General features: G+C 54.7%; 35 protein-coding genes, 1 other RNA gene and 2 pseudogenes (1 of these 38 running past the window's edge). 17 read left to right on the top strand and 21 right to left on the bottom strand.

The genetic code is table 11. The annotated features are described in order from the left end of the window. Nucleotides 1-116: 116 nt before the first annotated feature. Both E1K68_RS23815 and E1K68_RS23810 read right to left on the bottom strand, forming a co-directional pair. Nucleotides 117-1,970, bottom strand: a complete 1,854-nt coding sequence (locus tag E1K68_RS23815) for a DUF4105 domain-containing protein (protein ID WP_034133734.1) — start codon at nt 1,968-1,970, stop codon at nt 117-119. 90 nt (nt 1,971-2,060) lie between these two features. Then, complete coding sequence (locus tag E1K68_RS23810; RefSeq protein WP_003194274.1) at nt 2,061-2,549, bottom strand: DUF3015 domain-containing protein; 489 nt, start codon at nt 2,547-2,549, stop codon at nt 2,061-2,063. Nucleotides 2,550-2,813: 264 nt separating this feature from the next. Between E1K68_RS23810 and E1K68_RS23805 the strand changes: the two genes are divergently transcribed. Continuing rightward, nucleotides 2,814-5,252 carry an ATP-binding protein gene (locus E1K68_RS23805; protein WP_003194272.1) on the top strand — a complete coding sequence of 813 codons (2,439 nt, stop codon included), beginning with the start codon at nt 2,814-2,816 and terminating at the stop codon, nt 5,250-5,252. 314 nt (nt 5,253-5,566) lie between these two features. Further along, nucleotides 5,567-5,884, top strand: a complete 318-nt coding sequence (locus E1K68_RS23800) for a hypothetical protein (RefSeq protein WP_003194269.1) — start codon at nt 5,567-5,569, stop codon at nt 5,882-5,884. Between the two features lie 59 nt (nt 5,885-5,943). Here the strand turns inward: E1K68_RS23800 and E1K68_RS23795 are convergent, their stop codons facing one another. Further along, nucleotides 5,944-7,767 (bottom strand): hypothetical protein, encoded by a 1,824-nt coding sequence (locus E1K68_RS23795; RefSeq protein ID WP_212614744.1) that lies wholly within the window; start codon nt 7,765-7,767, stop codon nt 5,944-5,946. A gap of 162 nt (nt 7,768-7,929) precedes the next feature. Here E1K68_RS23795 and E1K68_RS23790 point away from each other — a divergent pair, with 162 nt between their 5' ends. Next, nucleotides 7,930-8,418, top strand: a complete 489-nt coding sequence (locus E1K68_RS23790; protein WP_003194267.1) for a TIGR00645 family protein — start codon at nt 7,930-7,932, stop codon at nt 8,416-8,418. A gap of 15 nt (nt 8,419-8,433) precedes the next feature. Here E1K68_RS23790 and E1K68_RS23785 read toward each other — a convergent pair whose 3' ends face one another. The 7 genes and pseudogenes from E1K68_RS23785 to E1K68_RS27955 all read right to left on the bottom strand — a co-directional run. Then, nucleotides 8,434-9,867: a glycosyltransferase family 39 protein gene (locus E1K68_RS23785; protein ID WP_212614743.1), complete on the bottom strand. Its 1,434-nt coding sequence runs from the start codon at nt 9,865-9,867 to the stop codon at nt 8,434-8,436. Between the two features lie 116 nt (nt 9,868-9,983). Continuing rightward, complete coding sequence (locus E1K68_RS23780; RefSeq protein WP_212614742.1) at nt 9,984-11,009, bottom strand: hypothetical protein; 1,026 nt, start codon at nt 11,007-11,009, stop codon at nt 9,984-9,986. A 106-nt stretch (nt 11,010-11,115) separates the two neighbouring features. Beyond that, complete coding sequence (locus tag E1K68_RS23775) at nt 11,116-11,370, bottom strand: DUF6124 family protein (protein WP_212614741.1); 255 nt, start codon at nt 11,368-11,370, stop codon at nt 11,116-11,118. A 418-nt stretch (nt 11,371-11,788) separates the two neighbouring features. After that, the gene (locus E1K68_RS23770) at nt 11,789-12,322 is read right to left on the bottom strand and encodes a hypothetical protein (protein WP_212614740.1); all 534 of its coding nucleotides are present in this window, start codon (nt 12,320-12,322) and stop codon (nt 11,789-11,791) included. Between the two features lie 128 nt (nt 12,323-12,450). Further along, a complete protein-coding gene (locus E1K68_RS23765; protein WP_057703292.1) occupies nt 12,451-12,702 on the bottom strand; it encodes a DUF6124 family protein in 252 nt (83 codons plus the stop codon). Nucleotides 12,703-13,324: 622 nt separating this feature from the next. Continuing rightward, entirely contained in the window at nt 13,325-13,843 is a 519-nt protein-coding gene (locus E1K68_RS23760) for a cysteine hydrolase family protein (protein WP_212614739.1), read from the bottom strand. Between the two features lie 470 nt (nt 13,844-14,313). Next, nucleotides 14,314-14,913, bottom strand: a pseudogene (locus E1K68_RS27955) (IS5 family transposase); the annotation flags it as partial. Between the two features lie 250 nt (nt 14,914-15,163). On the opposite strand from E1K68_RS27955, the gene dndB reads away from it, so the two are divergent. Genes dndB through dndE form a run of 4 tightly spaced genes read left to right on the top strand, consistent with a single transcriptional unit; the run spans nt 15,164 to nt 20,197 of the window. Continuing rightward, nucleotides 15,164-16,252, top strand: a complete 1,089-nt coding sequence (gene dndB / locus E1K68_RS23750; RefSeq protein WP_212614737.1) for a DNA sulfur modification protein DndB — start codon at nt 15,164-15,166, stop codon at nt 16,250-16,252. Continuing rightward, nucleotides 16,224-17,870 (top strand): DNA phosphorothioation system sulfurtransferase DndC, encoded by a 1,647-nt coding sequence (gene dndC / locus E1K68_RS23745; RefSeq protein ID WP_244858835.1) that lies wholly within the window; start codon nt 16,224-16,226, stop codon nt 17,868-17,870. Before dndB ends, dndC begins: the two co-directional genes overlap by 29 nt. Continuing rightward, entirely contained in the window at nt 17,860-19,860 is a 2,001-nt protein-coding gene (dndD, locus tag E1K68_RS23740; protein WP_212614736.1) for a DNA sulfur modification protein DndD, read from the top strand. Before dndC ends, dndD begins: the two co-directional genes overlap by 11 nt. Continuing rightward, on the top strand, nt 19,850-20,197 hold the full coding sequence (gene dndE, locus E1K68_RS23735; RefSeq protein WP_212614735.1) for a DNA sulfur modification protein DndE: 348 nt from the start codon (nt 19,850-19,852) through the stop codon (nt 20,195-20,197). Before dndD ends, dndE begins: the two co-directional genes overlap by 11 nt. 61 nt (nt 20,198-20,258) lie before the next feature. On the opposite strand, the gene dptH is transcribed toward dndE, so the two are convergent. The 8 genes and pseudogenes from dptH to E1K68_RS23695 form a co-directional block, all read right to left on the bottom strand. Next, nucleotides 20,259-25,331, bottom strand: coding sequence for a DNA phosphorothioation-dependent restriction protein DptH (gene dptH, locus E1K68_RS23730; protein WP_212614734.1), 5,073 nt, complete (start codon nt 25,329-25,331; stop codon nt 20,259-20,261). After that, nucleotides 25,312-26,628: a DNA phosphorothioation-dependent restriction protein DptG gene (gene dptG, locus E1K68_RS23725; RefSeq protein ID WP_212614733.1), complete on the bottom strand. Its 1,317-nt coding sequence runs from the start codon at nt 26,626-26,628 to the stop codon at nt 25,312-25,314. The genes dptH and dptG overlap by 20 nt, the downstream gene beginning before the upstream one ends. Beyond that, nucleotides 26,628-28,250 carry a DNA phosphorothioation-dependent restriction protein DptF gene (gene dptF / locus E1K68_RS23720; RefSeq protein WP_212614732.1) on the bottom strand — a complete coding sequence of 541 codons (1,623 nt, stop codon included), beginning with the start codon at nt 28,248-28,250 and terminating at the stop codon, nt 26,628-26,630. The genes dptG and dptF overlap by 1 nt, the downstream gene beginning before the upstream one ends. A gap of 317 nt (nt 28,251-28,567) precedes the next feature. After that, nucleotides 28,568-28,972: pseudogene (locus E1K68_RS23715) on the bottom strand (integrase arm-type DNA-binding domain-containing protein); the annotation flags it as partial. Between the two features lie 185 nt (nt 28,973-29,157). Then, nucleotides 29,158-29,554, bottom strand: a transfer-messenger RNA (tmRNA) gene (gene ssrA / locus E1K68_RS23710). 94 nt (nt 29,555-29,648) lie between these two features. Continuing rightward, a complete protein-coding gene (locus E1K68_RS23705; RefSeq protein ID WP_212614731.1) occupies nt 29,649-29,927 on the bottom strand; it encodes a hypothetical protein in 279 nt (92 codons plus the stop codon). A gap of 136 nt (nt 29,928-30,063) precedes the next feature. Beyond that, nucleotides 30,064-32,874, bottom strand: coding sequence for an FAD-binding and (Fe-S)-binding domain-containing protein (locus tag E1K68_RS23700; RefSeq protein WP_212614730.1), 2,811 nt, complete (start codon nt 32,872-32,874; stop codon nt 30,064-30,066). A gap of 70 nt (nt 32,875-32,944) precedes the next feature. Continuing rightward, nucleotides 32,945-34,639 carry a lactate permease LctP family transporter gene (locus tag E1K68_RS23695; RefSeq protein ID WP_212614729.1) on the bottom strand — a complete coding sequence of 565 codons (1,695 nt, stop codon included), beginning with the start codon at nt 34,637-34,639 and terminating at the stop codon, nt 32,945-32,947. Nucleotides 34,640-34,891: 252 nt separating this feature from the next. Here E1K68_RS23695 and E1K68_RS23690 point away from each other — a divergent pair, with 252 nt between their 5' ends. Beyond that, nucleotides 34,892-35,659: an FCD domain-containing protein gene (locus E1K68_RS23690; protein ID WP_014719963.1), complete on the top strand. Its 768-nt coding sequence runs from the start codon at nt 34,892-34,894 to the stop codon at nt 35,657-35,659. 27 nt (nt 35,660-35,686) lie between these two features. On the opposite strand, the gene smpB is transcribed toward E1K68_RS23690, so the two are convergent. Beyond that, entirely contained in the window at nt 35,687-36,169 is a 483-nt protein-coding gene (smpB, locus tag E1K68_RS23685) for an SsrA-binding protein SmpB (RefSeq protein WP_014719962.1), read from the bottom strand. Between the two features lie 167 nt (nt 36,170-36,336). Here smpB and E1K68_RS23680 point away from each other — a divergent pair, with 167 nt between their 5' ends. Together E1K68_RS23680 and E1K68_RS23675 are read left to right on the top strand one after the other, a co-directional pair. Continuing rightward, complete coding sequence (locus E1K68_RS23680) at nt 36,337-36,771, top strand: type II toxin-antitoxin system RatA family toxin (RefSeq protein WP_003194226.1); 435 nt, start codon at nt 36,337-36,339, stop codon at nt 36,769-36,771. Further along, nucleotides 36,764-37,066 carry an RnfH family protein gene (locus tag E1K68_RS23675; protein WP_212614728.1) on the top strand — a complete coding sequence of 101 codons (303 nt, stop codon included), beginning with the start codon at nt 36,764-36,766 and terminating at the stop codon, nt 37,064-37,066. Before E1K68_RS23680 ends, E1K68_RS23675 begins: the two co-directional genes overlap by 8 nt. Nucleotides 37,067-37,357: 291 nt before the next feature. Here E1K68_RS23675 and E1K68_RS23670 read toward each other — a convergent pair whose 3' ends face one another. Continuing rightward, on the bottom strand, nt 37,358-37,885 hold the full coding sequence (locus tag E1K68_RS23670) for an outer membrane protein assembly factor BamE (protein WP_003194222.1): 528 nt from the start codon (nt 37,883-37,885) through the stop codon (nt 37,358-37,360). Between the two features lie 98 nt (nt 37,886-37,983). On the opposite strand from E1K68_RS23670, the gene fur reads away from it, so the two are divergent. Next, nucleotides 37,984-38,388: a ferric iron uptake transcriptional regulator gene (gene fur / locus E1K68_RS23665; RefSeq protein ID WP_003194220.1), complete on the top strand. Its 405-nt coding sequence runs from the start codon at nt 37,984-37,986 to the stop codon at nt 38,386-38,388. Nucleotides 38,389-38,474: 86 nt separating this feature from the next. Here the strand turns inward: fur and recN are convergent, their stop codons facing one another. Next, a complete protein-coding gene (recN, locus tag E1K68_RS23660) occupies nt 38,475-40,148 on the bottom strand; it encodes a DNA repair protein RecN (RefSeq protein WP_003194217.1) in 1,674 nt (557 codons plus the stop codon). Nucleotides 40,149-40,402: 254 nt separating this feature from the next. Here recN and grpE point away from each other — a divergent pair, with 254 nt between their 5' ends. The 6 genes from grpE to carB all read left to right on the top strand — a co-directional run. Further along, nucleotides 40,403-40,963 carry a nucleotide exchange factor GrpE gene (gene grpE / locus E1K68_RS23655; RefSeq protein WP_212614727.1) on the top strand — a complete coding sequence of 187 codons (561 nt, stop codon included), beginning with the start codon at nt 40,403-40,405 and terminating at the stop codon, nt 40,961-40,963. Between the two features lie 102 nt (nt 40,964-41,065). Then, the gene (gene dnaK, locus E1K68_RS23650; protein ID WP_003194213.1) at nt 41,066-42,988 is read left to right on the top strand and encodes a molecular chaperone DnaK; all 1,923 of its coding nucleotides are present in this window, start codon (nt 41,066-41,068) and stop codon (nt 42,986-42,988) included. Between the two features lie 317 nt (nt 42,989-43,305). Further along, nucleotides 43,306-44,430 (top strand): molecular chaperone DnaJ, encoded by a 1,125-nt coding sequence (gene dnaJ, locus E1K68_RS23645; protein ID WP_014719958.1) that lies wholly within the window; start codon nt 43,306-43,308, stop codon nt 44,428-44,430. A 10-nt stretch (nt 44,431-44,440) separates the two neighbouring features. Next, on the top strand, nt 44,441-45,247 hold the full coding sequence (gene dapB, locus E1K68_RS23640; protein ID WP_169900229.1) for a 4-hydroxy-tetrahydrodipicolinate reductase: 807 nt from the start codon (nt 44,441-44,443) through the stop codon (nt 45,245-45,247). A gap of 259 nt (nt 45,248-45,506) precedes the next feature. Next, nucleotides 45,507-46,643 (top strand): glutamine-hydrolyzing carbamoyl-phosphate synthase small subunit, encoded by a 1,137-nt coding sequence (carA, locus tag E1K68_RS23635; protein ID WP_003194208.1) that lies wholly within the window; start codon nt 45,507-45,509, stop codon nt 46,641-46,643. Between the two features lie 105 nt (nt 46,644-46,748). Beyond that, nucleotides 46,749-47,371 carry the 5' end (the start) of a carbamoyl-phosphate synthase large subunit gene (gene carB, locus E1K68_RS23630; RefSeq protein ID WP_003194205.1) on the top strand. It continues 2,599 nt past the right edge of the window, so the window shows 623 of its 3,222 coding nt (coding positions 1-623); the start codon lies at nt 46,749-46,751; its stop codon lies beyond the right edge, outside the window.

The following is a 47,371-nucleotide window of genomic DNA, read 5'->3' as shown; positions in this document are numbered from 1 at the left end:
AACGTCAACGATGACGCGTGTTTCCTGAGTAAACGCGGCGCCTATGAGTTTTTCGCGAGCAAGCTCGCTCCTACAGGGGGGGTAGTCCCCGCATTTTGATTTTCACCGGGCTTGAGTCAGTAGTGGTACCACTTCAGCTCAAGCATCACTTCATTCACTGGCGTGGACAGGTGGCTGAACTCACGCTGGGCACTCAGGCGCAGGCCCAGGTTGCGCGACAGTTCCCATTGCTGGTTGAGGCTGATGCTGCGCCGCACTTCGCCGTTGGTGAAGAAATCGCCCTTGGCTTCCAGGCTCAGGTTGCCCAACGGGTTTTTCCACAGCACGCCGGTATTGAAACCGGCGGCGGGGGAGATGGCTTCGCTGAAGTCGTTGTTGTGTTCCACGCGCACGGTGCCGAGGGCGAAGCCGAGCATGTCGTCGGAGAGTTGCCAGGTGCCACCGGCGCCGCCGTTGACGTGGGCTACGAGGGTTTCGTCGTCGTGTTTGCCCGGCACGCGTTCCAGGCCGCCGGTGACTTGCCACGACCAGGGTTGCAGCAGCGCATTGCGTGGCGTCAGCGAGCGGATGGTGGCCAGGTCCAGTTGCTGGAGCTGCCAGTGATTGCCCTCGTACTGGCGCAACTTCATTTGCAGGATTTCGATCTGCGCGCCCAAGGGGAAGCCTTCGGCGTTGTCGTTGAGGTCGTGATAGGCCATGCGCAAGCCGTATTCGCCGAAGGCTTTGTCGCCGCGGGTGCCGATGCCGGCTTGCCAGGTGCGCGACTCGTGGCCGTTTTCCGGCAGGCCGGGCGGGGTGATCTTCAGGTCGGGCGCCGGGTTCTGGTTGATTGCGCGCAGCAGTTCGAAGCTGCGCTGGGAGCGTGTCGCATCGCGCTCCAGACCGTTGGCGCGGTAGCGGCCCAGGCGGTAAGCGGCGTCCACAATCAATGCCTGGCGTTCGCGGGGCAGGGCTTTGAATGCAGGCTCCTGCAGTTGCTTTTGGTCATCGCTGATTTTCAACACCCACTGCTGCTCATCGCTGTCCAGCGGCTTGGCGCGTTCGAGCAGTTCACGTTCACGCGAAGGCCGATAGTCGATCTTTTCCACTAGCCCCGCATCCTTTACCGCTTTGACGGTATCGGTAGGGATCGCGGTGAGTGGGAATTGCTCAGTCAAACGCAGGCCAGGGCGGGCCACTTGCAGCAGTTCCAGCAGGCGATAGGAGCAGTTTTCGTCGAAGAAGAAGTAATCGAACTGGATCTGTTTGAGCTCCCACACATGTTCGACCATCCGCTTGGTTTCGACTTCCGTGAGGTTCAGGCGGTATTCCCACAAATCGCGGTTTTCGAGGCTGCGGTATTCGGAGAGCTTTTCCTGGTAAGGCACCAGGGCGAACAGGCCGGGATAACCGCCCATCAGGCCCTTCCAGGCATAGAGGATGCTGTTGTCGGAGCCTTCGATATAGGCACCGAAGTTAATTGCATAGCTGAGCAGCGCGGTGTTGTTGCTTTGCACGTCGGCCTGGTCGATGCGCAGCAGGGTGTGGCCGAACATCGACGACGGGCTGTTGAGGTAGGCCGCCGGGAAGATCATCACCGCACTATGGGGCGCGACGTCCTTGAACCACTGGGTGAACTCTTTGCATTCCAGGGCGGGCAGGTCGTTCAGTTGCAACTGCGCCTTGAGCCAGCGGGTACGTGCGGGGTAAACGCATTGGGCGTGCTTTTCACCCAGGCTGGCCGGTGCATACAGCGCATCAACGGTGGCCTTGAGTTCCGCATCCGGATGGTGTGCGCCATCGGGAGCGAGGAAGAATTTCTTGTCGCTGACATAGCTGCGCCAGCCACTGACTTTGCCGGCTTCGTAGTGCCCCAGCGACAGCCAGAACGGATCATTGGCCAGTTGCTGCAAACGTTGATCATCAAGGTGCGGGGCCGCGTACAGCGGGGCGCAGGCGAAGAGTGCCAACCAGGCAAAGCGTTTGAGCATAGGGGCAACTTAAGTCAAAAAAGTGAGACCCAAAGGGGAGGCGGGTCCAAAAATAGTACCCGCGCCTCGAAAGGCGCGGGCAGGTCGAGCTTAAGCCTGGGTTGCGTATTTCGCCAGACGGGCATCGCTTTTCAGTACAGCAATGGTGTTGTTGTGCACGTCGTCAGCGGTCACGTCAGCCTTGCTGAAGATCTGCTGGAAGTGCTCGTGGGTCACGGCCGCGAAGTGATCGCGATCTTCCGGCGCAACACCCAGTACCACCGCGTAGGTGGTCAGCGCTTCGCCGTTGCCTTTGGCCATGTCTTCGGACAGCTCGTTCATCATGCCATTCATGGCAATCCAGGACTTGCCGCCGTAGGTCAGGGCGCTGTTGGTGCTGCAACCGTTGGTTCCCGAGGTCATGCCGAAGGTGGCGTTACCCGAAGTACCGTTGGTGGTGGAGGCGAGGAAGTGGGCCGGAGTACCGCGCTGGCCTTCAAACAACATGTTGCCCCAACCGCAGTTCGGGCCACCTGGTGCTTCTGCCATTGCATTGAGGGAGACGACGGTGAAGAGAGTACCAAGAAGGATCCGTTTCATAGCTTTGTTCTCTTTGTGTGCAAACCAATGGACAAGGGTTCAGGTGCTTCGCAGCACCCTAGGGGCCAGTTATTAGTCCAACCCGCGCAGTTTGGAGTTTAGGCACGTTCCCAGGGTTCCGTGTTTTTTTATAAACATTCAGTGGCGGGCGATTTTTTTGTAGGACGCGTGCCGTGTCTATGCTTTCCCGAAAGCGCGCCTTGCCAGAGCGCTCAACCGGGAGCCAGAATGCCCCATCTGCCCCGCCTGATGTAAGGAAGCCCGATGCCTGATCCTGTTGCTGCCAGCTTGCGTCTAGCGCCCGAAGCGCTGACTCGCCCTTTCTCCGCTGAACAGTTCAGCTTCTCGACCACCAATGATTTGGAGCCCTTTCGCGGTGTGCTTGGCCAGGAACGTGCGGTTGAAGCCTTGCAGTTCGGCGTGGCCATGCCACGCCCCGGTTACAACGTGTTTGTCATGGGCGAGCCGGGCACCGGCCGCTTTTCGTTCGTCAAACGCTACCTGAAAGCCGAAGGCAAGCGCCTGCAAACCCCGGCGGACTGGGTTTATGTGAATAATTTCGATGAGCCCCGCGAGCCCCGCGCCCTGGAATTACCGGGTGGCGCCGCCGCGGCGTTTATTGCCGATATCAACGCCTTGGTGGATAACCTGGTCGCCACCTTCCCGGCGGTGTTCGAACACCCGACTTATCAACAGCGTAAAAGCGCCATCGACCGGGCGTTCAACCAGCGCTACGACAAAGCGCTGGACGTGATCGAACGCCTGGCCTTGGAAAAAGACGTGGCGCTGTACCGCGACAGCTCCAACATCGCCTTCACGCCGATGCTCGACGGCAAGGCGCTGGATGAAGCCGAGTTTTCGCAACTGCCGGAAGCCGATCGCGAGCGCTTCCACACCGATATCTCCGAGCTGGAAGAACGCCTCAACGAAGAGCTGGCCAGCCTGCCGCAGTGGAAGCGCGAGTCCAACAACCAGCTGCGCCAGTTCAACGAAGAAACCATCACCCTGGCCCTGCAGCCGTTGCTGGCACCGTTGTCGGAAAAGTATGCAGAAAACGCCGGGGTCTGTGGCTATCTGCAGGCCATGCAGGTGTACTTGCTCAAAACCGTGGTCGAGCAATTGGTGGACGACGCCAAGACCGACGCCCAGGCGCGCAAGCTGCTTGAGGAGCAATACTGCCCGAGCCTGGTGGTGGGCCACTCGGTCAACGGTGGCGCGCCGGTGGTGTTTGAACCGCACCCGACCTACGACAACCTGTTCGGCCGTATCGAATACAGCACCGACCAGGGCGCGCTCTATACCACCTACCGCCAGCTGCGTCCCGGCGCGTTGCACCGCGCCAATGGCGGCTTCCTGATTCTGGAAGCCGAAAAAATGCTCAGCGAGCCCTTTGTGTGGGATGCGCTCAAGCGTTCCCTGCAATCGCGCAAGCTGAAGATGGAATCGCCCCTGGGCGAACTCGGCCGCCTGGCCACCGTGACCCTCAACCCGCAGATGATTCCCTTGCAGGTCAAGGTGATCATCATCGGTTCGCGCCAGTTGTATTACGCCCTGCAAGACGCCGACCCGGACTTCCAGGAGATGTTCCGCGTATTGGTGGACTTCGACGAAGACATCCCCATGGTCGACGAGAGCCTGGAGCAGTTCGCCCAGTTGCTCAAAACCCGTACTTCGGAAGAAGGCATGGCGCCGCTGACCTCGGACGCGGTGGCGCGCCTGGCGACTTACAGCGCACGCCTGGCCGAACATCAAGGCCGCTTGTCTGCGCGTATTGGTGATTTGTTCCAGTTGGTCAGCGAGGCGGACTTTATTCGCCACCTGGCGGGCGATGAGATGACCGATGCCGGGCATATCGAGCGCGCCCTCAAGGCCAAGGCCACGCGCACCGGCCGTGTGTCGGCGCGGATTCTCGACGACATGCTCGCCGGCGTCATCCTCATCGACACCGCCGGTGCGGCCGTGGGCAAGTGCAACGGCCTGACGGTGCTGGAAGTGGGCGACTCGGCATTCGGCGTGCCGGCGCGGATTTCCGCCACGGTGTACCCGGGCGGCAGCGGCATTGTCGACATCGAGCGCGAAGTTAACCTCGGCCAGCCAATTCACTCCAAGGGCGTGATGATCCTCACCGGTTACCTGGGCAGCCGTTATGCCCAGGAATTCCCGTTGGCCATCTCCGCCAGTATTGCCCTGGAGCAGTCCTACGGCTATGTGGACGGCGACAGTGCGTCCCTGGGCGAGGCGTGCACCTTGATCTCGGCCTTGTCGAAGACGCCGCTCAAGCAATGCTTTGCGATCACCGGCTCGATCAACCAGTTTGGTGAAGTGCAGGCGGTGGGCGGGGTCAACGAGAAGATCGAAGGCTTCTTCCGCCTCTGCGAAGCCCGTGGGTTGACCGGTGAGCAGGGGGCGATCATCCCTCAGGCCAACGTCGCCACGCTGATGCTCGACGAGAAAGTGTTGCAGGCTGTGCGTGCCGGGCAGTTCCATATCTATGCGGTGCGCCAGGCCGATGAGGCCTTGAGCCTGCTGGTGGGCGAGGATGCCGGCGAGCCGGACGCCGAGGGGCAATTCCCGGAAGGCACCGTGAATGCGCGGGTGGTGGAGCGCTTGCGGGCGATTGCCGAGATGATCAGTGAGGAGGATTTGAAGGAGGCGGAGAAAGAGCTGGCGCAGCAGGCGTTGGCAGAAGCCAAGCCGACCTGATTGCTGTCATCACTCGGTCAAGGTGGGAGCTGGCTTGCCTGCGATAGCGGTGTATCAGTCAACTGGGAGGTTGGCTGTGAGTCTGTCATCGCAGGCAAGCCAGCTCCCACACTGGTCCGTGGTGTTTTTGGGAACGTTTAGCGTGCCACAAAATTGACTCCACCCTCAGGGACCAACGCCCGTTGGTCTCTACAACCTTGGATTGTCGTGTTTTTCTTCTATTCTCAGAATCAGGGATATCCACAGGAGTCGCAGGATAGAAACAGCCTCGCCGTGCGCTGGGGCTGAACACCGATCTACCGAGGGTCGCCGCCATGTCGCGCAACCTTTGCCTTACCCGCCAGTGCCTGGGCCTGGTCACCCGTATCGAATGCTCCATTCGCCCTCTGGCCGGGGATAACGGGATGTGGACGCTGCTATTTGCCGCCGGCATGTCGGGCGAACAGCCTTCCACCGTCAAATCCCAGGGCCCGTTTCATGGGCCCTTCGTGGCAGAACGCATGCTGGGCACCATCGTCGATAGCCTGACCTTGCACGGCTACGAGCAAATGGACGAACCGCAGATCTGGTGCCTGCACCTGCAGGCCCATCTGCGCCAACTCAATGGCGGCCAGGAGCGGCTGGCCCTCTGAGGATCGTTCCCACGCTCCGCGTGGTAACGCCGCCCCGGACGCTCCGCGTCCACCCAGGGCTATTTGCTCTCAGGCCTGTCCAGCTTCACCTCAAAACCGTACTGCACGGTGCTGAGGTCGGTGCGCTGGTAACTTTCCAGCGTGGTCGGCTGGCCGTAGAAGTAATGCACGTCAAACATCGCCGTGCCGTATTCCTCGGCGCGGTGGCTGACGCCGAGGATCTCCTTGAGGTAATTGCCGCTGGCATCCTTGGCGTAGAAGCGCCAGCTGTCGGCGGGGAAGTCCTTCTGGTCGACGATCAGCGCGTTGTCCTTCAGCGACAGGCCCTTGGGCAGCTTGGCGGCGTCAATCGTGGCCTTCTCGATGGTGGCCAAAAACAACGGTACCGAGCCCACCACAAACGCCGGGGTCTCCGGGAACAGATTAAGGTCGTAAGTCAGTGTGCCGTTTACTGCGTTCAGCTCGAAAGCCTCGGTCGGCAGCTCGATGGGCTCGCCGCGCTCGCCCTTGTCATCGGCGGTGAAAAAGGTGATAGGCGCGTCACTGTTGTTGCGCTCGGCACCGACCAGGTCGTCATTGAAGGTGAACGGATGGTCAAACACGATTTTTGCGGCACTGGCGTCTTCGGTCGATTGGCTGAGGGTGACGCTGTTTTTCAGTTGCTCCTCGGTCATCGACGCATCTTTGAGCCAACTGGCGGCGCCGTCGTCATACACCGTGACCGGCATTGGCAGGGGCTGTACGGTCTTTTGCAGGCTGTTCCTGTCAAAGCGCATCACCGGCAGGTCCAGGTCTTTACGGGTGAGCGTGGCCTTGGAGAAATCCAGCACGTTCACCTGCAGGTTATCGATCAGCCCGTTGAAATACACCTTGGCGTAATGGCTTGTCTGCTGGCGCTCGAAGGCTTTTTGCGCGTCTGTGAGCTGTTTATCGAAGGCATCGGACCACGCGGTTTGTTTCTGCATCTCGGCCAGTTGTTTCTCATAGAACGCCACTTGCGCGGCACTCTCGTTGATCGAGCCTGAGCGGGTCAGAAATTGCCCGGTGCTGTCCCGTGCCTGCACCAGCAGCGGATTGGGTGACGCGTCGCCGACTTCGGCGGCCAGGGGCTGGCTGTTGGTCAATTCGATCTCGGCGTAGTTCTTTTCCAGCGTCAGCAGGTTGAGGGTGATATTGCCATCTGTGCGTTTATGGCCCACGTCTTGTTTGGTCAGGTCGAACGTCAGCACCTTGCCCGGGGTGATCACCTCCACCGCGCCCTTGAGGCTGATGGGTTGTGGCTGGCTCTTGTTTTCCGTCTCGATGCCTTCGATAAACGGGTAGGTCACCGTCAGGTCGTCGGGGTTGGTCAGGTTGGAGCTGCTGGGGCTCAGCTGGATGCCGGGGTCGGTTTCTGACCATTCCGGCTGGAAGGGAATGACTTTATTGTTGCTCAGGGTGACCGACTGCCATTCCAGGCCATGGGGGAAGGGGAACTGGTCCGGGGCGTTGAAGTTGAACGGGAAGACCGGCTGCAAATCCGTCAGGTAGTCGGAGTGCGAGGTTTTGCGCAGTACGAACAGGCCATTGATGTAGGTGTCCACCAGCGCTTGGGGCGTAGGGTAATGCTTGAGCAGGGCCAGGCTGTCTTCGCCGTATTCGGCTTCGATGGGCTTGCTGGCGAGCTTGACGCGCGCACGTTCCAGCAACAGCAGCGAGCCGCCCAGGTCCGCAATGGCATCGCGCAGTTTAGGGTCCTGGATGCTGTCCAGGGACTGTTCGAACTTCGTGGTTTTCTCTTCGAGGGTCGCCTGCTTCTGCTCTTCTTTGGGGGAGCAGCCGCTGGCCATCAGCAACGCCGCGCACAGGCCGAGAGCGGCCAAAGGGGATCGCACATCCATCATCTGAGTTTTCCTGTCCGACATCATCGAGCCGAGTGAATGGTCTCGACACTAGCAGAAAAATTCTCTTACAGATGCCACTTGGGTCAGTTTTCTCGCGGTGACAGGGGCCGGGTGGCGGCTGGTATACTCGGCACCATTTTTAGCCAAGCTGTGTGAGATTCAATGGAACGCTTTATCGAAAATACGATGTACGCCTCGCGTTGGCTGCTGGCGCCGATCTACCTGGGCCTGTCCCTAGGCTTGCTGGTCCTGGCGCTGAAATTCTTCCAGGAAATCATTCATGTGATTCCCAACATCTTCACCATGTTGGAAGCCGAAGTGATCCTGCTGCTGCTGTCGTTGATCGACATGGCGCTGGTGGGCGGCTTGCTGGTGATGGTGATGATCTCCGGCTACGAGAACTTCGTGTCGCAGCTGGATATCGACGAAAACAAGGAAAAGCTCAACTGGCTGGGCACCATGGACTCTTCGTCGCTGAAGATGAAAGTGGCGGCCTCCATCGTGGCGATTTCCTCCATCCACCTGCTGCGCATCTTCATGGACGCCAAGAACGTCGATCCAGAGCACCTGATGTGGTACGTGATCATCCACATGACGTTCGTGGTCTCGGCGTTTGCCATGGGCTACCTGGACAAGCTCACCAAGCATTGATATCGCGCGCCGGCCTTACTGCTCCACGAAGTAATAAGGCTGGCGGTTGATCGCCATTTGCTTGATCACCGTAACCGGCTCTTTCAGCCGGTCGGTGTGGTCCGTCAACGCAACGTTGCCGGGCTTGGCGGTGAGGAAGGCGCGCAGTTCGGCTTCGGTGTTCAGGATCGGCAAGTAGGCCTGCAGGTAGAACACGCTGGCGCCGTCGATGCGCTCGTTGGGTTGGTACATCGCCACCGTCCTGCCTTCGTCTTGCAGGGTCTGGATCTGGCTGATCACGGGTACGAATGAATGGCGCACATCGGCTTTGGGGGCAAACCAGAACGCTGCGCTCAGGTAGCAGGCGATCGCCAGGGTGAAAACCCCGCCGATGATCTGTCGGTGATAGCGGTACAGCCTCGGCTTATGGTCTTTGGCCCACTCCAGCAGCACCCGCGCATATTCGGCGGCCAATACTGCGGCGGCTGGCGTCACCGCCATCAAGTACACGGTGCGTTTGCTGGAAGCCAGGGTCAACAGGGTGAACTGCGCCACCAGCCACACACTGAAAAACAACCGGTAGCGGTTGCGCACCAGGCTTTTGCGGAAATGCCACAGGCCCAGGTACACCAGGATGTTCCAGGGCAGGAACGCCTCGGGCAGTTTCGCGAGGTAATAGTAAAACGGCTCGTAATGCCCGGCTTCTACGAACGAACCGCTGAAGCGCCCGACGCTATTGGTCCATAACACTTCACCCACCGCCTGCATCCCGCCGCGCTGAAACAGAAACCCCAGCCAGATCAGCAACGGCACCAAGGCCAACAGCGTGAACAGCGCCGGCTTGAGCCAATCGCCCAGCCGCAGGCGCTTATCCATGAGGCTGGTGCAAAGCAAGTACACAAAAATCACAATGCCCGGCATCGCCAGGCCCAACACGCCCTTGCTCAACGTGGCGATGACCATCCCGGCGGTAAACAACGCCCAGGCCCAGGTACTCGAACCTTCACGATCGGGCCGTACCGCCTGGTAAAACCCCAGCAGGGCAGCGGTGACACCGAGGCTGAGCAACGAATCCTCACCCACCCCCCGCACATTGCCCCAATAACTGGCCATGGTCGCCAGGATCAGCGCAGCGCTGAACGCCAGCGTCTGCGGCCGCCCGAACCGCCGCAGCATCCCGTACAACAGCATCACACTGAACAACCCGGCAAACGCCGACGCCAAGCGCACCGCCCCGGTGCTGGCGCCAAACAAACGAATCGCCCCGGCATCCAGCCATAGGCTCAGGGGCGGTTTTTCCAGGAAGGGTTCACGAAACAGGCGCGGCACCACCCAGTCATCGTCCAAGTGCATCGCCATGGCGATCCCGGACACCCGAGCCTCGGTAGAGCCTTGCAGCTCATGGTTGCCGAGGGCGAAAAAGAACAACAGAGCAGCAAGCAAGAGCAGCAGGGGAGCGGGGCGCGTCATGGAGTCTGGCTACCGAGGCATGAGACCGATCGGGCGACCGGTCATGGGTAGTCAGGGAGTATACGAGCGCGATTCTTAACCTTTGGTGAACGGCCGTGGGGTTTTTCTCCGGCGGATCAAGGCAGTTTCAAGCTGGGCACTGCCGCTTTGCCTTGTTCGGTCAGCACCGGCTCCAATTGCTCCCAGGTAAAGCTCAAGTCGTTGTCGCAACCGTCACCATTGGCCGGTGTCGAGAGTTGCAGGCCCTGGGTGTTGAAGCTGAGGTGAAAGATGGAGTAATCGGTGATCGCCGGGCAGCCCTCGTCGGTGGTGGTTTGCTTGGCCAGCCAAGGGCTGAAGGCGGCCGGCAGCTTCAAATGGCCGGAATAGGCGTCATGCCATTGCTGATGGCCGCCGAGCCAGGTCCATGGGTCCACACTGTCACCGGTTTGCAGGTTCCAGGAGTGCAGGCCCCAACTGATGCCCATGGCGCCTTGGCCTGCGGCCCAGCGGTAGAACCGCACGGTGAGAAATTGCGATGACCAATAGGCGGGCTCAACCTCGATCTCACTGGTATAAACCGAACCGTTTCGACCCAGGTATTCACGCCGTTCATAAAAATAGTCGGTTAAATCTTCGTCATTGACGGCCAGGGCGGCGAGCTGCTGGTTGATCTTCTGCACCGCCGGGCTGTCACCCGCAAGCTTGAGCGTGACGCGGGGGCCTTGGGTCTTGAGCTGGTAGGTGTGGTTGTGGAAAGTCTTCTTCTCGGTCTTGATCGGCAGCGGCGCGGCTTCCATGGGCGCGTTATAGGCATCGCTGCCGCAGCCGTCCGCACTAATGCGGCGTAAAGCCAGTGGCAGCGGCGTGCCGCCATCTGTTTTGCTCCAGGCACCAGAAAGGGTATCGCCCTGAGGTTTTTGCAGGGCCCAGAAACCGGTGTTGCCTTCCTCCACCCAAGGGGCGTTGTCGTTGGCCTGGGTCAGTTGAATCGGGGTACGGATGCGCTGGTAGTAATAACTGCCATGCTCCCCGTCGGCGCCGTTGAAACAGACGGTGATAGCGGACTTGCCCAAAGTACCTTGCCAAACCCCGGCCAACTCGGCAGCGGTGGCGAGTGAAGGGATGACGGCGAGGGCGATGACGGCGAAGGGCTTGAACACGGGTATCTGACTTCCGGTTGTCTGATAAAGGCCGTCAGGGTAATGGGAAGTGTGAGGGGATGCCAGCGGGCGAGATGCGCTGAGGCAGCTCGCCCGTTCGCGTGTTTTAGGGCTGTGGTGTCTGGGTAGTGAATGGTTGGGTGTTCAAGACCCGTTCTACGAGTAACTCGCGTAGAACGATCAATTGCTGAGCGGCCAGCAACTTGTGGCGGTGCGCGCCTTCAAGTTCGAAAGCCAGGTCGGTGGTCATGGCGTTGAGGGAGGCGAGGGTTTCGCTGGCTTGGATTAGCAGGGTTTCGGGGTGGATGTTTTCGGCGAGGATGAAGAGGGTGGTTGGGGGATTGGGGGTGATTTTTTTCATGGCTCAAACTCCTTGATTGATGGAGTCGCCAGACATCGCTGCTAAACGAAAAGGGTGGCGACCGTACGCGGGTTAGCAGACCAGGAATCAAGGAACCCGGCGCACCCGAAAGTGCCCCACGCACAGCCGCCATGATACGAACCAGCGGATGCAGAAAGCATCGCCCGAACGGATGGTGGCTTTGCAGGCCTTGATATTAACCGAGCTGCTAAACCCGGTCGCTGATTTTGCAGCGACAGGGGGAAGGCTAGGCTTGTTGGTTGGGGGGCGCTAGTTCATCAATAGCGCTGCATCTTGCGGGAAAATTCCGAAGCCCGGTCCTGTTGACCTTCCCCCGTCTTCAGGCTCTGTTAAAAGCTCCAGTCCTCAGCCCGAACCACCTGGCAGAACGGCCCGCACCGCCCCGGTGTTGGTGCCTTTAGCGAACGAATGGGGAAATATTGAGCGCAGGTGTTGCGTTCGTCACCACAATCCCCAAAGGCCCGCTGCGCTTTTCCACCGTCGCCCAGCCCTGATCACCGCTACCGCCCACATGACAGATCTTGATTTGCTTGTTCACTTCCGTATCGAACACCAGGATGCCTGAACAACTACGGCTGCCGCCTGTTGTGTATTCGTACTGGGTTGTGTAGGTGCGCAGCGTCGCACTTGTAAGAAGGATGACGACTGCTAGCAGGGAGATCATGGCCATGGCACTTGCGATGAACGTACCGAGAAAAAACCTCAATCGGTCCAGGGGCTTTTTACGCAGCCATTCGGTTTTCCTGACGCGCCAGACATAGAGCATCAGCACAATTGCCAGCACCGGCGACGCGATCAGGCAGATCTTCTCGGCCAACGGCTTGAAGTGCACAGACGGCCAGATAACGAATACCCAGGCCAGCACCAGCGCCATGGACACCAGCATGCCAATGGCGACCGGTATTACGAAGGCGTAGGAGTTTTTGTTCAATGGGAGTTCGTCCTTGTCATCAATGCTTTGAGGGCCGCGGCGGGGGATATGATGGCAGCGATGCGCTTGGATGTCTGAGACGCATGACAGAAAAAGGCCGAGCCGCTGAACGCGCCTCGGCCTTTTGGTTACTGGAAGGTTTGCCTGTCTTGGGTGAGCACCAGCACCCGCTCAACCAACAGCTCACCCAGCACGGTGAGTTGCTGAGCGGCCAACAGCTTGTGGCGGTTGGCGCCTTCCAGTTCGAAGGCCAGGTCGGTGGTCATGGCGTTGAGAGAGGCGAGAGTTTCGCTGGCTTGGATCAGGAGGGTTTCGCAGGGAATGTCTGGAGAGAGTGTGAAGAGGTTGGCGGAGGGGGGATTGGGGGTGATCTTTTTCACGATGAAGCTCCTACACTGTTTAAGGAGCTGCCTCCCCCTGCTGTCAAACAGAATAGGTGGCCGCTGTACGCGGGTTGACAGACCGGAAGTGTAGGAACCCGGCGCACCCGAAGATGCCCCACGCACAGCCGCCATGAACAGGGCGGAATGCGTAAGCATGCCGTCTTATCACGGGGTGTGAAAGGTTACACTTTTCGGCCTGTCAAAGCCGGACGCTGATCATCAGCGACGCAAAGAAGTTAGCGTTGTGAGGTGGCTTGCGCTAGTTCACCAACAGCGCGGCAACTTGCGGGAAAATTCCGAAGCTCGGCTCTGCGGGGTTCAAGCCTGGGTTCATGATTATTACTGGTGTGTTTTTGCCAGGCGAAAAAAAGCTCAGGACTGCTGGGCAGGTTCTAACAATTGCCTGCGCGCTGTACTGAGCTGGTAGAGGGTTTTGTTCAGTCGCTGCCTGAGCGCCAAGGACGAGATGGGGCTATCGTCGAGTCTGGCGCTGCGATTGCTGCAACAGTCGCAGGTTATTCGCGACAGGCGAGTTTGGCCAGTTCACCAACAGCGCGCCATATTGCGGGAAAATTCCGAAGCACTGCTCTGGCGACTTTCTTTCCTCCGGAAACCTCTGCTAAAAGCTCCAGTCCTCAGCCTGAACCAACTGGCAGAACGGCCCATTGAGCGTGGCATTGTGATGAGCCACGATGGCCTCGGCTTTCATCAAAGGCGTATCAGAACAGGTATGACCGTCGGCGATAAGTACCGCATCGAAGCCAAGATCACGCGCGGCACGGCAGGTGCTGTCGATGCAGTATTGCGTTTTCATCCCGGTGATTACCACACCGGTGGCGCCGCTGGAGCGCAGATTGTCCGCCAGGTCAGTCATTGCAAAAGCGTTAGGCCGACGCTTTTCGAACACCACTTCTCCGCCCAGCAACTTCAGTTCCTCTACAACCAGCGTGAGCGGGCTGCCTGGTTCGATTGGCGAGCCGACAGGGCCGATGTGACGCGCGAGAAAAATCGGTGCGCCTGCGCTGCGAGCCTTGTCCATCAGGGCATTCAGCGTCTCCAACAGATCGTCGCAGCGCCAGGGTTTGTCCGGACCGTGGATGAGTCCGACTTGGATATCCAGTATCAACAGGGCGTACATGGGTGCATCTCCTTGCGTGTGAACCAGCGACACAAGGGCATAAAAAAGGCCCTGTCCATCGCTGGCGGGCCTTTGAAGTTCGTTGGTTATTGGCTCACGACACCTCGCACGCTCCGCTTGATGCGGTCGTGGTGGTGGTTGTCGAGGTCAGGCAATAGCCAGTCATGGGGTGACACTAGCATTGTGGTTGCTGGAAGGCCAGGTACAAATAAGACGTCCATGGATGTCTCTTTTCGTTGAGCCGGGGTAATCTGAGACCAGTCGGTATCTAACTGTTTCTGCTTGTAAATAATTATTTGGTCAACTTGCTTGGAATACCAGTTGGAACGCTGCGTGTCCTGGATTTCCATGGGCGATGCTTTTTTGGGCTCGGTCATCGGAAAGGAATTCGAATCGAATGTATCAAGCAAATCGTCGCGCTATCGATTGTTGCCCCGCGTGTACATGTCCCCACTCACAGGTAGGGATGACGGCTGCATTCGATATTGCTCGCGGTAGCGGCGTGCCCTTGTCAGTAAGCAACCATTTGCAGCGTTTACGCGGGCTGCCAAGTTGGCTTGATGGAATGCTGGCGTCGTCCAGCAATGGCTTGGCATAGCTTATGTCACTCGCTTGACCGCCAGAAAGGGGGAGTGCAGCGGTGTCCCGTTGGCATCGCAGAGCATGTGTATTTTGGTTGTCAGGCCACCGCGACTGCGGCCTAGAGCGTGATCGGCAGGATCATCAGGCCCCCTTTTTTCCGAGCTCTCGGGTTGCGCGTACGGTGGTTGAGTCGATCATCCTGGTTTGCAGATCGATCAAGCCTTCCTCATTCAATCTCAGGTGCAAGCGTTTGGCCGTCTGATCGAATGTTCCCTGATTTTGCCAGCCCGGGAACCTTGATACGCCGTTGACCATGGGCCGAAGCGCTGCGGCAAATCTCGCCACGCTGCACCCGAGCAGAGTACCCAGAGTACGTCATCGAGCATCAGACGATCGCTCAGGCGCGGCCGCCCTCGGTCATGAGTTTCGATGAAGAGACCAGCGACTACACCCCGGGCCTCATCCGAGAGTTCGTAATGCTCTGTCATCACAGAGTTCCTTTCCGCTGATGGTCGGGAACCCTACAGAATTTCAGCTTCCGAAGGGCGCCGATTGGGTTTCTCGGGCTTTTGTATAGAGTCTAGAGAGACCTGAGAGGCTCCGTATGTCTCTGACATGCAAGGGTTGCTCGGCCATGCATCAAACGTGAATCGCGATGACGTTGCGTCAAATTCTGCGTGAAATTTTGACGCAGCACAGGGTAAAATGGGGCATCCCTCACGGCTGGCTCGGACTCATATGAAAGCTCTAGACGTAGATTACTGCTACTCCTTCCCCGCCGTTAGAGGAATGCAAGCTGGTAGGCCGTTTTACATCGCAACCTGCCCTATGAGAATTATCCCAAAGATATTCAGTTTCGATGAAACTGAAGTCCCCCCGGAGCTACGTGCTCAGAGAACATTAAATAAGACGCGTATACCGGAAATGGTGAAATACTTGCTGGACAATCCGGATGACTATGTATTTTCCGCATTGACAGCATCAATAGCAGTCGACATAAATTTTGAAGAATATCCTGCATCGCATAATTTAGGCACTCTCAGAGTGCCAATGGACGCACAGATTCTCATCAATGATGGGCAGCACAGACGCAAAGCGATTGAACAGGCGTTAGAAGAACGACCCGAATTGGGTCAAGACAATATTCCAGTATTGTTCTTCGTTGATGAAGGACTGAAAAGAAGCCAGCAAATGTTTGCAGACTTGAACAAGCACGCCATTAAGCCTAGCCCGTCACTAGCAGCGCTTTATGACCATCGCGATCCTTCCTCTGAGCTTGCACGGGAATTAGCACGGAACACAGTTCCTTTCATCGGATTGACCGAGATGGAGCGCTCTAGCGTGTCGGCGCTTTCGAGTAAATTATTTACCCTTAGCAGCATCAAGCAAGCGACACGTTCGCTGTTAGCAAAGGGACCGAAAGAAGGATTCACGCCAGAAGAAGCCTCCCTCGCAATCAAATATTGGGAGTCTCTTTATGAGTACATGCCTGACTGGCAAATGGCGATGAGCAAAAGCGTATCTCCTGCACACCTTCGACAAGAATACGTACATGCGCATGCAGTTGGACTGCATGCTCTAGGGCTACTAGGTAGAAGCTTAATCGAAGAAAAACCTAACACCTGGGTATCTGAGTTAGCGAAACTTCGCAACGTGGACTGGAGGAAAACAAATCCAGAATGGCTTCGTAGAACCATGTCACACGGAAAGTTAAGCAAGACTACTGCTGCGATTAGGCTAACTTGTAATTCACTAAAAATAGCCATGGATTTACCTCTATCCGAAGAGGAAAAAATCCTTGAGCAGCAGTTATCAGGAAGTAAGTAAAATGCTATCTCACGCACATGACTTAGCCGATTATGAAGATTTCATAAATAATGAGCTTTTTGCTGGAAAACCACTGGCGGAATGCATATCTGAAATACAGCGAATCTATTGCCATGATGCACGCCCGTGGATCATAGGCTACAGCGGCGGGAAAGACTCCTCTGCTGTCACCACTTTGGTTTACCTAGCTCTGTTGGGGTTACCGCCAGAGTTGAGAACTAAAGAAGTATTCATTGTAACTTCCGACACTCTCGTAGAAACTCCAGTAGTCGTAGATCTAATCAAAAACAGCATGCGGCTGATTGAGAGCTCGGGAGTGCGCGATGGATTGCCAGTATCCCAACACGTAGTAACTCCGAAAATCAGTGAAACATTTTGGGTGAACTTACTCGGCAAAGGCTATCCTGCGCCGAGCAGAAATTTTAGATGGTGCACAGAACGGATGAAGATCGATCCGGTCAGCGAGTTCATTAAAGACAAAATTAGTAAGCATGACGAAGTCGTCATCCTGCTGGGGGCTCGCAGTGACGAAAGCTCATCTCGTGCCCAGGTGATTGCTAAACATAGAATCGATGGGTCAAGGCTAGCTCGTCATACAACATTACCCAACGCATTCATTTACACACCTATCGACACTTGGAACACCGACGAAGTTTGGGCCTTATTGAGAGGGGCATTCAGATATACGCCCGATGATATTGAAGAGTGGGAGACGCCTTGGGGAGGTACTAACCGTCCACTGTGGTCCTTATATATGCAGTCCTCAAGCCAAGGCGAGTGCCCGCTTGTAATCGACGAGAGCACTCCTTCATGTGGTAACTCCAGATTCGGCTGCTGGACATGTACAGTTGTAACAAAAGACAGGGCGATGGAGAATCTGATTCAGAACGGCGAAGATTGGATGCTACCGCTCCTTTCTTTCAGAGACGTGCTCGCTAAAACGACTGAGCCAGATCAGAAAGGCATCTACCGTAACTTTAAACGCCGAAACGGGCGGGTTACATACCAAAATGCAAAAGAAGGTGAGGATATATCAACAGTACGTAAACACACTCCTGGCCCGTACTGGTTGAAATACAGAAAAATCTGGCTTCAAGAGCTTCTCGTCTTAGAAAGAAATTTAAATGAATCGGGCAAAAAAATTGAGCTAATCACTGAAGCTGAACTGCACGCAATTCGGCAGCATTGGCTCAGGGACCCTAATGAACCCGATTGGGCAGATGAGCTTCCAAGAATTTACAAAGATGTATTCGGCAAAGACCTTCCGTGGGTTATTGATGATCAGTCCCAATTTGATCAATTCGATGCGCAACTATTAACACAAGTGTCGAGTGAGTACAGCGTATCAGCTGAAATGGTTATGAAACTTATTGAGCTGGAAGTATCTATGGAAGGCTTGAGCCGCCGACATGGGATATTCGACAAAATTGAAAATATTCTTTCCAAAGATTGGGGCTCATTGGAAGAAATCCAAGAAAGCCACGGCGAGCTTCAGAAAAAGCATGAGAAAGATCTTCACAAGCTTGATATCGAGAATATTGATGCTGAGCTGAGTTCGGTAATTAAACAGATGCACGCTATCGAGGGTGTAACTGGGGAGATCAACGATGATAATTAAGAAACTGATCATGAAGGATTTCAGGGTATTCAAAGGCACCCATGAAATTGAATTATCCCCCAGGAAATTCGACAATCGCCCTATAGTACTGTTTGGAGGATTGAATGGTTCGGGGAAAACTTCTATTTTGACAGCTGTTAGGCTTGCGCTGTATGGCCGACTGGCTTTTAGCGAAGTACATAGCGCGCAAGAATACGTCAACAAACTTGAATCGCTAATACACAATGACTGGAACAGCAATCAGGGGCAGCGTGAAGCGTCAATCACTCTTACGTTCACTTATAACAAAGATGGAGTTGAGTCGGAATTTACCGTTACGCGTTCATGGGTAGCCGGAGAGAAAGATAAATTAACTTTATCCCAGGACGAATCTGCACTGACTGAGTTAAATTACGATCAGTGTCAAGGTTTTCTTAACGAGTTAATTCCAAGCGGGATAGCAGATTTATTTTTCTTCGACGGTGAAAAAATTTCCGAGCTGGCAGAGGACAGCACCGGTAAAACATTGCAATCAGCGGTTAGACGGCTGTTAGGCTTAGACCTGATTGAAAAACTCCGGAACGATCTTGTTATTTTCTTGAAACGCCAAGCTTCAAGAGAAACAGAAGAAAGCTACCGAAGTCAACTAACTGACCTAGAAGAAAAAAGCGAAAAATTAGGCTTCAGTGCGGAGAATTACAGATATGCAGCGGATCTTGCTAAGATATCTATGAATCTCGTCGAGGCGGAAATAAGGAAACAGGAAGGGCTACTAACCGCTCAAGGCGGCGCTTTCGCTGCGTCTAAAGCGGAAGAGCAAGCGAAAGTTGACGGGCTGATTAAGGATAAGAATTTTCTTGAGCGCTCAATAAGATCCGAACTTGAAGGTCAACTTCCGTACGCGCTCGCTCCGAATGCGATCAAAAAGCTGATTGCAGAGCTAAATCATGAATCTCAAGTTAAGCAGGCCAATACATTCGAAAATCAAGCAAATGTCTTCTTTAAGCATTTGCAAAAATCCGAATCGTTCCATAGCCAAAGGAACAAAAAGGAAATCGTCGAGCTTTTAGAGAAAAACCTTGGTGACTACCTCGGAGCTAAGCCTTCTGGATCGGTTCATTTCGATATTTCTGAGCGCGAACTTGGTGTTATCACACACACTGGTACTGTTGAAGCATCCCAATCCCTGGCTCGTTTCATTGACTGTAGGAAACGCTTATCTTCGACAGAGCAATTACTAGAGCAAGCAGCCGCAAATATTGATCGAGCCCCCGATGATGAGCAGCTTCTAAACGTTTTTCAAAAAATCAGAGACCTTGACAAGAAACGGCAAGAATCCGCTGACGAATATAAAAGCATGCTTGCCCAAGCCAAGCAGGCACTGTCTGATCAGCTGGATTGCAGCCGAAAGCTTCAGAAGATGCATGATAATAGACGTAGCCAGCATGATGCCAACGCTGCTGTGATCAATGCCGAGCGAACCTTATCAATGCTTGAAGCGTACGCTGAGTCCTTGACGAGAGCACGCGTCAAGAAATTAGAAAGTAATTTTGAATTGGCTTACCAGCGTCTGGCTCGTAAGAAAGACCTTCGCATTCATGCGAAAATCAACTCGTCAACCTTTGACGTTCAACTCCAAGATAGCGATGGCAATATAATTGATCGCAATTTGCTGTCAGCTGGAGAAAAGCAGATATACGCGCTTTCAATACTTGACTCGCTGGCAAAAACATCAGGAAGACAGCTCCCCGTCATCATTGATACTCCGCTGGGGCGGCTGGACTCCCATCACAGAGATACGCTTATTGCAAACTACTTCCCAAATGCAAGCCATCAGGTGATTATTTTGTCAACGGACACAGAGGTCCATAAGGAATACTTCCTAAAAGAATTGGGCCACTCGATATCTCGCTCTTATCAAATTGAGTTCGATGAGAAAAGTAGATCTTCGGTTCTGTTGGAAGGATATTTCTGGGCCAACAATAATAAGGTGGATGACTATGTTGCCTAATCGTATGCAGTTATCTTCGGAGACCGAGGAACAGCTGAAAAAGCTAAAAGCATATACGGGCATTACACCTAATATTGCTGCCAGAATAGCTTTTTTTAGGTCGATTGAATCTGGTTTTTACTATGTCGCAGATGACAAAAAAATAGACGGCACTCTCATACTGGATAAAGCTACTTGGCTAGGTGATACAGCACTGCTCACAGAAATGCTGTTGAAATCCAAATATAAATCTTTCGATCCTAAACAAGCGGCGAAAGCTTGGGCCGCGCATGTTCACGATGGAATCTCCGCATTACGAAACCATCGGAGTCTTAAAAGCTTTGTGAACTCAATATAATGAATAACTACACCATAGAGCTAATAAAGCTCAATGGTGTAGTTTTTTCGACCGCCGAATTTTAGCCCAACTCTAGCTCCCAAAATGCATGATCACGCATCTTGACGACTTTTTTATCACCATCTACGTATAGGCTATAGTGTTTATCGAGCTTTCGAATTTCCTCCATCAGTCGCTCTTGATCACCTTTGTCATCTTTATTGAAAAGTGCTTTCACATCCGCGTTTCTAATCTCAGCTACACGATGAATCACCCAGGTCAGAATATATGATGCATAATTATTCTCACCTGTCTTGAAGTGCGTGATATCTTGCGTAGATAGTATTACACCCACGCCGTACTCTCGGCCCTCTTTGAGAACTTTACGGAGACTTTGAAAGTCTTCCTTCATAAAGTTATCAGCCTCATCGACCAAGATCATTTTTGTTATTTGACGGTAATCCCCTTGAATAGTAGGTTTTCCATTTTTCTGCATCTGCGCATAGAAAAGATCCAGAGTGAGGGCGACAACTAGATTTTGGATCTGTGGAGAATAGCCTGCTAATTCGATCACAATGACACCGTTCAGCGTGTCATAAAGTGAAGAAACCTTCTGAGGGTCACTTTCGAAAATTTCATATGTTGCCAAGCTATCTAGAGCTGCATACAGAGAGTCCTCTTCAACCTTTTCCTGCGCTAGGAATCGATCCCATACCATCGAAACGGTTGGGCACGCCTTTGTCCACGTTGAGGAATCAGTTGTTATGATTCCAGCGTTCTCATAGGCTTCCAGAATGATTTTTCGCAATCTGAGTTGTTGCTTCTGACCCAAACCAAAAGCCTGAGCCAACGTTTCAGAAAATGCATTGGCGGTATGGACTGGTAACATTGGCATAGAGCCATGAAGACTAAGAGGATTGAATGGAAGTCGGTATAACTTTAGGGACTTTACCGAATTCGCAGTTACAAATTCCTGGTCTACATAATCAGACTTATAGTCAAAAATCAAAAGCCCAATTGGTGCCCCATCTACATTGCTCGGAGCGCCTCTAATTAGCTGCGTGATCAACGACTTATTAAACTGTGTCTTGCCTGTACCCATCGTACCGATGATGCCAGTATTAGTGTTCATGAACTTGCTGGTGTTAGTAGGTTCCCAAATGAGCGGTCTTCCCTGTACAGCATCATGGCCGAACAGTACGGTGAGTGATTTCGGTGTGCTTTCGGTCGACTGGACTGGCGGCTGGATCTGCTGCATCTCAGGCGCTACAATCGAAGGATCATCTTCAACAGTGACAGCCGACATGTGAACAGCATGATCTGCCGCATCAACTGAATTATCGCCAGATAGGACGTACTCTGAAGGAACTTTACAAGATAATACCAGCTTATCCATCTCGTCTGAAGATTCAGCAGCGATCAGACCACCCAGCAATGAGTAGGGCAGTTCAATTTGGAGTATGTTCGGCTCGCGCATCTTGTAAGATGGGCCAAAGCAACAATCGCTATCTACATGAGCCATTGTGAAACCGTCTGGATAGTCTATTAGATCCTTAATCAAGTAATCGCCGGATAGCCATTCATGTCGGTTAGCTAGCAGGTCATCTGTCTTTTGGCTTGTACAAACCTGATACAAGTTAAACTTCTCAAGCTGAATAAATATTTGTCTTGCGAAGAGTGATCGATATAGTTTACCAGCCAAAGTATCGGGCCCCAGGACCTCCTCCACTAAGTACCTTTTCAGCTCAGCAGCCTGCTGCGCTGCATACTCAAAATCGGGTCTCGCACCCGTTTTGACCTCTAAGGGTAGAAGATACATACCAGAGGCATGGAAACCTACGAAAAGAACATCGTCAGAGATTGCGCCTTTTTTATAGCCATTTAGGCGTCGAGAAAATTCGCTTTCGCTCATCTTGAGGCCTACATTGCCGGAGACGCGAATCATTTCAGCAACCGATAACGGGACCCAGCATATTTCCGACTTCCTCAGCATGGCGCTAACGAACTTGTAAGCACCAATAATACCGTGTTTTTCTTTTCGGTCTTTTGGAGAAGCCGTCATCATTTTTAACAGCCACTCTCCGTTAAATGCATTGAACTCGGAAAGCAACCTGTCGCTATTGACACTCGAATCAGTCTTGATAAGTCGTTGAAACAACTCTATCTGTTTTGTTACAGTGATCGCATCATAACCAGCGCTGCTAGTATATTGGTCAGAGTAATGAATTAAGACCACATCTTTTTGGTTTGCAAAGAAATCCAGAGTCACTTTTGGATCAATGATAGTTGTCCAAAGCGCGCTATCATACGAACACGTAAGTAGATCCTTGAAGTCAGCGCTTACAGCAAGCCCAATACCATTTCCTAAATACTGAGCATTTGCATGCCTAGAAGGTTTCCATAATACGCCTAATAATCTGGCGATGCGTAAGCTTTGTATGCCGCTGGTATCTACGTCACGAAGTCCAAACGCGGTAAAGTAGCTATGGCCATTAGTTTCGGCTGCCTCCCCACAAATAAGGCCATTGCATAAGACACCACTTAACTGTGTATCAATATTAACTTCCTGCTTATCCACAGGAACATCGTTATTGAAAAATGCTAGATGAGCATACTCCATGTAACCAGGCGTCGCAGACGTTTCAAATTTACTGTAGGTTACCCGACTACGCACAAGGTCTATGAGTGCATCCGCCTCAGACTTTGCCGATTGAGGTTTAAGCCCTAGCAGCTGATGGGCTTTATCATAGGAACCTGCCTCGGAAAATAGATCGAAGTAGTTATTGCTTAACTCTCGATCATAAAAGTTTACATGTAGTGAGCAGCTAGACCCTAGTGAGTTGAAGTTGAAGAAATCCACTATACCTAAGAATAGCTCCTCAGCTTGAGCCTGGTTAATTGCGTTGACAATTAAACGACTATTATTACCAATAGTAAATAGCCGTGCATAAGCTTGGGTGAACTCTGATATTTTATCTTTCACCAGTCTTCTAACGAAACTGTTACTGCTTTTCCGCTGGGGGACAATATCTATCCAGAATGGGTTGTCTTTAACAGGAACAAGGTTCGCGTAATCCGATTCGCTATGATACGTGTAGGGCAGAAGTCCGGAAGCAGAAAGCCGCTCTAAAGTGACTTCTGGCAAATCATAAAAAGATAACGTTCCAGCTGCATCACGCTCAAGGATTATCTCGTTTACGAGGCTCAAGTGATACGAAAGAATCAGTGGATGGATCGAAGAAAGCCTTTCACAACCCTCGCTGCTTGTATGGCAACCTATATGCAAAAGAGAACGGTCTGATGCGGTCAATACTTTGTTTAGTTTTATTTCCGCAAGCGCCGTCTCATATGAGTTCAGTAAAACCTGCACCAGCTTCCGGTATTCATCCCCCCACGCACATAGACTTGGTAAGGTTTTGTGATCATCATAGTATCCGAAGAGGTCAGCATAAGCCTTATGGAGTTCATCAAAATTTCCAACCAGCTCATTTAATACGATTATTGATTCGGGTGACTTATGCAATACGCGCTCTGAGACAAAATGATCCTCAAAATCCAGCAGCTGACCGCGTAATCCTGACACACCATGTTCCGAATTGTTAACAATTATTCTACGCTTAGCTGAATTGTACTCACCGTTCCCGTCATCTTTAAAGAGCCTTGTATAACGTTCACGATCGAAGAGAAGCGGTGTTGTTACACCATTATCTACAGTAGCACCTTCAATATTTAATAAAATCTCACTTCCTGACTTGGATAGCCAGAACTGAATTACGTCCGTTTGGTTAGCGAAGACATCAAAATCGACTATTCCATATGAAGAACAGTCCACGATATCTTGCGCTCCCTTTAGCGACCAGACGTGGTTTAGCGCACTATTGACGGTAACCTTGTTCTCATCCAGTTGCAGAGTCAGCAGTTTCTTGGATGGCTCAACCTTGAAGTAATTTTTAAAACCACTAAAATCGAAAAGCCCACCCTCAACCATCAAGCATCTGAATCGATATTCTTCGGTACGATTAGAGCGTCTAATTTCGATACTGAAGTATGCTACATTATCCGTAGGTATAACAACTAACCTGGCCCTGCTTTTACCGCCCGATTTAGAAACTTCTGTGTCTAGAGATAGCTCGGATGAAGATTGAGTTATTTTAATTTCAGACTCTTTTAAATCTGTGCCTGAAAAATCCAGCTGGATAACTGCCCCGGCGGATGTGCTTTGACGTATTAGCAGAAGGCTAACATCTCTCTGTCCGGCTTTAGTACCGCTTTTAGCTCTTTCGAAATAGGTACAATCCTTGATATTTATCTTATCTAATACGAGCTTAGGCGCTTTGTTTGAGTCTAATTCTGCTTCGTATACGCCGAAGTCGACATCGCGCCAATTAGTAGCACCTTCGAAATTGTCTTTAATAAACTTCTGGCTAAACTTAGGTAGCGCGCTATCCAATTGATCGCCGTAGTGCAAGACACTGAACTCTATTTCACGCCTTAAGGCCCTATTTTCATCGAGTCTGCGTTTTATCTGAGCTGGCTGTCCCGTCATACCCAAGACAATAGGGTCATTAAACAAGCCCAGTTCTTTAAATTCGATAACCCCATCTGAAAGCGATTTGTATATAGAGGTAAAACCAAATACTGTAGCGCCTTCATCAAGTATAGAATCTAACTGATCCTGGAGCAGAAAGTTAGACAGCGAGGCATGAGGTGACGCGTGAGATATGAGCGCTTGCAATTCGCCCTGAAAAACATAAGGACTCCAAACTGCTCCCTTTCCAGCGACATCCATAGCGCTGTTGATAAGTGTATCCAACATGCTGTTATGAATATAGAAGAGCGCAGTATTTTTGAAGATCCCGCTTTGACTGGCAACTTTATCCCTTAAGTGCGATATGTAGTTTTCTGTGAATCCATCGACATCTGCTCCGTGCATCACGGGAATCAATAAGACGCCCTGCACCTCAACATAGAACAGTTTCTGGCCGTTAAAATCTAAGGGCGCCACGCAATAATAATCAGTGAAGGCGCTATGTAGCCTACTGGAGTTCTCATCGTCGGGAGACTTAAACTGATATCTTGCGCCCGCTTGCACGTTGTTACCAATATAACGTAAAAGGCACTCAACTAAAAACTTTTCAAATGGTTTTACGGACATATACGGCGTCTCCACTATCACTCATGCGCTCGATATTACCCATGCGTTCGTAGAATGACACGAGTACTTGCTGTGACTGGCTGTCAAGATAGAAGCCGCGTCGCTCGAACTGCCCCACTAACTCATGAAGACGCAGTTTTTCTTGGCTTCCAATAGAAAGATTAGTCAACAAAACTAGTTGGTCTTGATTAAGTACGAGTACCTTGCCCGCCCGGCCCCTATTCACAATAAAGTCAGCGCCGAGCTGACCTTCAAGTTCAAGCATGTATTTCTTATTAACCCCAGAACGATGGCTCTGGAGAACCCGAAACTGATCCATCGCAACTGCTTCAAGATGTTGGAAAACATCTTCAATTGTCGTAGACAGTTGAGCTGGCGGTAACATCCTAAGAGCCCTAAAGGCACTTACGTAGGAATTCAATTGGTCTAATATTTGAGAACTGTTGGGATGTTCACAGCACTCCGAATAGACCTTCCACAGGGGCCTCTTGGGGCCATCGATCTGCAAAACCTCTAATGTCGACAGCATTGGAAAAAGGTATTCCGACGCTTTAGAGAACATTTTATAGCCATAATTTTGCACCATAGCGCGTTCCGAACTTGCTTTTTCATTGTCGAGTAAAAAATAGATTTTTCGACTTTCTGGCTGACCTTCACGCCATGCTCGCATATTCAGCGCTAACTGTGAGCAATAAGAAAATGAATATAGCCGAAGAGTATCTTCGAGATGCTCCATCAAGAAGTTAGGCTTGGAGCACAGGAAATCAATATCCTCTCTAAACGCGGACGCTAGATATGGGAGATATGAAATCTCCACAGAGAAGGTATCCTTCTCAAGCAAGTCAAGTTTTTGTACAAAGATCTTGACTAGCTCATGCTCAAGAAAATTTAAATCCTCATGGAGACCATCGCCTGCCTCATGTTCACCTATCAGTCCCGCAAACAAAGCACCCATTCGCCAGTTTGGAGCCCCGAGTTCAATTTTTCCTTTCCCCCTGAACTGGGCTTTGAATAGCAAAAATACTGGGGAAACTTTGAGCACTCCATCAGTAGAGAAATACATATCCTCAATCACGGCCCAGTAACTAGAGTCTTCAAGAATATTATCAAATCTCACTTTGCATTCAGCCCGGAACTCATCGATGCTGTATGACTTTATTTGCTTTTTTAAGATGTAGGCAAGGACGAGCCCTGTAATCTTAGACCAATCAAACTCATTGCCTTTGTTTCTCAACGGAAAATAGCTATCAAGCTTGTTCACATCTGATGGTTTCAAACTTTCTGGGATCGGATACATTATGCTCCCCTGCTAAATATGATCATTCCATCGTCCATCTCTGTGGCGTAGCTATTACCTGCTGAGTAAATCTTTAATCGCCCTTGTTTTTTTGCTATGATCTTTATTTTTTCAACAATTTCGTCAAGCAAAACAACGGCATTTTTGTCATACTTGTTGGGTCTATAACCTAGGTTCAGCTTAGTTAGCAACTCAAACAAACTCATGGTCACGGCAAATTCGCTCAATGATGTATCAAATACTTTGAGCGTTGCATAAAAATGAATGCTTTTTCTTCTACGGCTCAGCGTTGAAAGCTTATCGAAGTCAAATCTAATATCTACTTTTGCCGCAAGTTTAGATGAGCCATAATAACCAAGAAATATCTCGTTGTTAGACCCAAGCATCTCGCTAGCATTTCTGTTCGCATATCGCAATATTCCCGCAGTAAACATGCCCGTATAGTATTTTCTTATTGTAATTTTGTCGGGTGCGGCCCCATCATAATTGGAATGGAGATTCCAGATCTTTGAGTATTCCAGCAGGGTTGTATCGGCGAACTCCGCCAAAAACTGCCTATGGTAATTATTCGCTATGTTCTCATCGCGAAGCAGGCTGAATAGTCTAATCAGAGAGACAGCGTCACCTGGTTTAGGAGTCGCTCGGTTAAAATAGATGTTCAGATTGGAAAGCTTAGCGACAAACACTTCAAGTTCAGGGTCAGGCAGGCCCAACTCGTAACGTAGAATGAAATCATCGAGTTTTTTAGTTCTCAGCAATGCAGGATCAAACTCTGCCGTTCGTTCTATTAACTCGTTTGCTCCAGCCATATACAGGTTATCGAACAGGTAGGCATCAGAGGTGAGCAGGTGGTGTAGTAAATCCAGTATCGCGCGTGTAGTGATGAACTGATCTTTTAAGAGCCGCGCTTTAAAAAGCTGTGTAATGATAACTTTTCTTACACCTGGAAGCCCTAGTAAGTAAAAGTTCGCAACTAATTTACTTTCTGAGACATCAGATTCTGACTGCCTAGCACTTAAGTAAAATGGATTTTCTGGTGATTGTTCAGAGAGATTATGAAGCAGCTTTTCGGTGAATTCAGAAAACTCCCCGTCGTCGTTAAATTTAAATTTTGAAAAACTTTCAAAATCTAAGAAGTGAAAGCCACCTATCTGATCCAGGCCTTCACGAAGAAAAGATGTAATTTTGTCTTTTATCAGGGAGTGACGCTCTTCTCCCTCCTTGGCATAATTGGCAAGCATACCAATATTTATCCCTAGGATCAGCGGTCGTGCTGCGCTCACAAATTGATCAAATAATCTATCAAGCGCTTCGATGGCTGTTTCATGCGCGGAAAAGCTATGTGTTGCGTCTAGATGGAAAACACATCTATCTTTAAAAGTGTTAAACGCGCGAGTCAGGATTTCGGACTTTCCATCTCCGCTGCTGCCACAAAGAAATATAATCTCACCTCTATTGAGTTTGCTTGCCCTTTCTCGGAATTCTTTTTCTATTTGCTGCTCAACATATAAACGGTCTTTATACTGATCTAAGTCATCTTTGCTTCGTTCGTTCACAGTACTTACTGAGAATGGAGAAGATTTACCTAAGACGCTTAAAGCTTTTCTGAGAGGTATGTGCATTTGATTACCAATAGATTCACTAGGATCATTTCTTAATTTCCCGGCGCATGGGTATATCTCACGCTGCTGCTAACAAATACGGCATTCTAGATATCCCTTCCAAAAAAAAACCAGGTGCGCTGATGTTCTAACTATTTCCTACAGATCTGGAGTACACCGGCACGCTAACTCAGGAGACTCCTGTTCGAGCTGACATCTCTCCAAGAACCCTACACCTCCTGATAGCCTTATGCTACCTGATTGGTGGCTGCACCGCTCGCTTGCGAATCGCTGAAAAGATCTTGCAAGGTTTGTTTTGGCACCCAGCTAGGCTCTGTCAGTGTGAGCGACCGCCAAATGTCTTCGGCGTAGGCCTGAGTGACCGAGTCTTTTTTGAGCTCGAACTAGGCGGTGGCCACGTTCTCGAAGGTATGTTCCGTTTCTGCGCGCTTGGCTTCATTCAGCGTATTGCGCTGCACCTTCGGATCGATGCCTTGCGCGAGCAGCTCGCGCGCTTCGACTGCCTTCTTTCGTGCGTTCGCCAGTGACAGTTCGGGGTAGGTCCCGAAGCCGATGTTGATGCGCTTCTTGGTCACCGATTCGCGGTAATTGAAATTCCACAGCAACGGGCCGTTGCTGTGTACGCGGAGCTGCAAACCGTCACCGTCGGTGAGGACGTAATCCTTGGACGCGGGTTTGACTCCCTTGAGCTGTCGATCAGAGGCGGAGGTTTTGGTCAGCATGATATTCTCCTCTGACACCGGTTCGGTATTCCAAGGTTGGCATCGGATGGGCGGGAGCACCGTCTGGAATACCCAAACGGTTGGAACTCAAAAATTTCAGAAGACCGCAATAGCGCTGGTAACCGCGTATTTACTGGATTCCAGACACAAAAAAAGACGTCCAAGGACGTCTTTTTTCGTTCAATTGGTGGAGCCGGGGGGATTTGAACCCCCGTCCGCCAGTACTCCGCTGTCGGTACTACATGCGTAGCCGTTTCTATTAAGTTAACCCTCAGCGACCCGAAGGGCAGGGTGCTTTGGGCGAGTTGTGTAAGTTTTAGCCGCTTCGTCCACAACGTACTGCACGGCGATTCTGTTCTATATGACAATCACTTTGGGTTTACAGACATCCCCTGGTGATTGCTGGACCCGAAGGTACCAGAAGCTCAGGGCTAAGGCTGCTTACGCAGCGAGAGCGAATTCCTGGCCGTAGTTTTCGTCATTGGCAACTATAAGAAGTTGCAACAGTGGATTTACGAGTTCTGTTACCAACTCGGCATGCACCTAAAGTTTCGCGACCGGCGTCGAATCCTAAACGGCCCCGTGCTTGTAACTCGTTGTTTCTTAGTGAGTGACAAGCCTGTGCAGTGTACGCCAAAAGCTTGGCGAAGGCCAACCCGAAGGTTGGCCCTCTCGCTTACTGGCCGCCTCTCTCGCTGTTCTGCAGGTCTTGCAGGGCCTTGGAGGTGATTTCGATGCACTTCTTCTCATCACCTGCGGCGTGGGCGGCCTTCGCTTGGGAGACGGCGGTGTCTATTTCGCCACTTTTACCGCTGGTGTCGGTGGCGAGCAGGGCTTTGCCGTTGTTGATTTTGTCCAGGTTGATCTGGCACAGGTCTTTGTCACTGGCGGCGAAAGCGGGGGAGGCGAGCATCGCAGCGGTCATGAACAAGCCAGCAAGAGCGGAACGCTTCATAGGGTGTCTCCTTGCGCAAAAGGGCTCGACGCTGCTGGCGTGCAACCGCTGCCAGCGACATCACTGATGGGCCTCGTTTGTCGAGGCCTATGCAGATGACTGCGCCGGCGCGCGAGGGTTCGTTTTTTTTGCCGGGTCAGTGGGCGCGGGCGCGGGTGACGCGGTCTACCAGGTAGACCAGGCCGTGGTAGTCGATGCCGCCATGCTGGCTCAGGCCGATCTCGCAGGTGCGGCTGGTGGAGATGCCTTCGCTGCAATATTGCACGGCGTCCTTGAGTGAGCGCAGGGAGTGGGCATTGAGTTCCGGGGTGGTGAAGCCTTTGTCGCCGGCAAAGCCGCAGCAATGAATGCCTTCGGGGATCACCACGGTTTTGGCGCAGCGTCGTGCGAGTTCGATCAGTGCCTGGCTCTCGCCCAGGTGTTGGGTGCTGCAGGTGACGTGCACGGCGATGGGCGCTTCCTGGGGCGTGAAGTCGAGGCGGTCCATCAGGTGGGTGCGGATAAAGCGCACGGGGTCGTAGAGGTCCAGGCGCGTTTCTCCCAACTCTTGCACCAGGCGTAGGGTGCAGGGGCTGGTGTCGCAGTAGATCGGGTCGAGGCCGCCGCGGCTGGCGTGGAGCAGGGCGCCGATCAGTTCCTGGCGCTTGTGTTCGGCCTGCTCGGCGTAGCCTTTGGAGGCGAAGGGCTGGCCGCAGCAGAGGCTGTCCTGGTTGTCGGGGAAGACTACCTGGTAGCCGGCTTTTTCCAGCAGTTGGCGGGTTTTGTCGTACAGCGACATTTGCTCTTTATCACCGGCTGCCGGGCCCATGGCGCGGGAGACGCAGGCGGCTAGGTAAACCACGCGCGGGCGCGCGTCCGTCACAGCGGGGCTGAAGCGGATGGCTTTTTCGGGCTGTGGCATGGCGTTGGTCCACTGCGGTATTTGCCCTTTGGACAGCTTGGTCAGCGTGCTCGAGAGCCTGGCCAGCCGTGGGGCGCCCAGCAGCATGCGTGCGCCATTGGCGACGTGCAGGGTAAAGCGCGCACCTTGCAGCGCGGTGGCGAAATGGCTGGCGAGCCAGTCGGCGGTTTTCGTACGGTCGGCCTCGCGGCTGCGCAGTTTTTTCACCAGGTCGCCGGTATTGATGCCTACAGGGCAACGTTGCGCGCATAAGCCAGTTGCGGCGCAGGTGTCGATGCCCTGGTAGTGGTAGGCCGCTTCCAGTTCGGTGGTGTCCACGCCTGCGCGTTTTTTGGCCTGGATATCGCGCCAGATCACGATGCGCTGGCGCGGGCTCAGGGTCAGGCCTTTTGAAGGGCACACCGGTTCGCAGAACCCGCACTCGATGCACTTATCCACAAGCTCATCGGCGGCGGGCAACGGCTTGAGGTGTTTAAGGTGGATCTGCGGGTCTTCGCTGAGCACCACGTCCGGGTTGAGGATGCCGTTGGGGTCGAGCAGGCGCTTGAGCTGCCACATCAGTTGATAAGCGTCGCTGCCCCATTCCAGTTCGACGAAAGGGGCCATATTGCGGCCGGTGCCGTGTTCAGCCTTCAGCGAGCCACCGAACTCCACGGCCACCAGTTGCGCAACGTCGTCCATGAACGCTTGATAGCGTGCGACTTCTTCGCTGCTGTTGAAGCCTTGGGTGAACACAAAGTGCAGATTGCCTTCCAGGGCATGTCCGAAAAGGATGGCTTCGTCGTAGTGGTGTTTGTCGAACAGTGCGATCAAGCGGTTCACGCCAATCGCCAGTTGTTCTACCGGGAAGGTCACGTCTTCGATGATCACGGTGGTGCCGGTTTTGCGTACGGCGCCTACGGCGGGGAAGGTGTCTTTGCGGATGGCCCACAGGCGTGCGTTTTCCAGTGGGTCTTCGGTGAAGTCGACTTGTTTCTCCACGGGAAACGCCGCCAGGGACGCCATGATCAGCGTCAGTTGTTCGTGCAGCAGTGAGGGCGAAGCGGCGCGGGATTCGATCAGCAGTGCGCAGGCGTTTTCCGATAGATGCTGTACGAAAGCAGGCATACCCGGTTTGTCCTGCACCGAGCGCATGCTGCGTCGGTCAAGCAGTTCAACAGCTGAGACTGGCTGGGTTTTCAGCACGGTGACGGCATTGCAGCAGGTTTCGACATCCGGGAAGACGATCAGCGCCGAGGCTTTATTGGGGTGATCGATCACCGTGTCGTAGGTGACGGCACTGATAAACCCCAGGGTGCCCTCGGAGCCGACCAGCAGGTGGCTGAGGATATCCAGCGGGTCATCGAAATCCACCAAGGCATTGAGTGACAGACCGGTGGTGTTTTTCAGACGGTATTTGTGGCGGATCTTTGCCGCCAGCTCAGTATTTGCCCTTGTCTGGCGACCTAGTAGGGCCAGGCTTTCAAGCAGTGCGCCATGTGACTGGCGGAAGGCTTGCACGCTGGCGGCATCTTCGGTGTCCAGGCGGCTACCATCAGCCAGCACCAGGCGGATGCCCGCCAGGGTGTGGTAAGTGTTTTGCGCCGTGCCGCAGCACATGCCACTGGCGTTGTTGGCGACGATTCCGCCGATCTTGCAAGCATTGATAGACGCTGGGTCCGGCCCGATCTTGCGCCCGAACGGTGCGAGCCAGGCATTGGCCTGGGCGCCGATCACGCCGGGTTGCAGGCGTATCTGGGTGCCTTGCCCGCGAATTTCGCGGTGGTTCCAGTTATCACCCAGCACGATCAGCACCGAGTCGCTGATGGCCTGGCCCGAGAGGCTGGTGCCTGCGGCACGGAAGGTCACCGGCACGCGGTCGCGCTGGGCCAGTTGCAGCAGTGTCACCACTTCGTCTTCTGACTCCACGCGGATCACCAGTTGTGGGATCAGTCGGTAGAAGCTGGCGTCGGTGCCGAAGGCGAGGGTGGAAAGTGGATCGTCGAAGCGGCGATCTTGCGGGATCAGTTGTGCGACGTCGCTCAGGAAAGCAGCAGGCAGGCTCATCGGTCCTCCAGAAATAGCAGACGCCGGAAGGATGCCCCGGCGTCGATTCTTACCCTATTACGTGCAGGTCTCAGTGCACCAGCATACCGGTGAACCAGTACGCCTGCGCCAAGGTGATCAGCCCGACGATGGTGGCAAAAAACAGGCTGTGCTTGAGGGTAAAGCGGAACAGGTCGGATTCCTTGCCCACCAGGCCGGTGGCGGCGCAGGCCACGGCGATCGATTGCGGCGAGATCATTTTGCCGGTCACGCCACCGCTGGTGTTCGCTGCTACCAGCAGCGTGTCGTTGACGCCGATCTGGTGCGCGGTAGTGGCTTGCAGTGAGCTGAACAGGGCGTTGGATGAGGTATCGGAGCCTGTCAGGAAAACTCCCAGCCAGCCGAGGAATGGCGAGAAGAACGGGAAGGCAGCACCGGTGCCGGCCAGAACCAGGGCCATGGTCGAGGACATGCCGGAGTAGTTGGTGACGAAGGCGAATGCCAGCACCATGCCGATGGACAGGATCGGCCAGCGCAGCTCAAAGAAGGTTTCTTTTAAAGTGGTAAGACCAGTTTTGACGTCGATTTTCAACACCAGCATGGAGACCAGTGCCGAGAAGAAGATTGCAGTACCGGTGGCCGAAATCGGGTCCAGCTTGAAAACGGCCGGGATGGCGGTGGGGTTGGTCACGATGGGCGCGACTTTAACCACCAGTTGATCCAGGTGCGGGATCGCGAAATTGAACACCCAGCCGTACATCGAGCCGCCCGCGGCGAACAGGGCCTTGAAGGGTTTGAGAGTCCAGATGGTCACCAGTACGGTGAGGATCAGGAACGGCGACCACGCCTTGAAAATTTGCCCCAGGCTGTAGGGCGAAACCACGGTGTTGCGTGGCAAGCCGAAGCCGCCGGCGCTGGAAGTGACCGCTACGCTGGAGGTGGCGCCGGCAATTTGTGCGCCTGCGGTGCGCTTGGGTTGCCAGACCTTCAGGAACAGCGTCAGGGCAATCAGGCTGGCGAGTGCCGAGGTGATGTCCGGCAGCTCTGGGCCAATGAAGTTGGAGGTGAAATATTGGGTGACGGCAAAGCTCAAGCCGGCCACCAAGGCTGCCGGCCAGGTTTCGCGAACGCCGCGCAGGCCGTCCATCATGAACACCAGCCAGAACGGCACGAACAGCGACAGCAGCGGCAGTTGGCGGCCGGTCATGGCGCCAATCTTGAACGCATCAATGCCGGTGACCTGGCCGGCGACGATGATCGGAATGCCCAATGCGCCGAAAGCCACGGGCGCGGTATTGGCAATCAGGCACAAGCCGGCGGCGTACAGAGGGTTGAAGCCCAGGCCCACCAGCAGCGCGGCGGTGATCGCCACGGGCGCGCCGAAACCGGCGGCACCTTCCAGGAAGGCACCAAAGCAGAAGCCGATCAGCAGCACCTGCAAGCGCTGGTCATCGGTGATCGACAAGACGGAGCTGCGAATGATCTCGAACTGGCCGCTCTTGACCGTCAATTTGTACAGGAATACCGCCGCGACGATGATCCAGGCGATGGGCCACAGGCCGTAGGCAAAACCATAACCGGCCGCAGCCAGCGCCATGTCTACCGGCATCTGGAAGGCGAAAATGGCGACCAGGATCGACAGGGCCAGGGTGATGCTGCCGGCCACATGGCCTTTGAGGCGGAGCACGGCCAGCGCCAGGAAGAAGAATACGATGGGAACGACGGCGGCCAGTGCGGACAGGCCGAGGCTGCCGAGTGGGCTGTAAAGCTGTTGCCAGGTTTGCATATGGGGTGGCCCCTGATTGTTGTTGTTTGGTGAGCTTGGGTAATTGGTAATACCAATTTACAATCGCTGTGGGCTAGATTAAGAGGCTGGGCAGGGGTGTGTCAATTTGCCGCCTGCGAAACTTTGGTCGTAGGTCGGGAGGCGGGGCGTTCTGATCAGCGAAATTGAAGGCGTTCTGATAGGTGCTGCCGGCACGTCGATAGGCCAGAATAGGGGCCCCGGCGAGTGGTCGGGATGGTGGAGAGTTGAGTTATGGGGTTTGATCAGGTGCGTCAGCGCCGTTTGTCTGACGATATTGTCGAGCAGCTTGAGGGCATGATTCTCGAGGGCACGCTGAAGTCGGGCGAGCGCTTGCCGGCCGAGCGCGCGCTGGCTGAGCGCTTTGGTGTGTCGCGCCCATCGTTGCGTGAGGCGATTCAGAAGCTGGCGGCCAAGGGGTTACTGGTCAGTCGCCAGGGCGGTGGCAACTATGTGGTGGACTCCCTGGGTTCGACCTTCAGTGATCCGCTGCTGCATTTGTTGGAAAGCAATCCCGAAGCGCAACGCGATCTGCTGGAGTTTCGCCAGACCCTTGAGGCTTCGTGTGCTTATTACGCGGCGTTACGCGCCACGGAGGTTGACCGTGAACGGCTGACCGCAGCGTTTGAAGCGTTGCAGGATTGCTATGCGCGCGCCGACGAAGTGAGTCGAGTGGAGGAGGGTGCTGCGGATGCAAGGTTTCACTTGGCGATTGCCGAAGCCAGTCATAACGCCGTGTTGCTGCACACCATTCGCGGGCTGTTCGACCTGCTCAAGCGTAACGTGGTGACGAATATTGGTGGCATGTACCAGCAGCGTACCGAGACCCGCGACATGCTGATCAATCAGCATCGGGACTTGTACCTGGCCATCATCGAGGGGCGGGCCGAGCAGGCGCGCGAAGTCTCGACACGGCATCTGCTGTATGTGCAGGAGGTGTTGGAGGAGGTGCGTCAGGAGGTTCAACGCGTGGCTCGGGCGGAGCGACGCAAAGGGATGTAGCCCGCGTGGGCTACACCGTCACAAGGATTATTCTTCCTTGCCCTTGTTGCGCACGGCGCGATGCAGTTCGCGATTAGAATCGCGCTCGCGTTCGGTGTCGCGCTTGTCGTATTCCTTCTTGCCCTTGCCCAATGCGATCTCGCATTTGACCAGGTGCTTGCTCCAGTACCAGGACAAGCAGACACACGCGTAGCCTTTTTGCTGCACGGCTGCGGCGAGTTTTTCGAGCTCGCGGGCATTGAGCAACAACTTGCGCGTACGCACCGGGTCGGCAATCACGTGGGTGCTCGCGGTGGTCAGCGGAGTGATATGACTGCCAAGCAGCCATGCCTCGCCATCCTTGAGCAGCACATAACTGTCGACCAGCTGCAGTTTGCTGGCACGCAGACTTTTTACTTCCCAGCCGGCCAGGACCAGACCAGCCTCGAACCGATGTTCGATGAAGTAATCGTGTCGCGCTTTTTTATTTTGCGCGATGGTCCCTGTGGGGTGTTTCTTTTGTTTAGCCATAGGGGCGGCATTATAGGGAGTTGCGAGCGTGTCGGCTACGGTCAACCTGTGTGCTTGAGCGAGTTGGACGAATCCCGGACAATGCGGGCAGTTCTTTGGTTTTTTTCTCTCGCGGATTGGGCTGTTCTTTCGCGATGTTTGCCTTAAGCAGTGGAAGTAACGCTCACATGACGACGCATATTCAACGTTCGGCCCTGTTGCCCTACCCGGCGCAGGCGCTCTATGACCTGGTCAACGACGTGGCGCGTTACCCAGAGTTTCTGCCTTGGTGCTCGACGGCCGAGGTTCTGGAGAGCAGTGACGAGCACATGGTTGCCAGTGTGGGAGTGGCCAAGGGCGGCCTCAGCCAGCATTTTGTGACGCGCAATGTGCTGGTGCCGGGTCAATCCATTGAAATGAACCTGCAGGAAGGGCCGTTCACCCAACTGCACGGTGTGTGGGTGTTCAAGGCGCTGACGGACAAGGCCTGCAAGATCAGCCTGGATCTTTCGTTTGATTATGCCGGGCCGATTGTTCGTGCGACGTTAGGGCCTTTGTTCAATCAGGCAGCCAATACCTTGGTGGACGCGTTCTGTCAGCGCGCCAAGCAACTGCATGGTTGAGATTGAGGTGGTGTTCGCCGCTGAGGATCGCCAGGTGTTGCTGGGGGTAAAGGTGGCTGAAGGCACTAGTTTACGCGAGGCGGTGCGGGCGTCGGGAATGGCAGCGCATTTTCCTGATGTTGATCTGGCTGATTGCCCGGTGGGTATCTTTGGCAAGGTCGTCGTGGATGCACAGGTGCGCTGCGTACAAGCCGGTGACCGTATTGAGATCTATCGGCCTTTACTGGCCGACCCTAAAGAGGTGCGCAGGTTGCGCGCGGCCAAGGCGGCATTGGCCAGGCAAGCGAATTCTTGAGCTTGCCAAATGGCAGCGTAGCTATCTGCACCGCTGCGATACGAAGCTGAACCCGTAATGGCCTGCCAACTGACACATATCTCCCTGGAACCCCGCGATCCAACTGCGGGAGCGGGGTTGCCTGCGATGGCGGTGGTTCAGTTGAAGATTAATTGACTGACACACCGCCTTCGCGAGCAAGCCCGCTCCCACAGGGGATTGGTGCCAGGCGCTGATGCTGTGGGCAATATAGCTATGCAAATGGCAGGCAACAAAAAGCCCGGCATGCCGGGCTTTTTATCGAGCGCAAAATTATTGCGGGCTGGTGTCCAGAGGCTCAGGCGTCGGCACGGGCACGGTTTCCACGTTGTCGATGTCTTTCTGGATGCTGTCCAGCAACGAACCTGGCTTGGCCGGTACCTCGGATTTTGGTTTTTCGGCTTCCTGCGCAGGGGCGGTCACGTTGGTGCCGCTGTCCTTGCCCAGCAAGGCTTCATCGCGGCTTACGCCGGGCATGAAGTCACCGGACAGGCTCACGAGCTGGTCATTGCCATTGAAGATGACACTGACGCGCTCCTGCTGGCGTTCACCGCCACCAGGCTGCAGGCTGTACAGATAATCCCAGCGATCGGCATGGAAAGTGTCGGTCAGCAGGGGATTACCCATGATAAACCGTACTTGCCGTCGGGTCATTCCCGGGCGTAACTGGTCTATCATGTCCTGCGTGACGACATTGCCCTGCTGGATGTCGATTTTGTAAACCCCGGGGAATGAACAACCGGCGAGTGCGAGCAGTCCCACAAAGGTGAAACTGGTTAGCAAGAGCTTGGTGTTTTGCATCGGTGGGCGACTTCCACTATCTTGGCTGGGACAACGTAAACGCCGATCATACCCGTATTAAGAGAAGCTGCGAAGCAGCATCCGCGAGAAAGCTAACCATGGTTGAAAATAGCGAACTACGCAAAGCCGGTCTCAAAGTGACTCTGCCACGAGTCAAGATTCTACAAATGCTCGATTCTGCTGAGCAGCGCCACATGAGTGCCGAAGACGTTTACAAGGCGCTGATGGAGTCTAACGAGGACGTCGGCCTGGCCACGGTCTACCGTGTACTGACCCAGTTTGAAGCCGCAGGGCTGGTGGTTCGTCATAATTTCGACGGCGGTCATGCGGTGTTTGAATTGGCTGACGGTGGTCACCATGACCACATGGTTGACCTGGATACCAATGAGGTTATCGAGTTCACCAGCCCTGAAATCGAAGCGCTACAGCACAAGATTGCTGAGGAGCATGGGTTCGATTTGGTCGATCACAATCTCGTGTTGTACATCCGTAAGAAAAAGTAAAAATCGACGCAGTTTTGCTTTGCGAAACGATTGAAGGCGACCCTCGGGTCGCCTTCGTGCTTTCTATAAGAGGGAAAGGTGTCGCTTCAAGCCTTCGCGGCTACCACCATTTTTTTCGCGTGAGCCAAGGACTCCTTGGTCAAGTCGATACCACCAAGCATCCGCGCCACTTCTTCTACCCGTTCCGACTTGTTCAGCTTGGAGACGGCTGTGTGTGTCGCGTCACTACCGCGCACCTTGTGCACAAACAGGTGCTGATGCCCTTGGGCTGCCACTTGCGGCAAGTGGGTCACCGTAAGCACCTGGCCGCGATCCCCCAGGCGGCGCAGCAATTGGCCAACGATTTCTGCGGTCGGCCCGCCAATGCCCACATCCACTTCATCGAATACCAGGGTGGGTACCCGTGAGGTCTGGGCGGTAATCACCTGGATCGCCAGGCTGATGCGCGACAGTTCGCCGCCGGAGGCCACTTTGGCCAGAGCCTTGAGCGGTTGGCCGGGGTTGGCACTCACCAGCAGTTCGACGTGCTCCAGCCCATGGGGCTGCAATTCTTGACTGGCGTTGGGATGCAGCTCGATGGTGAAGCGCCCGCCTGGCATGCCCAGGCGTTGGATTTCCAGCTCAACGGCGCTGGCCAGGCTGGTGGCTGCTTGCTGGCGCAGGGCGCTCAGCTCCCGGGCCTTTTCCTGATAATGACGGGCAAACGAAGCGAGCTCTTCGCCCAGGCGCTCGATGGATTCGTCGTTCGCGTTGAGTGTTTCGATTTCATCCAGCAGTTTCTGCTGCATGGTTGCGACTTCAGTCGGCTGGATTCGATGCTTGCGAGCCAGGGTATAAATAGTGTCCAGGCGCTCCTCTATTTCCTGCAGGCGAGCTGGGTCGGCGTCGAAGTGATCCAGGAAACGATTGAGTTCGCCCACGGCCTCTTCAACCTGGATCTGCGCGCTGGTCAGCAGGGTGGTCGCTTCACTCAGCGAGCCAGAAGCATTGTTCACGCTGGACAGGCGATTGAGGCTGGCGGTCAGTGCGTTGAGCACATTGCCGGAGTCGCTCTCGCTACATTGTTCGACCACCTGGCGGCAGATGCCCAGCAGGGTTTCGGCGTTGGTCAGGTTCTTGTGTTCCTGCTCAAGCTGTTCCAGCTCGGTCTCACCCAGGCCCAGGCTTTCGAGCTCTTCCAATTGATAGCTGAGCAACTGGTGGCGGGCGCGTTGTTCGTCGCCGGAGTTGGAGAGGCGTTCCAGTTCCTGGCGTGTCTGGCGCCAGCGTTGGGCGGCCAGTTGTACTTGCCGGGAAAGGTCGGTGGCACCGGCGTACTCATCGAGCAGGCGGCGGTGGGTATCGGTTTTCAACAGGGATTGGTGTTCGTGCTGACTGTGGATATCAATCAGCAATTCACCCAGGGCTTTCAGGTCGCCCAGTGGGCAAGGCGTACCGTTGATATAGCCGCGGGAGCGCCCCTCGGCGGTGATCACCCGGCGCAGAATGCAGGGGCCTTCATTATTAAGGTCGCGCTCGGCCAGCCATGCCTCGGCTTCGGGGATGTCCGCCAGGTCGAAGGTGGCCAGAATGTCGGCCTTGTCGGAGCCAGGGCGTACCACGCCACTGTCGGCGCGGTCGCCGAGGGTCAGGCCGAGGGCGTCGAGCATGATCGACTTGCCGGCGCCGGTTTCGCCTGTGATTACGCTCATCCCGCGATCCAGTTCGAGATCCAGGTGTTCAACGATGGCGTAGTTATGTACAGACAGGTGCACGAGCATGACGGCCGCTCCCAGGCTTTAGGTCTGGTTATTTATACAGTGTTTTGTTCAGGCCTGACAATCCTGGCGTTTAGCTCGATTTGCTTGAGTCGCGATTTTTTTTAGCGCGATGTGGAATGAGCGTGAAGGAAATGATCCAGGTCAATCGAAAGACTTTTGGTAACGCCTGCGCCCTTGAACCTGAAAATTGTGGCCCCATATACCGGAGCAGAAGCGCGAGTTGAGTTCGCGCATGATTTTGAAAGGAGAAATCTATGGCTGACGAACAGACGCAGGATACGCAAACTCCAGACGCCAATTCGGCTGCCGGTGATGAACTGGCGACTCGTGTGCAGGTGCTCGAAGAGCAATTGGCCGCTGCGCAGGATCAATCGTTGCGTGTTGCCGCCGATCTGCAGAACGTCCGCCGCCGTGCCGAGCAGGATGTAGAGAAGGCTCACAAGTTCGCGCTGGAAAAATTCGCCGGTGACCTGCTGCCGATCATCGACAGCCTGGAGCGTGGTCTTGAGTTGTCCAACCCGGACGACGAAAACATCCGCCCAATGCGCGAAGGCATTGAGCTGACCCTGAAAATGTTCCAGGACACCCTGAAGCGTTATCAGTTGGAAGCGATTGATCCGCAAGCCGGCGAGCCGTTCAATGCTGGGCATCACCAAGCCATGGCCATGCAGGAAAGCCATGACCTGGAACCCAATAGCGTGATCAAGGTGTTCCAGAAGGGTTACCAGCTCAACGGTCGCCTGATGCGCCCGGCAATGGTGGTGGTGAGCAAGGCTCCTGCACCCGTTGCACCTTCTATTGATGAGCAGGCTTGAAATACGCCGCAAGGCCCCCATTTATAAGTCAAGCGTTTAAGTGCTACCGCAGTTAGCCAAAACTGCTGCGGCAACCAAATTCAAGTTTCGGGAGAGTAAATCATGGGCAAAATTATCGGTATCGACCTGGGGACTACCAACTCCTGCGTCTCCGTGCTGGAAAACGGCGTTGCAAAAGTTATTGAAAACGCCGAAGGCGCACGTACCACCCCGTCGATCATCGCTTACGCCAACGACGGTGAAATCCTCGTCGGCCAATCGGCCAAGCGTCAGGCAGTGACCAACCCGCACAACACCCTGTACGCGGTAAAGCGTCTGATCGGTCGTAAGTTCGACGAAGAAGTCGTACAGAAAGACATCAAGATGGTGCCTTACAAAATCGCCAAGGCCGACAACGGTGACGCCTGGGTTGAAGTGAACGGCCAGAAGATGTCGCCGCCACAAATCTCGGCTGAAATCTTGAAAAAGATGAAGAAGACCGCCGAAGACTACCTCGGTGAAGCAGTGACTGAAGCGGTGATCACCGTTCCTGCCTACTTCAACGACAGCCAGCGTCAGGCCACCAAAGACGCCGGCCGCATCGCGGGCCTGGATGTAAAACGTATCATCAACGAACCAACCGCAGCTGCTCTGGCTTACGGTATGGACAAGGCCAAGGGCGATCACACCGTGATCGTTTACGACCTGGGTGGCGGTACATTCGACGTCTCCGTGATCGAGATCGCAGAAGTTGACGGCGAGCACCAGTTTGAAGTGTTGGCCACCAACGGTGACACCTTCCTGGGTGGTGAAGACTTTGACATTCGTCTGATCGACTACCTCGTTGACGAATTCAAGAAAGAAAGCGGCATGAACCTCAAAGGTGACCCGCTGGCCATGCAGCGCCTGAAAGAAGCCGCTGAAAAAGCCAAGATCGAGCTGTCTTCCGCTCAGTCGACCGACGTGAACCTGCCGTACATCACTGCAGACGCTACCGGTCCTAAGCACTTGAACGTGAAAATCTCGCGTTCCAAGCTCGAAGCACTGGTTGAAGACCTGGTTCAGCGCACCATCGAACCTTGCCGTATCGCGCTGAAAGACTCCGGTATCGACGTTGGCTCTATCAACGACGTGATCCTGGTGGGCGGTCAGACCCGTATGCCACTGGTTCAGAAGCTGGTCACCGAGTTCTTCGGCAAAGAAGCTCGTAAAGACGTGAACCCGGACGAAGCCGTTGCCATGGGTGCTGCCATCCAGGGTGCCGTACTGGCCGGTGACGTGAAAGACGTGTTGCTGCTGGACGTAAGCCCGCTGACCCTGGGTATCGAAACCATGGGTGGCGTGATGACTGCGCTGATCGAGAAAAACACCACGATTCCTACCAAGAAATCCCAGGTGTTCTCGACTGCCGATGACAACCAGGGCGCCGTGACTATCCACGTGCTGCAGGGCGAGCGTAAGCAAGCTGCGCAGAACAAGTCCCTGGGCAAGTTCGACCTGGCTGAGATTCCACCAGCACCACGTGGCGTGCCACAAATCGAAGTGACCTTCGACATCGACGCCAACGGCATCCTGCACGTCGGCGCGAAAGACAAGGCCACCGGCAAAGAGCAGAAGATCACCATCAAGGCCAACTCCGGCCTGTCTGATGAAGAAATTCAACAGATGATCCGTGATGCTGAAACCAATGCTGAAGCGGACAAGAAGTTCGAAGAGTTGGCGGGCGCTCGTAACCAGGGTGACGCGCTGGTTCACTCGACGCGCAAAATGATCGCTGATGCTGGCGACAAAGTGACCGACGAAGAGAAAACCGCAATCGAAGCGGCAGTGGTTGCCCTGGAAGCCGCCATCAAAGGCGACGACAAGGCTGCCATCGAAGCCAAGGTTGAGGAACTGTCGAAAGTCTCCGCGCCAGTTGCTCAGAAAATGTACGCCGAACAAGGCCAGCCGGCTGACGGCGCTGCGCAACAAGCAGAGCCTGAAGCCAAGCATGACGACGTTGTCGATGCCGAGTTCGAAGAAGTTAAAGACGACCAGAAGAAGTAACTTGGTCGCCCGGTTGACCGCACACAAGCGGTGACTGGTAGGATGTCGCCGCGCGGGAGCTTGCTCCCGCGTTGGCGTGTCTGGGGTATGCGAATTTTTACAGCATGCGACAACGCTCGGATGCTGGCGGTGTGAACGGGAATGCTCCTGCTTTCCGAATGACAGTCACCGCGTTTTTGGCCGGGTCCCTGGCTGAAAGCAGTAATGACCAGGATCGTTGAATTGACGTGAGTTGGGTCCGGGCCTGTATTGGGGCTCAACGAGTTTGGCAGGGTTCAGGAGGGCCAGGTCGAACGTCCTTAAGAGTGCAAAGACTTATGGCAAAGCGTGACTATTACGAAGTATTGGGTGTGGAGCGTGGCGCCAGCGAGGCGGAGCTGAAAAAGGCCTACCGTCGCCTGGCGATGAAGCACCACCCGGACCGTAATCCGGATAACAAAGAATCCGAAGAGATGTTCAAAGAGGCCAACGAGGCCTACGAATGCCTGTGTGATCCCAATAAGCGTGCAGCCTACGACCAGTATGGCCATGCCGGTGTCGACCCAAGCATGGGCGGCGGCGGTGCCGGTTTTGGTGGTCAGAACTTCTCCGATATTTTCGGCGACGTATTCAGCGACTTCTTCGGCGGTGGCCGTGGCGGTCAGCGTGGCGGCCCTCAGCGCGGCAGCGACCTGCGTTACACCCTGGAACTGAACCTGGAAGAAGCCGTGCGCGGCACCAGTGTCAATATCCGTGTGCCGACGCTGGTCAACTGCAAGCCGTGCGACGGCTCGGGTGCGAAGAAAGGCTCCTCGCCGATCACGTGCCCGACCTGCGGCGGTATTGGGCAGGTGCGCATGCAACAGGGCTTCTTCTCGGTGCAGCAAACCTGCCCGCGTTGCCATGGCCAGGGCAAGATCATTTCCGATCCGTGCGACTCCTGCCACGGCGAAGGCCGCGTCGAAGAGTACAAGACGCTGTCGGTGAAAGTGCCTGCGGGTGTGGATACCGGTGATCGTATTCGCCTGTCGGGCGAAGGCGAGGCGGGTGCCCAGGGTGGCCCTACAGGCGACCTGTACGTGGTGATCAATGTGCGCGAGCACTCGATCTTCCAGCGTGACGGCAAGCACTTGTTCTGCGAAGTGCCGATCAGCTTTGTTGATGCGGCCCTGGGTGGCGAGCTGGAGATTCCGACGCTGGATGGTCGGGTCAAGCTCAAGATTCCCGAGGGGACTCAAACCGGCAAGCAGTTCCGCATTCGTGGCAAAGGCGTTGCGCCCGTGCGTGGTGGCGGTGCTGGCGACCTGATGTGTCGTGTGGCGGTTGAAACCCCCGTGAACCTGAATCGTCGTCAGCGTGAACTGCTGGAAGAGTTCCGCAGCTCGCTGGAAGGCGATGACTCGCACTCACCGAAGACCACAGGCTTCTTCGACGGTGTAAAACGCTTCTTCGGCGACCTGTAAGGATCTGAATATGCGACGTATAGCCGTAATGGGCGCTGCCGGGCGCATGGGCAAGACGCTGGTCGAGGCGGTGCAGCAACGCTCGCCGGCCTCCGGGCTGACGGCGGCGATTGTTCGCCCAGGCAGTACGTTGATCGGCGCGGACGCAGGTGAGTTGGCCTCATTGGGTCGCATCGGTGTTTCGCTGTCTGGCAACCTTGAGCAGGTGGCTGACGAATTCGACGTGCTGATCGACTTCACCCTGCCGGAAGTGATGCTGAAAAATCTGGCCTTCTGCCGCAAGGCAGGCAAGGCCATGGTGATCGGCACGACCGGTTTGAGTGCCGAGCAGAAGCACTTGCTGGTGGAGGCGGGCAAGGATATTCCGATCGTCTTCGCGGCCAATTTCAGCGTGGGTGTGAACCTGTCGCTGAAGTTGCTGGACCTGGCGGCGCGTGTGCTGGGGGATGAAGCGGATATCGAGATTATCGAGACCCATCATCGCCACAAGATCGACGCGCCTTCGGGCACGGCCTTGCGCATGGGTGAAGCCATTGCCGATGCGCTGGGTCGCGATCTGTCGAAAGTGGCGGTGTACGGGCGTGAGGGCCATACCGGTGCGCGTGCGCGTGACACCATTGGTTTCGCGACCGTGCGCGGTGGTGATGTGGTCGGTGATCACACGGTGCTGTTTGCCACCGAAGGTGAGCGCCTGGAAATCACCCACAAAGCCTCCAGCCGCATGACCTTCGCCAAGGGCGCAGTGCGTGCTGCACTCTGGTTGGAAGGGCGTGAGCCGGGCCTGTACGACATGCGTGACGTGCTGGACCTGCACTAAGCAGTAGCTAAAACGGGGCCTCAGGATTATCCTGTGGCCCTGTTTTTACCCGCTAGGCGACGTCCTGTCGCATTCCCCTGCCTTTAAGGCTCATTAGCGGTGGACCAAAAAAGCCTTTTTCTGTAAGCTACAGCTTTAGTGTGTCCACTAAAAGCGCGCAGAATAATTCAGTGAAGAAGCGGGGTGACGTGTCCATACGTCACTCCGCTTTTTTACAACCTGCGATCGCCCTTTCAGGCTTTATTTACGGGAGGTCTTCTTGACTAAGCCAGCCATACTCGCCCTTGCTGATGGCAGCATTTTTCGCGGCGAAGCCATTGGAGCCGACGGTCAAACCGTTGGAGAGGTGGTGTTTAACACCGCCATGACCGGCTATCAGGAAATCCTTACCGATCCTTCCTACGCCCAACAGATCGTTACCCTGACCTATCCGCACATCGGCAACACCGGCACCACGCCGGAAGATGTCGAGTCTGATCGTGTCTGGTCGGCGGGCCTGGTGATTCGTGACCTGCCACTGGTTGCGAGCAACTGGCGTAACACGATGTCGCTGTCCGATTACCTGAAAGCCAACAACGTTGTGGCGATCGCCGGTATCGATACGCGCCGCCTCACGCGCATCCTGCGTGAAAAAGGCTCGCAGAACGGCTGCATCATGGTCGGTGACAATATCTCCGAAGAGGCGGCGATTGCCGCGGCGCAAGGTTTCCCTGGCCTGAAGGGCATGGACCTGGCGAAAGTCGTCAGCGTCAAAGAGAAGTACGAGTGGCGTTCCACTGTGTGGGATCTGAAGACCGACAGCCACGCGACTATCGAGGCTGCCGATCTGCCTTACCACGTGGTGGCTTATGACTACGGCGTCAAGTACAACATCCTGCGCATGTTGGTCGAGCGTGGCTGCCGCGTGACCGTGGTACCCGCGCAAACGCCTGCCAGCGATGTGCTCGCGATGCAGCCGGACGGCGTGTTCCTGTCCAACGGCCCGGGTGACCCTGAGCCATGCGACTACGCTATCCAGGCCATCAAGGATGTGCTGGAGACCGAGATTCCGGTGTTCGGCATCTGCCTTGGCCACCAGTTGCTGGCTTTGGCCTCCGGCGCCAAGACCCTGAAAATGGGCCACGGCCACCACGGTGCCAACCACCCGGTACAAGACCTGGACACCGGCGTTGTGATGATCACCAGCCAGAACCACGGTTTTGCGGTGGATGAAGCCTCCCTGCCGAGCAACGTGCGCGCCATTCACAAGTCGCTGTTCGACGGTTCCCTGCAAGGCATCGAGCGCACCGACAAGAGCGCGTTCAGCTTCCAGGGCCACCCTGAAGCCAGCCCGGGCCCGAACGACGTAGCGCCGCTGTTCGACCGTTTCATCAATGAGATGGCCAAGCGACGCTGACTGAGTGGCCTGCGGGCGGCCCCGGATTGCGGTGGCCCCCGCAGGCTCTTCAAAGATTGTTCAAGACGGCTTGCCGACTGACCTGCGGATTTGAGTGACAAACCCATGCCAAAACGTACAGACATAAAAAGCATCCTGATTCTCGGCGCTGGCCCGATCGTGATCGGCCAGGCCTGCGAATTCGACTACTCCGGCGCCCAGGCCTGTAAAGCTCTGCGCGAGGAGGGCTATCGCGTCATCCTGGTGAACTCCAACCCGGCCACCATCATGACCGACCCGGCCATGGCCGACGCCACCTACATCGAGCCGATCAAGTGGCAGACCGTTGCCAAGATCATCGAGAAAGAGCGTCCGGACGCGCTGCTGCCAACCATGGGTGGCCAGACCGCTCTGAACTGCGCCCTGGACCTGGAGCGCGAAGGCGTCCTGGAAAAGTTCGGCGTAGAGATGATCGGTGCCAATGCCGACACCATCGACAAGGCTGAAGACCGTTCGCGTTTCGACAAGGCCATGAAGTCTATCGGCCTGGCGTGCCCACGTTCCGGTATCGCCCACAGCATGGAAGAGGCCAACGCGGTCCTCGAGACCCTGGGCTTCCCGTGCATCATCCGCCCGTCCTTCACCATGGGCGGCACCGGTGGCGGTATTGCCTACAACCGTGAAGAGTTCGAAGAAATCTGCGCTCGCGGCCTGGACCTGTCGCCGACCAAAGAGCTGCTGATCGACGA

Source organism: Pseudomonas sp. B2021 (assembly GCF_018135665.1).
Lineage (GTDB): Bacteria > Pseudomonadota > Gammaproteobacteria > Pseudomonadales > Pseudomonadaceae > Aquipseudomonas > Aquipseudomonas lactis.
The sequence above is the reverse complement of the archived record's forward strand: the minus strand, read 5'-3'. Positions and strand labels throughout refer to the sequence as shown.

Coding starts and splice junctions, on each gene's coding strand:
- E1K68_RS23815 (WP_034133734.1), bottom strand. CDS start 1,970: ATGCTCAAACGCTTTGCCTGGTTGGCACTCTTCGCCTGCGCCCCGCTG.
- E1K68_RS23810 (WP_003194274.1), bottom strand. CDS start 2,549: ATGAAACGGATCCTTCTTGGTACTCTCTTCACCGTCGTCTCCCTCAAT.
- E1K68_RS23805 (WP_003194272.1), top strand. CDS start 2,814: ATGCCTGATCCTGTTGCTGCCAGCTTGCGTCTAGCGCCCGAAGCGCTG.
- E1K68_RS23800 (WP_003194269.1), top strand. CDS start 5,567: ATGTCGCGCAACCTTTGCCTTACCCGCCAGTGCCTGGGCCTGGTCACC.
- E1K68_RS23795 (WP_212614744.1), bottom strand. CDS start 7,767: ATGATGGATGTGCGATCCCCTTTGGCCGCTCTCGGCCTGTGCGCGGCG.
- E1K68_RS23790 (WP_003194267.1), top strand. CDS start 7,930: ATGGAACGCTTTATCGAAAATACGATGTACGCCTCGCGTTGGCTGCTG.
- E1K68_RS23785 (WP_212614743.1), bottom strand. CDS start 9,867: ATGACGCGCCCCGCTCCCCTGCTGCTCTTGCTTGCTGCTCTGTTGTTC.
- E1K68_RS23775 (WP_212614741.1), bottom strand. CDS start 11,370: ATGAAAAAAATCACCCCCAATCCCCCAACCACCCTCTTCATCCTCGCC.
- E1K68_RS23760 (WP_212614739.1), bottom strand. CDS start 13,843: ATGTACGCCCTGTTGATACTGGATATCCAAGTCGGACTCATCCACGGT.
- dndB (WP_212614737.1), top strand. CDS start 15,164: ATGAAAGCTCTAGACGTAGATTACTGCTACTCCTTCCCCGCCGTTAGA.
- dndD (WP_212614736.1), top strand. CDS start 17,860: ATGATAATTAAGAAACTGATCATGAAGGATTTCAGGGTATTCAAAGGC.
- dndE (WP_212614735.1), top strand. CDS start 19,850: ATGTTGCCTAATCGTATGCAGTTATCTTCGGAGACCGAGGAACAGCTG.
- dptH (WP_212614734.1), bottom strand. CDS start 25,331: ATGTCCGTAAAACCATTTGAAAAGTTTTTAGTTGAGTGCCTTTTACGT.
- dptG (WP_212614733.1), bottom strand. CDS start 26,628: ATGTATCCGATCCCAGAAAGTTTGAAACCATCAGATGTGAACAAGCTT.
- dptF (WP_212614732.1), bottom strand. CDS start 28,250: ATGCACATACCTCTCAGAAAAGCTTTAAGCGTCTTAGGTAAATCTTCT.
- E1K68_RS23705 (WP_212614731.1), bottom strand. CDS start 29,927: ATGAAGCGTTCCGCTCTTGCTGGCTTGTTCATGACCGCTGCGATGCTC.
- E1K68_RS23700 (WP_212614730.1), bottom strand. CDS start 32,874: ATGAGCCTGCCTGCTGCTTTCCTGAGCGACGTCGCACAACTGATCCCG.
- E1K68_RS23695 (WP_212614729.1), bottom strand. CDS start 34,639: ATGCAAACCTGGCAACAGCTTTACAGCCCACTCGGCAGCCTCGGCCTG.
- E1K68_RS23690 (WP_014719963.1), top strand. CDS start 34,892: ATGGGGTTTGATCAGGTGCGTCAGCGCCGTTTGTCTGACGATATTGTC.
- smpB (WP_014719962.1), bottom strand. CDS start 36,169: ATGGCTAAACAAAAGAAACACCCCACAGGGACCATCGCGCAAAATAAA.
- E1K68_RS23680 (WP_003194226.1), top strand. CDS start 36,337: ATGACGACGCATATTCAACGTTCGGCCCTGTTGCCCTACCCGGCGCAG.
- E1K68_RS23675 (WP_212614728.1), top strand. CDS start 36,764: ATGGTTGAGATTGAGGTGGTGTTCGCCGCTGAGGATCGCCAGGTGTTG.
- E1K68_RS23670 (WP_003194222.1), bottom strand. CDS start 37,885: ATGCAAAACACCAAGCTCTTGCTAACCAGTTTCACCTTTGTGGGACTG.
- fur (WP_003194220.1), top strand. CDS start 37,984: ATGGTTGAAAATAGCGAACTACGCAAAGCCGGTCTCAAAGTGACTCTG.
- recN (WP_003194217.1), bottom strand. CDS start 40,148: ATGCTCGTGCACCTGTCTGTACATAACTACGCCATCGTTGAACACCTG.
- grpE (WP_212614727.1), top strand. CDS start 40,403: ATGGCTGACGAACAGACGCAGGATACGCAAACTCCAGACGCCAATTCG.
- dnaK (WP_003194213.1), top strand. CDS start 41,066: ATGGGCAAAATTATCGGTATCGACCTGGGGACTACCAACTCCTGCGTC.
- dnaJ (WP_014719958.1), top strand. CDS start 43,306: ATGGCAAAGCGTGACTATTACGAAGTATTGGGTGTGGAGCGTGGCGCC.
- dapB (WP_169900229.1), top strand. CDS start 44,441: ATGCGACGTATAGCCGTAATGGGCGCTGCCGGGCGCATGGGCAAGACG.